The sequence below is a fragment of the Kitasatospora sp. NPDC101157 genome, assembly GCF_044768255.1.
In the GTDB taxonomy this organism is placed as follows: Bacteria; Actinomycetota; Actinomycetes; order Streptomycetales; family Streptomycetaceae; genus Kitasatospora.
On record NZ_JBIWPL010000026.1, the window covers coordinates 13,792 to 69,845 of the forward strand.

The 56,054-nt window shown below is 74.7% G+C and carries 48 protein-coding genes and 1 pseudogene (1 of these 49 running past the window's edge); 27 read left to right on the forward strand and 22 right to left on the reverse strand.

Features of this window, described 5'->3' with window-relative positions; translation table 11 throughout:
- Positions 1-130 precede the first annotated feature (130 nt).
- Positions 131-1,816, reverse strand: coding sequence for an LCP family protein (locus ACIRVF_RS34675; RefSeq protein WP_402827038.1), 1,686 nt, complete (start codon positions 1,814-1,816; stop codon positions 131-133).
- A 217-nt stretch (positions 1,817-2,033) separates the two neighbouring features.
- Here ACIRVF_RS34675 and ACIRVF_RS34680 point away from each other — a divergent pair, with 217 nt between their 5' ends.
- Positions 2,034-2,405, forward strand: a complete 372-nt coding sequence (locus ACIRVF_RS34680) for a hypothetical protein (protein WP_402827041.1) — start codon at positions 2,034-2,036, stop codon at positions 2,403-2,405.
- 115 nt (positions 2,406-2,520) lie between these two features.
- A complete protein-coding gene (locus ACIRVF_RS34685) occupies positions 2,521-3,735 on the forward strand; it encodes a trans-sulfuration enzyme family protein (RefSeq protein ID WP_402827044.1) in 1,215 nt (404 codons plus the stop codon).
- 409 nt (positions 3,736-4,144) lie between these two features.
- On the opposite strand, the gene ACIRVF_RS34690 is transcribed toward ACIRVF_RS34685, so the two are convergent.
- Entirely contained in the window at positions 4,145-5,926 is a 1,782-nt protein-coding gene (locus tag ACIRVF_RS34690) for a SpoIIE family protein phosphatase (RefSeq protein ID WP_402827047.1), read from the reverse strand.
- Positions 5,927-6,109: 183 nt separating this feature from the next.
- On the opposite strand from ACIRVF_RS34690, the gene ACIRVF_RS34695 reads away from it, so the two are divergent.
- Together ACIRVF_RS34695 and ACIRVF_RS34700 are read left to right on the forward strand one after the other, a co-directional pair.
- Positions 6,110-6,520 (forward strand): SDR family NAD(P)-dependent oxidoreductase, encoded by a 411-nt coding sequence (locus ACIRVF_RS34695; RefSeq protein WP_402827050.1) that lies wholly within the window; start codon positions 6,110-6,112, stop codon positions 6,518-6,520.
- A gap of 349 nt (positions 6,521-6,869) precedes the next feature.
- A complete protein-coding gene (locus ACIRVF_RS34700) occupies positions 6,870-8,159 on the forward strand; it encodes an ROK family protein (protein WP_402827053.1) in 1,290 nt (429 codons plus the stop codon).
- Between the two features lie 7 nt (positions 8,160-8,166).
- Here the strand turns inward: ACIRVF_RS34700 and ACIRVF_RS34705 are convergent, their stop codons facing one another.
- Positions 8,167-9,354 carry a S1 family peptidase gene (locus tag ACIRVF_RS34705; protein ID WP_402827056.1) on the reverse strand — a complete coding sequence of 396 codons (1,188 nt, stop codon included), beginning with the start codon at positions 9,352-9,354 and terminating at the stop codon, positions 8,167-8,169.
- 332 nt (positions 9,355-9,686) lie between these two features.
- Here ACIRVF_RS34705 and ACIRVF_RS34710 point away from each other — a divergent pair, with 332 nt between their 5' ends.
- Positions 9,687-10,217, forward strand: a complete 531-nt coding sequence (locus tag ACIRVF_RS34710) for a hypothetical protein (protein ID WP_402827059.1) — start codon at positions 9,687-9,689, stop codon at positions 10,215-10,217.
- 284 nt (positions 10,218-10,501) lie between these two features.
- Here ACIRVF_RS34710 and ACIRVF_RS34715 read toward each other — a convergent pair whose 3' ends face one another.
- Together ACIRVF_RS34715 and ACIRVF_RS34720 are read right to left on the reverse strand one after the other, a co-directional pair.
- Positions 10,502-11,521, reverse strand: coding sequence for a YihY/virulence factor BrkB family protein (locus ACIRVF_RS34715; protein ID WP_402827062.1), 1,020 nt, complete (start codon positions 11,519-11,521; stop codon positions 10,502-10,504).
- Between the two features lie 729 nt (positions 11,522-12,250).
- A complete protein-coding gene (locus ACIRVF_RS34720) occupies positions 12,251-12,574 on the reverse strand; it encodes a hypothetical protein (RefSeq protein ID WP_402827065.1) in 324 nt (107 codons plus the stop codon).
- Between the two features lie 688 nt (positions 12,575-13,262).
- Here ACIRVF_RS34720 and ACIRVF_RS34725 point away from each other — a divergent pair.
- The gene (locus tag ACIRVF_RS34725) at positions 13,263-13,598 is read left to right on the forward strand and encodes a hypothetical protein (protein ID WP_402827068.1); all 336 of its coding nucleotides are present in this window, start codon (positions 13,263-13,265) and stop codon (positions 13,596-13,598) included.
- Between the two features lie 159 nt (positions 13,599-13,757).
- Complete coding sequence (locus ACIRVF_RS34730) at positions 13,758-13,937, forward strand: CGNR zinc finger domain-containing protein (protein WP_402827070.1); 180 nt, start codon at positions 13,758-13,760, stop codon at positions 13,935-13,937.
- A gap of 217 nt (positions 13,938-14,154) precedes the next feature.
- Here ACIRVF_RS34730 and ACIRVF_RS34735 read toward each other — a convergent pair whose 3' ends face one another.
- A complete protein-coding gene (locus ACIRVF_RS34735) occupies positions 14,155-14,628 on the reverse strand; it encodes a hemerythrin domain-containing protein (RefSeq protein WP_402827073.1) in 474 nt (157 codons plus the stop codon).
- A 346-nt stretch (positions 14,629-14,974) separates the two neighbouring features.
- Here ACIRVF_RS34735 and ACIRVF_RS34740 point away from each other — a divergent pair.
- A pseudogene (locus tag ACIRVF_RS34740) lies at positions 14,975-15,067 on the forward strand (CGNR zinc finger domain-containing protein); the annotation flags it as partial.
- Positions 15,068-15,213: 146 nt separating this feature from the next.
- On the opposite strand, the gene ACIRVF_RS34745 reads toward ACIRVF_RS34740, so the two are convergent.
- Positions 15,214-15,999, reverse strand: a complete 786-nt coding sequence (locus ACIRVF_RS34745) for a helix-turn-helix domain-containing protein (protein ID WP_402827079.1) — start codon at positions 15,997-15,999, stop codon at positions 15,214-15,216.
- Between the two features lie 63 nt (positions 16,000-16,062).
- On the opposite strand from ACIRVF_RS34745, the gene ACIRVF_RS34750 reads away from it, so the two are divergent.
- A complete protein-coding gene (locus ACIRVF_RS34750; protein ID WP_402827082.1) occupies positions 16,063-16,869 on the forward strand; it encodes an SDR family oxidoreductase in 807 nt (268 codons plus the stop codon).
- 230 nt (positions 16,870-17,099) lie between these two features.
- Here ACIRVF_RS34750 and ACIRVF_RS34755 read toward each other — a convergent pair whose 3' ends face one another.
- The 6 genes from ACIRVF_RS34755 to ACIRVF_RS34780 form a co-directional block, all read right to left on the reverse strand.
- On the reverse strand, positions 17,100-17,966 hold the full coding sequence (locus ACIRVF_RS34755) for an NmrA family NAD(P)-binding protein (protein ID WP_402827085.1): 867 nt from the start codon (positions 17,964-17,966) through the stop codon (positions 17,100-17,102).
- 31 nt (positions 17,967-17,997) lie between these two features.
- Entirely contained in the window at positions 17,998-18,441 is a 444-nt protein-coding gene (locus ACIRVF_RS34760) for a hypothetical protein (RefSeq protein WP_402827088.1), read from the reverse strand.
- Between the two features lie 119 nt (positions 18,442-18,560).
- Complete coding sequence (locus ACIRVF_RS34765) at positions 18,561-19,079, reverse strand: MarR family winged helix-turn-helix transcriptional regulator (RefSeq protein WP_402827091.1); 519 nt, start codon at positions 19,077-19,079, stop codon at positions 18,561-18,563.
- A gap of 630 nt (positions 19,080-19,709) precedes the next feature.
- Positions 19,710-22,292 (reverse strand): SpoIIE family protein phosphatase, encoded by a 2,583-nt coding sequence (locus ACIRVF_RS34770; protein ID WP_402827094.1) that lies wholly within the window; start codon positions 22,290-22,292, stop codon positions 19,710-19,712.
- Positions 22,293-22,469: 177 nt separating this feature from the next.
- Positions 22,470-22,844, reverse strand: coding sequence for a hypothetical protein (locus ACIRVF_RS34775; protein ID WP_402827097.1), 375 nt, complete (start codon positions 22,842-22,844; stop codon positions 22,470-22,472).
- Positions 22,845-22,988: 144 nt separating this feature from the next.
- The gene (locus ACIRVF_RS34780; RefSeq protein ID WP_402827100.1) at positions 22,989-23,861 is read right to left on the reverse strand and encodes a helix-turn-helix transcriptional regulator; all 873 of its coding nucleotides are present in this window, start codon (positions 23,859-23,861) and stop codon (positions 22,989-22,991) included.
- Positions 23,862-24,049: 188 nt separating this feature from the next.
- Here ACIRVF_RS34780 and ACIRVF_RS34785 point away from each other — a divergent pair, with 188 nt between their 5' ends.
- Positions 24,050-24,811 (forward strand): SDR family oxidoreductase, encoded by a 762-nt coding sequence (locus ACIRVF_RS34785; protein ID WP_402827103.1) that lies wholly within the window; start codon positions 24,050-24,052, stop codon positions 24,809-24,811.
- Between the two features lie 55 nt (positions 24,812-24,866).
- Here the strand turns inward: ACIRVF_RS34785 and ACIRVF_RS34790 are convergent, their stop codons facing one another.
- From ACIRVF_RS34790 to ACIRVF_RS34810, 5 genes are all read right to left on the reverse strand, one after another.
- Positions 24,867-25,517, reverse strand: a complete 651-nt coding sequence (locus ACIRVF_RS34790) for a transcriptional regulator (RefSeq protein WP_402827106.1) — start codon at positions 25,515-25,517, stop codon at positions 24,867-24,869.
- A 262-nt stretch (positions 25,518-25,779) separates the two neighbouring features.
- Positions 25,780-26,178, reverse strand: coding sequence for a hypothetical protein (locus ACIRVF_RS34795; protein WP_402827109.1), 399 nt, complete (start codon positions 26,176-26,178; stop codon positions 25,780-25,782).
- 110 nt (positions 26,179-26,288) lie between these two features.
- Entirely contained in the window at positions 26,289-26,867 is a 579-nt protein-coding gene (locus ACIRVF_RS34800; RefSeq protein ID WP_402827112.1) for a DUF6817 domain-containing protein, read from the reverse strand.
- Positions 26,868-26,922: 55 nt separating this feature from the next.
- Positions 26,923-27,822 (reverse strand): ketopantoate reductase family protein, encoded by a 900-nt coding sequence (locus ACIRVF_RS34805; RefSeq protein ID WP_402827115.1) that lies wholly within the window; start codon positions 27,820-27,822, stop codon positions 26,923-26,925.
- 113 nt (positions 27,823-27,935) lie between these two features.
- Positions 27,936-29,231 (reverse strand): hypothetical protein, encoded by a 1,296-nt coding sequence (locus ACIRVF_RS34810; RefSeq protein ID WP_402827118.1) that lies wholly within the window; start codon positions 29,229-29,231, stop codon positions 27,936-27,938.
- A gap of 208 nt (positions 29,232-29,439) precedes the next feature.
- Here ACIRVF_RS34810 and ACIRVF_RS34815 point away from each other — a divergent pair, with 208 nt between their 5' ends.
- The 3 genes from ACIRVF_RS34815 to ACIRVF_RS34825 all read left to right on the forward strand — a co-directional run bounded on the left by ACIRVF_RS34815 (position 29,440) and on the right by ACIRVF_RS34825 (position 33,060).
- Positions 29,440-30,204: an ABC transporter ATP-binding protein gene (locus ACIRVF_RS34815; RefSeq protein ID WP_402827305.1), complete on the forward strand. Its 765-nt coding sequence runs from the start codon at positions 29,440-29,442 to the stop codon at positions 30,202-30,204.
- Positions 30,201-31,601, forward strand: a complete 1,401-nt coding sequence (locus ACIRVF_RS34820; protein ID WP_402827121.1) for an FtsX-like permease family protein — start codon at positions 30,201-30,203, stop codon at positions 31,599-31,601. Before ACIRVF_RS34815 ends, ACIRVF_RS34820 begins: the two co-directional genes overlap by 4 nt.
- 145 nt (positions 31,602-31,746) lie before the next feature.
- The gene (locus tag ACIRVF_RS34825; protein WP_402827308.1) at positions 31,747-33,060 is read left to right on the forward strand and encodes a sensor histidine kinase; all 1,314 of its coding nucleotides are present in this window, start codon (positions 31,747-31,749) and stop codon (positions 33,058-33,060) included.
- A 218-nt stretch (positions 33,061-33,278) separates the two neighbouring features.
- Here the strand turns inward: ACIRVF_RS34825 and ACIRVF_RS34830 are convergent, their stop codons facing one another.
- Positions 33,279-33,944, reverse strand: coding sequence for a response regulator (locus tag ACIRVF_RS34830; RefSeq protein WP_402827124.1), 666 nt, complete (start codon positions 33,942-33,944; stop codon positions 33,279-33,281).
- A 205-nt stretch (positions 33,945-34,149) separates the two neighbouring features.
- Between ACIRVF_RS34830 and ACIRVF_RS34835 the strand changes: the two genes are divergently transcribed.
- A complete protein-coding gene (locus ACIRVF_RS34835; RefSeq protein ID WP_402827311.1) occupies positions 34,150-34,590 on the forward strand; it encodes a MarR family winged helix-turn-helix transcriptional regulator in 441 nt (146 codons plus the stop codon).
- Positions 34,587-36,026 carry an MFS transporter gene (locus tag ACIRVF_RS34840; protein WP_402827127.1) on the forward strand — a complete coding sequence of 480 codons (1,440 nt, stop codon included), beginning with the start codon at positions 34,587-34,589 and terminating at the stop codon, positions 36,024-36,026. Before ACIRVF_RS34835 ends, ACIRVF_RS34840 begins: the two co-directional genes overlap by 4 nt.
- 347 nt (positions 36,027-36,373) lie before the next feature.
- Here ACIRVF_RS34840 and ACIRVF_RS34845 read toward each other — a convergent pair whose 3' ends face one another.
- Positions 36,374-36,910: a GNAT family N-acetyltransferase gene (locus ACIRVF_RS34845; RefSeq protein ID WP_402827130.1), complete on the reverse strand. Its 537-nt coding sequence runs from the start codon at positions 36,908-36,910 to the stop codon at positions 36,374-36,376.
- Positions 36,911-37,258: 348 nt separating this feature from the next.
- Here ACIRVF_RS34845 and ACIRVF_RS34850 point away from each other — a divergent pair, with 348 nt between their 5' ends.
- The 5 genes from ACIRVF_RS34850 to ACIRVF_RS34870 are packed head-to-tail and all read left to right on the forward strand — an operon-like array spanning position 37,259 to position 44,121.
- Positions 37,259-38,437, forward strand: a complete 1,179-nt coding sequence (locus tag ACIRVF_RS34850) for an AAA family ATPase (protein WP_402827133.1) — start codon at positions 37,259-37,261, stop codon at positions 38,435-38,437.
- Positions 38,434-38,877, forward strand: a complete 444-nt coding sequence (locus ACIRVF_RS34855; RefSeq protein ID WP_402827135.1) for a hypothetical protein — start codon at positions 38,434-38,436, stop codon at positions 38,875-38,877. The genes ACIRVF_RS34850 and ACIRVF_RS34855 overlap by 4 nt, the downstream gene beginning before the upstream one ends.
- A complete protein-coding gene (locus tag ACIRVF_RS34860) occupies positions 38,874-39,191 on the forward strand; it encodes a hypothetical protein (protein WP_402827138.1) in 318 nt (105 codons plus the stop codon). The genes ACIRVF_RS34855 and ACIRVF_RS34860 overlap by 4 nt, the downstream gene beginning before the upstream one ends.
- Positions 39,188-40,858, forward strand: a complete 1,671-nt coding sequence (locus ACIRVF_RS34865; RefSeq protein WP_402827140.1) for a hypothetical protein — start codon at positions 39,188-39,190, stop codon at positions 40,856-40,858. The genes ACIRVF_RS34860 and ACIRVF_RS34865 overlap by 4 nt, the downstream gene beginning before the upstream one ends.
- Positions 40,858-44,121, forward strand: a complete 3,264-nt coding sequence (locus ACIRVF_RS34870; RefSeq protein WP_402827142.1) for a bpX6 domain-containing protein — start codon at positions 40,858-40,860, stop codon at positions 44,119-44,121. The genes ACIRVF_RS34865 and ACIRVF_RS34870 overlap by 1 nt, the downstream gene beginning before the upstream one ends.
- 19 nt (positions 44,122-44,140) lie before the next feature.
- Here the strand turns inward: ACIRVF_RS34870 and ACIRVF_RS34875 are convergent, their stop codons facing one another.
- The gene (locus ACIRVF_RS34875; protein WP_402827145.1) at positions 44,141-44,983 is read right to left on the reverse strand and encodes a TioE family transcriptional regulator; all 843 of its coding nucleotides are present in this window, start codon (positions 44,981-44,983) and stop codon (positions 44,141-44,143) included.
- 95 nt (positions 44,984-45,078) lie between these two features.
- On the opposite strand from ACIRVF_RS34875, the gene ACIRVF_RS34880 reads away from it, so the two are divergent.
- Entirely contained in the window at positions 45,079-46,323 is a 1,245-nt protein-coding gene (locus ACIRVF_RS34880) for an erythromycin esterase family protein (protein ID WP_402827148.1), read from the forward strand.
- Positions 46,324-46,394: 71 nt separating this feature from the next.
- Here ACIRVF_RS34880 and ACIRVF_RS34885 read toward each other — a convergent pair whose 3' ends face one another.
- Positions 46,395-47,336, reverse strand: coding sequence for a LysR family transcriptional regulator (locus ACIRVF_RS34885; protein WP_402827151.1), 942 nt, complete (start codon positions 47,334-47,336; stop codon positions 46,395-46,397).
- A gap of 72 nt (positions 47,337-47,408) precedes the next feature.
- Between ACIRVF_RS34885 and ACIRVF_RS34890 the strand changes: the two genes are divergently transcribed.
- From ACIRVF_RS34890 to ACIRVF_RS34915, 6 genes are all read left to right on the forward strand, one after another.
- On the forward strand, positions 47,409-48,056 hold the full coding sequence (locus tag ACIRVF_RS34890; protein WP_402827154.1) for a maleylpyruvate isomerase family mycothiol-dependent enzyme: 648 nt from the start codon (positions 47,409-47,411) through the stop codon (positions 48,054-48,056).
- Between the two features lie 152 nt (positions 48,057-48,208).
- Complete coding sequence (locus ACIRVF_RS34895; protein ID WP_402827157.1) at positions 48,209-49,333, forward strand: PP2C family protein-serine/threonine phosphatase; 1,125 nt, start codon at positions 48,209-48,211, stop codon at positions 49,331-49,333.
- Between the two features lie 475 nt (positions 49,334-49,808).
- Entirely contained in the window at positions 49,809-51,233 is a 1,425-nt protein-coding gene (locus tag ACIRVF_RS34900) for an MFS transporter (protein WP_402827160.1), read from the forward strand.
- 41 nt (positions 51,234-51,274) lie between these two features.
- A complete protein-coding gene (locus ACIRVF_RS34905) occupies positions 51,275-52,534 on the forward strand; it encodes a non-ribosomal peptide synthetase (RefSeq protein ID WP_402827163.1) in 1,260 nt (419 codons plus the stop codon).
- A gap of 268 nt (positions 52,535-52,802) precedes the next feature.
- Complete coding sequence (locus tag ACIRVF_RS34910; RefSeq protein ID WP_402827166.1) at positions 52,803-55,889, forward strand: amino acid adenylation domain-containing protein; 3,087 nt, start codon at positions 52,803-52,805, stop codon at positions 55,887-55,889.
- Positions 55,886-56,054: the start of an acyl-CoA dehydrogenase family protein gene (locus ACIRVF_RS34915; RefSeq protein WP_402827169.1), read on the forward strand. 1,007 nt of this gene lie beyond the right edge of the window; 169 of the gene's 1,176 nt are visible here — the first part of the coding sequence; the start codon lies at positions 55,886-55,888; its stop codon lies beyond the right edge, outside the window. Before ACIRVF_RS34910 ends, ACIRVF_RS34915 begins: the two co-directional genes overlap by 4 nt.

The window sequence follows — 56,054 nt, forward strand, 5'->3', positions numbered from 1 at the left end:
CCGGGGGGGGCGGCTTTCCGGCCGTCGGGGGGTGCGTCGGCGGGGGGCGCCTGTCCGCGGCAGGGGGGGGGGGGCCCGCGCACCCCGGGCCGGGGCCCCCCCCGCCCGTTCGTCGTCGCCGCGGCGCGGATCAGCCGTACGACACGTTGGCGCACGGGTCGTCGTCCGCCGAGCGGGCGGTGCCGCTGACGCTGGTCGGCAGCGGGGCCGGGGCACCGGGGGCGCCGGGCGCGGAGGTGGCGGCGGAGGCCGGGTTGGCGGCGGCGAAGTCGTGGCCGAGCACCACGCTCAGGCCGTGGCCGCCGGGCTGGACGGTCGCTCCCGGGAACAGCTTGGCGACCGACTCGGCGGCGGTGCGCTCGCCCGTGCCGTACTCGACCACGGTGGTGCTGCGCGGCTTCCCGGCCGCGTTGCCGACGGTGGTGACGGTGTAGCCGGCGCCCTTGACCGCCTCGGCCCCCTTGCTGCCGAGGCCGCTCTCGCCGGTGCTGTTGAGCACGGCGACCTTGATCCCGGCGTTCCGGGCGTCCGCGGTGGGGGTGGGCGCCGCCTCGGTGGTGGGCGGGGCGCTGGGGGCGGCGGAGTCGGTGGCGGCCGGGCTCTGGGCGCTGGCGTCCTGGCCGTCGATGGTGCGGTCGGCCTTGAGTGCGGCCCAGAGCTGGTCCACGTCGGGGTGCACCAGGGCGACCCGCGGGCCCTCGTAACGCCAGGGCGCCGTGAGGAACTTGACGTCGTGCAGATTGACGTCCTTGATCGACATGGCGAAGGACATCAGCTTGGCGGCCGAGCCGAGGTCGGGATCGACGGTCAGCGACTTGGTCGCCGCGTCGGCGAGCGGCAGCAGGGTGGTCGGGTCCATGCCGCGGTCCTTGACCTGCTTGATGAGGGAGGAGAGGAAGGCCTGCTGGCGCTTGGTGCGGCCGATGTCGGAGCCGTCCCCGATGCCGTGCCGGACCCGCACGTAGTCCAGTGCGGCCTGACCCTCGACCTTCTGCTTGCCCTTGGCGAAGATCAGCTTGCCCTTGTGGCCGAGATTGGGGTTGAGGTCCCCCTCGTAGACGTTGTTCGGCAGGCAGACCTCCACGCCGCCGACCGCCGAGGTCATCGACGCGAAGCCGCTGAAGTCCACCACGATGGTGTGGTCGACGCGCAGGTTGGTGAGCTTCTCGACGGCGTTCTGGGTGCAGGCGGGGTTGCCCTGGTCCGTGTTGCCCACCGAGAAGGCGCTGTTGAACATCACATTGGTCTGCTCCTTGGTCCACTTGCCGTTGGGGAGCTTGCACGGCGGGATGTTGACCAGGGAGTCGCGGGGGATCGAGATGCCGACGGCGTGCTTGTGGTCGGCGTAGATGTGCAGCAGGATCGCGGTGTCCGAGCGGGCACCGTCGTCCCCGCCGCCGCCCAGGTCGCTGTTGCCGTGGCCGCGGCTGTCCGAGCCGATCAGCAGGACGTTCACCGGGGTGCGGCCCTGGGCGTCGGGTGCGGCGGCCTCCGGGCGGTCCTTGCTGAGGGCGTCGCCGTCGAAGGTGTTGATGTTGCTGTTCAGGCGGTAGTAGACGGCGCCGCCGGCGAGCACCAGGAGCGCGGTGCAGCCGGCGGTGACCCAGAGCACCTTCTGCTTGGTGCTGCGCTTGCGCTTGGGCTTGGCCCGGCTGGTGGGGCGGGCGTCGGATATGTTCTTGTCCGTTCCGCCCTTGTCCGTCCCGCCCTTGTCCGTTTCGCCCTTTCCGGAGTCGGCCGGGCGGCCGGCGGCCCTGCGTCCACCGGCCCGGTGCGGCGAATTCTCGGTCTCGGTGGAACCCCTGCGACCCGACACGGCGTCATCCTCCACAGTTGCCACGGAACCCCCGTTGGAGCGGTGGCTTGCGTGGTCCTGGGTCGGAGTGGATCCGGGCCGGCCCGTCGCTAAACTTTTACACCGCTGTAGAACTTTCAGTGGAGCATACTAGGCGCAGATGAGAAAAATACTGGTCAGACCATGAGAGAAGGTCGGCCGAGTTCCATCTCCGTCGCTCCGTACCCGCACGAGGAGCATGATGACTCACCGGATCGCACGTTCGATAGCCGGCGCCCTGGTGGCACTGCTGGCCGCCGTCGGCCTCGGCGCCGCGGCGTCGAGCGCGACGGCGGTGGCCGCGACCCGAACCGCCGCGGGGGGCACGGCCGTCACGCCGGGCGCGGCGCCCGCAAGTGTGGCGCACATCACGCAGGTTGCGCGCGCGACGCAGGGTGCGGAGGTGACGCAGATCACGCACGTCGCGGCGAAGCAGGAGAAGAAGAAGTCCGGCTTCTTCGCCAAGCTCGGCAAGTTCCTGCTGGTCGTGGTCATCCTCGTCATCGTGGTCGTCATCCTGCTGATCTGGGGGATCGTCCACTTCGTGCGACGGCTGTTCCGTCGCCGCTGAGTCGCCGGTCGAGTCAACGCTGAGCCCGCCCCGGGGCACCGAAACGGCTCCCGGGCGGGCCACTTGGCTGCGATTGGCCCTGTCCGGCCCGGTCCCGGCGCAGCAGGATGGCGGAATGAGCGATCACCGCACCGACCGCACCGACTCCGCCGAGGGGCTACGCCCCGAGAGCCGGATCGTCCACCCGCCGTTGGCCGAGGCCACCGGCAGCCGTCCGCTGGGCGTCCCGCTGCACCAGAGCCACCTGTTCGCCTTCGAGACCAGTGAGGCGCTCACCAGCGCCTTCGGCGGGCCCGACGGGGCGTTCTTCTACAACCGCTTCGGCAACCCCACCGTCCGCTCGCTGGAGAGCGCCGTCGCCGACCTCGAAGGCGGCACCGGCGCCATCGCCACGGCCTCCGGCATGGGCGCCATCAACAGCGTGCTGCTCGCCCTGCTGCGCACCGGGGACCACGTGATCGCCCAACGGAGCCTGTACGGCGGGACTTTCGCGACACTGGCCGACCTCGCCCAGCGGTGGGGCGTCGAGGTGACCCACGTCTCGGGCGACGACCCGGACGAGGTCGCTGCGGCACTGCGGCCCAACACCCGGCTGCTGCACCTGGAGACGATCTCCAACCCGACCACCCGGGTCACCGACCTGCCCGGGCTGATCGCGGTCGCCCGGGGCGCCGGGGTGCTGAGCGTGGTCGACAACACCTTCGCCACCCCGCTGCTGTGCCGGCCGATCGAGCACGGCGCGGACGTGGTGATCCACTCCGCCACCAAGTACCTGGGCGGGCACTCCGACGTCCTCGCCGGGATCGCCGTCTTCGCCGAGGCCGAACTGCACCGGAAGGTCTGGCACTACGCGACCGAACTCGGAGCCAGCGCCGATCCCTTCGCCGCCTGGCTGACCCTGCGCGGTCTGCAGACGCTGGCCCTCCGGGTCCGCCGCCACTGCGACAGCGCCCTCGACCTGGCCACCCGGCTCTCCGCCCACCCGGCGGTCTCCGCCGTCCACTACCCGGGCCTGCCCTCCCACCCCGACCACGACCTCGCCCGCCGCCTGCTGCCGGACGGCCACGGCGGCGTCCTCGCCTTCGACCTGGCCGGCGGCCGCGAGGCGGCCCGGGCCTTCACCGAGTCCGTGCGCCTGGCCTCCCTGGCGCCCTCGCTCGGCGGCGTCCACACCCTGGTGCTCCACCCGGCCAGCACCTCGCACCGCCAGCTGTCGGACGGGGAACTGGCGGCGGCGGGCATCGGTCCGGGCACGGTCCGGGTCTCGGTGGGCATCGAACACCCGGCGGACCTGTGGAGGGACGTGGAACAGGCCCTCGCGAAGGCCTGACCGCCGGGCGGACCCACGGGGTGGCCGCCGGGCGGTGGACGGCTGGGGCGGATCCGTTCCCAGGGGCGTGATGCGCTCCCTGGGGACGGACATCCGGGGTTCCGTGGAGTGCCGCATCCGGGGCGCCGGCCTCGACCCCGGGGAGCGGGCCTGGTGGGCGGCCGTCGAGCCGTCCTGCTCGGCATGACCAGGAACGCCCGGGCCTTCGCCTGCCTCCTCGGGGGTCCGGGACCCCCACGCCCACCGGCGGCCTGCGGCCGCCGCCCGCGGGCCGCCCGGTGACCTGTCCGGGACCGCCCGGGTCCGGGCCCTTGCCGAGGTGCACGGCGGCGCGAACATCCGGCTGGTGGCGTGGTTCGAGGAGTGCTCGCGGTGGTTTTCCCTTACGGCCGTCGGCGGGATCCGGCCGTCACCGTGGTCTGGGGCGCGCCGCGAGAAGGGCGATGTCGTCCTCGGCGGCGGGGGCCGGGGGTGGGGCGAGGGAGTGGAGGACGGCGTCGAGGAGGTCGTCGAGTTCGCCGGTGGCGGGGAGGCGGAGAGCGGCGAGGCGCTCCAGGGAGGTGTCGATGTCCTCGTGCCGTCGTTCGACCAGGCCGTCGGTGTAGAGAAGCAGGGTCTGCCCGGTGTCGAGCGGGTGGCTGGTCTGCTCGTAGCCGCCGAGGCCGGTGCCCAGCGGGGGACCGGTGGGGACGCTCAGCAGTTCGGTCGGGCGGTCCGGTGTGATCAGGGCGGGCGGCAGGTGGCCGGCGCTGGAGAGGGTCCAGCGGGCGCGGCCGGGATCGGCGAGGGCCAGCAGGCAGGTCGCGGGTCGGGCGGAGTCGTCGGCGGAGATGACCGTGTCGAGCTGGCGCAGGATGCGGTGCGGGGGCAGGTCCGTGCCGGCGATGTCGCGCAGCGCCGAGCGGTAGTGGCTCATGTCGACGGCGGCCTCGACGCCGTGCCCCATGACGTCGCCCATCGCCAGCAGGGTGCGGCCGAACGGCAGGCGGACGGTCTCGTACCAGTCGCCGCCGACCACCGAGCTGCTGCCGGAGGGCAGGTAGCGGGAGGCGAGGGCGAGGTTCTGGTGCGGACTGCCGGGCTCGCTCAGCAGTGCGCGCTGGAGTTCCAGGGCGATGCCCTGGGACCGGGCGTAGCGGCGCGCGTTGTCGATGGCGATGGCGGCGCGGGCGGCGAGATCGCCGAGCAGGTCGGCCTCCTCGGCGGTGAAGGCCGGGGTGGCGGCGGTGCGGCCGAGGGTGAGCAGCCCGACCGGGCGGCCGCGGGCGGCGAGCGGCAGGACGAGCAGCGAGGCAGCGTCGGCGGGGCAGGCGTCCGCCGGGCCGGGTTCGGTGCGGACGGTGACGCCGCTCGCCAGGCAGCGGGCGGCGGCCGAGCCCTCGCGGTGGCGGACGGACTCGCCCGGGCGCGGCAGTTCGGCGAGGGCGGCGTCGAGCGCGGGCACGGCCCGTACGGCGGCGCGGTGCAGTCGCTGGGCGCCGGAGCGGCTGGGGCGGGAGGGTTCGGCTTCGGGCGGCAGTACGTCGACGGTGGCGAGGTCGGCGAGGCCCGGCACGGTGAAGGACGCGAGTTCGGCGCAGGTGGTGGCGGTGTCGAGGGTGGTGCCGATCCGCTCGGCGGCGGCGTCCAGCAGGGCGAGCCGGGCGCGGGCCTGTTCGAGTTCGTGCGGGTGCGCGGGAGCGGGAGTCCGTTCGGGCTCGTGCGGGTGCGCGGGGGCCTGGGCGGGGCTGTCCAGGACGACGACGATCACGCCGGTGGTCCGCCCGGCCCGCCGCAAGGGCCGGCAGCGCACCCGCAGGCCGGGCGGTACGGGGGAGCCGGCGCCCTCGGGGCCGCCGGTGACGTGTTCGTGGTCGTGTCCGTCGGCGAGGACGCGGCGCAGCGGCTCGACGGCGCCGGCGAAGGCGGTGGTCCCGGCGGTGCGGTCGAGCAGGTCGGCGCCGCGCAGTCCGGTGGCGGCGGTGAAGGCGGCGTTGAGGTAGCGCCAGCGCAGGTGCTCGTCGAGCAGGGCGACACCGACCGGGGCGGCGGCGAGCACCTCGCGGAGCAGGTCCGGATCGGCGTCGGACCGGCCGCTGTCGCCGGCCGAACCGAGGCTCGCGGCGAGGGCAGCCGCGGTCGCCGCCAGGGAACGGGCGTCCGGGGGCGGGGGCGGGGCGCCCTCGGGTCGGTTGCCGGGCCGGGAGTGCATGCATCCATGATCACGCGCCGGGGCTCGGCGCGCCCACGACCGGGCGAAAGGACCGTACGGCCACCCACCGCACCGTTCTGATCACCGGCACCTCCTCCGGGATCGGCCTCGCCGCGGCCGTGGCCGCCGCCGGGGCCGGCTGTCGGGGTCGGGGCCGGGGCCGGCTGTCGGGTGATCGCCACCATGCGCGACACCGGCCGGGCCGGGAACCTGCTCCGGGCCGCGGAGAAGGCGGGCGTCGCCGAGCGGATCGAGGTCGAGCGGCTGGACGTCACCGACCGGGCCTCCGTCGCGAACTGCCCGGAGATCGTCCTCGACCGCTACGGGCGACTGGACGCCGTCGTCAACAACGCGGGTGCCGGCTTCCTCGGCACGGTCGAGCAGGAGGGCATGGCGCCGGTGCGCGCCGCCGTGGAGGTCGACTCCTTCGGCGTGGTCGAGGTGACCCGGCCCGCGATGCCGTACCTGCGGGCCGGTGGCGGCCGGGTGGTCACGGTGACCAGCGTCGGCGGTGTGGTCGGGCAGCCCTTCAACGAGGCCTACTGCGCCGCCAGGTTCGCCGTCGAGGCGCTGACCGCCGATCGGCCGCCGTAGCGGATCCAGACCTCCCGGACGGGCCGGGCGTTCACCGGCGTCAAGCCGGCCGACACGACGGTTCGGCGGTGCTCGGGATGACGCTCGGCTGGGTCGGGTCCGCCGAGGCCTGATGCCCGGTCGCGGCGGTGCCGTCCGGCGCGACGGTGGTCCGGGGGAGGGCTCGCGTTGATCGGCGCCGGGTGATCACCGGTCATACTTGGGCGCGGCGCCCGGCACCGGGTGTCGCGGGCGGTGCCAGGGCGCACCGCCCGTCGGCCCGGAAGGTCCGGTCCAGGACCACCCGCCCCGGACCGCCCGTCGTGGACCGCCCGGGGCGGACCGTCAGCAGCCCAGACCGGAGGAACCGATGAGCCCCCACCAGCCGACCAGTCGCCCGGCGGCCGGGGCCCCCGGGGTGCCGTGGAACCGGCAGCGGCTGCGCAGCAACAACGAGTGGCTGCTGCTGGAGCTGCTGCGCACCGGCGGCGGCACCTCGCGCGCCCAACTGGCGCGGGACACCGGCCTGTCCAAGCCCACCGTCTCCGCGGCGCTGGCCGAGCTGGAACAGGCCGGGCTGGTGCGCGAGGCCGGGCGGGTGGCCCCCGAGCGCGGCCGCACCGCGGTGCTGTACGAGGTCGACCCGACCGCCGGCCATGTGCTGGGCGTGGACATCGGCCGGGCCCGGCTGCGGGTCGCGGTGGCGGACCTCGCCGGGACCGTGGTCGCCCGGCGGGACGTGGCCAATCGGGGCCGGACGGCGGACGCCGTCGCGGAGGCCGTGGTCGCCGCCGCGCGGGAGGCGACCGCCGAGGCGGGCCTGGACGCCGCCGACATCGTGCACGCGGTGATCGGCACGCCCGGAGTGTGGGACGAGGAGCGGCGCGGTGTCCGGTACGCCACCAGCCTGCCCGGCTGGGGCCGGCCGGGGCTGTTCGACCGGATCGGGGAAGGGCTGGGCACGGCCGTCACGGTGGCCAATGACGCCAACCTCGCCGCGCTCGGCGAGTACACCCTCGGCGCGGGGCGCGGCAGCCGGATGTTCGCCTACCTGCTGGTCGGGACCGGGCTCGGGCTGGGCGTGGTCAAGGACGGCGAGTTGCTGCTCGGCGCGCACGGCGGGCTGGGTGAGATCGGCCTGGTGCCGCTGCCCGCCTTCGTGGGCGGGCCGGGTGACGGGCCCGGCGGGCCGGGCGGGCAGGCTGTGCCTTCTGGCGGTCCGGGGGAGTCGGGCGAGCCGGGCGGGACGACGCTGGAGCAGGAGGCCGCGGCGGACGCGGTGGTGCGGGCCGCCCGGGAGTTCGGGCTTGAGGAGCCGGGCGGGAAGCGGTTGACCGCCAAGCGGGTCTTCGAGCGGGCCCGGTCCGGTGACGCCGCCGCGCTGCGGGCGGTGCGCTGGGAGGCGGAGCGGCTGGCCTACGCCGTCGCCGTGCTGTCCGCGGTGCTCGACCCGGACCTGCTGGTGCTCGGTGGTGGCATCGGCAGCAGCGCGGACCTGCTCCTGGAACCGCTGGAGCAGGCCCTGCGCCGCTTCGCGCCGATGCGTCCGACGCTCGCACCGAGCCTGCTGGGGGAGGAGGCGGTGCTCCTCGGCGCGGTCTCCACGGCGCTGGAGACCGCCCGCCCCGAGGTGTTCGAGCGCCGGACGGCGCAGCTGTGACGCGGTGTCAGCCGGTGGCCAGGGTCAGGCCGTAGGTGCTGAGGATCGGGTTGACCGGCTGGAAGTAGGTCTCACCGCCCGAGGTGCAGTCGCCGGAGCCGCCCGAGGTCACGCCCTGGGCCTGGCTGCCGGAGATGAACGAGCCGCCGGAGTCGCCCGGTTCGGCGCACACATCGGTGCGGGTGACCCCGTAGACGCTGCCCTCCTGGTAGTTGACGGTCGCGTTCTGCTCCTCGACGGTGCCGCAGTGCCAGCCGGTGGTGGAGCCGGAGCGGCACACCGAGCCGCCGACCGTCTGCTCGGTCGAGCCGCTCACCGTCACCGCGCCGCCGGCGTAGTCGTTCACCTGCGGCTGGGCGGTCCACTCCGGGCCGGCCGCCACCCAGGACCAGTCGTTGCCCGGGAAGGTCGAGCCCTGGAAGGTGCCGATCGAACTGCCGTCGGAGGCCGTCGCGTTGGAGCCGGGCTGGCCGCAGTGGCCGGCGCTGACGAAGCCGGGCTGGCCGCCCTGGGTGACCGGGAAGCCGATCGAGCAGCGGGCGGCGTTGTCGATGTAGTACGCGTCCCCGCCGTGCAGGTCGGCGAGCGGCCGGGGCGTGGCGGTGGCCCGCTCGACCCGGACCAGCGCGCGGTCGGCCCCGGACCGGTCCAGGAAGGCCTCGGTACGGGCGTCGTCGGCGGACTGCACCACGACGGTGTTGGACCGGACGTCGACGTACCAGAGCGGGGTGGCCCCGGGGGCGGCGGCCCCGGACGCCCGGTCGAGCGCCTCCTTGGCCCGGTCCAGGGCCTTCAGTGAGTGCTGGACGACGGTCGCCCGGCCGCCGTGGGCGGTGATGGTGCGGGCGGCGGAGGCGTCCGTGGTGGCGACCACCAGCTCGGCCTGCGGTCCGTCGATCCAGGCACCGGCCCAGTGGTCACCGAGCGCCCGGGCGAGGGCACCGCGGACCGCGGCGGCGCGGCCCTCCCGGGCGATCCGGTCGGCGGCGGCCTGCGGGGCGAGCCCGAGGTCGCGCTGCATGGCGTGCAGCAGGGCGGGCGGTACGGCGGCGGTGCGGGTGGAGGCCGCCGGGGTGGGGGCGGCCAGGGCGGCGGCTATGGACGGGTCGTCAGCGGGTGCGCTGACGGCGGGGGCTGCGGTGAGCGCGACGGTCGCGAAGGCGGCGGCGACGGCGAGCGCACGGATCCGGAGCATGGGGTCTCCTCGTTCGGCGTGGGGGTTGCCGGAACCGTAGCGATCCGGTTGTGCTGTCCGGAACATGCCATAACGCCCTGAGCCGCGGCGCTATACCCCGTGGGTGGGTAGGTGGGGTGCTCCGGGGATCCGGCCGGGGTGGTTGTCATGCCCGGGGGGTCGCCGTGTTCGATCGTCGCCATGGCCGGGTGGTCGTCGTGTTCGACGGCCGTCACGCCGGGGTGGCCGGATTGTCTCGATCTGCAAACGAGTGGGGAAAGCGTGACCGCGGCGTGTGCGGGTTCTGCTTGACTCGCACGCCTCGCCCATACGGAACGGAGCGTTCTCCCCACATGACTTCACGGATACCCGGACGCCGCCGGGCGGCCGGCCTGGCCGGATTCGCCGGACTCGTCCTCACCGTCGGCCTGGCGCTGACCGGTTGCGGCCCGTCGGCGGCGGACGGCAAGGCGTCGCCGGCGCCGACCGCCTCGGCGGGCTCGACCGTCGCACCCGCGCCGAGCACGCCCCCGGTGACGGCCCCGGCCCCGGCTCCGCCGGTGGTCACGCCGGCGGTCACGCCGTCCTCGCCGTCCGCCCCGCCGCCGTCCGTCCCCTCGGCCCCCGCTGCCGCCCGTCCGCAGACACCGGCCGCCAAGCCGCAGCCCAAGGTGACCACGGCGCAGCCGCCGACCGACCCGGAGCCGTGGCAGACCCAGGCGGCGGCCGGTGGCTCGGGGTGCGAGATCCGCTCCAACGCGGGCAACTGTTACGCGGCGGGGCAGTTCTGCCGCAGCGACGACCTCGGCCGGAGTACCCACGACGCCAACGGACGGGTCATCTACTGCCGGATGGTCAGCGGGAAGCCGCACTGGCAGGCGTGAGTCACCCGCTCAGGGTGGACCAGAACAGGTGCTCGTAGGCCTGGAGCAGCAGGCCGTACTCCCGGGCGGTGGCCCGGGTGCGGCCGTCGAGTGGGTCCGGCCCGAGGGCGTCGGCGGCCTGCTGCTCCAGCTCGGTCGCGGGCTGGGCGAAGAAGTCGAAGAACGCGCAGGCCTCGTCGGAGAAGTCGTGGTGGCGGCGCAGGGCCTGCGCGACGGTGGCGCGGTACCGGGTCCTCCGGGTGTGCTGGAGGAGGCCGCGGTTCGAGGTGATGAATGCCGCGAGGTCAGCCTCGGCCGCCGCCGTGTTCCTCGTCCGGCCACGTGCGGGTGTCGCGCGGCGGGACGTACGGCTCCTCCTCCGGCGGCATGCCGCCCTCGATGGCGCGTTCCCGGGCCAGTTCCGCGTCGAACTCCAGGCCGAGCAGGATCGCCAGGTTGGACAGCCACAGCCACACCAGGAACACGATCACCCCGGCCAGCGTGCCGTACGTCTTGTTGTAGGAGCCGAAGTTCGCCACGTACGCGGCGAACCCACCGGACAGCACCAGCCAGAGCAGCACCGCCAGCACACTGCCCGGTGACACCCAGCGAAAGCCCCGCCCCCGCACGTTGGGCGCAGCCCAGTACAACAGCGCGATCATGAACGACACCAGCACCACCAGGACCGGCCACTTGGCGATCGACCAGACCGTGACGGCGGTGTGCCCGAGCCCCAGCACCTGACCGGCACGCTCGGCGAGCGGGCCGGTGAACACCACGATCACCGAGCTCGCCAGCAACAGCAGCATCATCAGCGACGTCAGCCCGAGCCGCAGCGGCAGGGTCTTCCACACCGGCCGCCCCTCGCGGATGTCGTACACCGCGTTGCCCGCCCGGATGAACGCCCCGATGTAGCCCGACGCGGACCAGAGCGAGCCGGCCAGACCCACCACCGCCAGCACCCCGCCGGTACTGCGGCTCGCCTGCAACTGCGTGACTGCCGTGTGCAGGACCTCCCGCGCCGAGCCGGGAGCGAGCTTCTGCAGGTTGTCCAGCACCTCGTTGGTCGCCGACGTGCCGACCAGGCCGAGCACCGACACCAGCACCAGCAGCGCCGGGAAAATCGCCAGTACGCCGTAGTACGTCAGCGCCGCTGCCCGGTCCGACAGCTCGTCGTCCAGGAACTCGCGACCCGTGCCTTTGAGCACCCCCAGCCAGCCGCGCGCCGGCACCCGCGTCGGCGCATCCGGGCCCTGCTCGGCGGCCTTGGCCGGGCGGCGTCCGGCCTCGTCTCCGTCACCACGGTCTCTTCGGAACGATCCCATACCGGGCGTGTTCCCCACCGCGCAGTTCTACGCATCGGACCCTCGAAAGACCTGTCCGGTCGGCGCTGCCGTGCGCCCGCCGTGCGCCCGGCCGGGTTGCGGGGACCCGGATGAGGGGAGGCGTGACTCTCCCGGAGGCCACCGTGATCGTCCTTGGGATGGTCCTCCTCATCGTCGGCTTCGTGACTGGCATCTCCAGCCCGTGGACCGTCGGCATCGTCCTGGCTGTCCTCGGCCTGATGCCGGCGCCCCTGGGCGTCATGGGCCGCGAAGCGGCCGCACCCGTCGCCGAGCCGGCTCTGCTGCCGCACCGCAGACGGGCGGCCGTCCACCAGGCGAAGCGAAGCCGTCGACGAGTACCGGCTCGACGCCTGGATCACCGCTCACAGGGCAGACGCCAACCGTCCGGTACCCGACCGTGCGAGGAGGAGTCTGCGATGCCACGGAGTCATGTTCGCCATCCCGTCCGTGCGCCCGAGCACCATCACCCAGTCTTCCGGATGGCTTGGCGCCTGCTCCGCTTCCTGCCCTGGGTGGGGCCGGTTCTCAGGATGCGGCGCGCGCTCAGGCGCGGGCACTCCCACTGAACACGCCTTGACACCCAGCGAGCAGCGTTGAGCGGCTGAGCACTGACTCTCCGGGGGCGAGGGCCGATCTCGTGGGGCGAAGGCCGACGACCGCTCCCGCGCCGCCGGCCCGAAGTGCTTTCCGGGGGGCTGAGGTCCTGAATCAGGGCCGGCTGTCGGTGTGGCCGCACACCCAGGCCAGCGCGTCGTGGACACCCTGGTTGTAGTCACGGGGCACGGTGCGTTCCACCTGGTTCTCCAGGGCCACGTTCGCCGCGTCCACCTCCGCCGTCAACACGTCGTTGCCGGGCAGACCCTCGGTCCGCACACCGGTGACCGGCCCGCCGTCACCGCGGCCCAACGCCCACAGGTAACCGGCCAGGGCGCCCCTGGACCAGTGCGTCGGACGATTCTCCGTTCCCCCGCCCGCCTCCAGTTCGGCGAAGGCCCGCTCTACCTCGGCGGCCTTCCGCACTCCCACGGTCATCCCGGAATCTGCGGGTCGGCTATCAGTCATGGAGGGCGTATTACCGCTCGATGGCCTGGACATGCCCCTGCATCGGCAAGACCCCGCGGCCGGCTGCACCGGCCGGTCCGTCAGCCGGTACCCGGGTGAGGCGCTCGCTCCACCCATCCGATCGCGCACCGGCACCCCGACTCCGTCCGAGCTGGGCGTTTCAGCGCGAGGTCCGGGCGTGGCGCGGCCCGCGGACCTGGTCGGGCCGGACTATGGCGGCTCGCAATCGGCGACCATGACGGGTGGACGAGGGAGCGGTCGCCATCAGGACCATCGAGAGCGCGATCGGGACCACCAGCAGGACCATGGATACGGGCATCGTTCACGGCTCCAGGGATCATCGGCATGTGCTCTGGTCCGCAACGCCTGCCCCGCATCACCGGGCTCATGCAGTTTCTCGGCGGTGCCGATCGCCGTCCGCGTGCTCTCCGCCCTGCACGCTGACCCGCGCGGTCAAGCCCAGCCAGGGAGGCGGCCAGCTGACCTGGCGGGCCGCGAAGGCGGTCACCCGAGGCGGCACCCGGGTCGGCATGCCGCTCCTCGCAGGAGGCCGTCGCTTTCTGCCAGGCCGCGTTGAAAGACCAGCGTTCCCCTGGATGGGGGCGTTTACGCGGTGCCCTGGCGGCGTCGACGGACCGGGGCCCGTAGCGTCGGCAGCATGGCGAGCGAGGACATGACTGCAGTGGCGGTGGGGGTGCGCTCGGTGGAGGAGGTGTTCGCTGCGCTGGACGCGGTGAGCGCGCCGCGCACCGGTTTCGAGCGAGGGCTGCTGGGAGCCTACCGGTGGGCGGTGGGTGCCCAGGTGGGCGCGCCGATCACGGCGAACGCCGCCGTCGGGGCCTACGGACCCTGCCGGGCGCAGCTGCTCGCCGAGTGCCAGGCCGCGCAGGTGCACCTTCGACAAGGCGCGGGCCCGGTGGGGGAGAGGGAGCGTGCGCTGGGTGTCTACATGGCGCTCGCGTGGCTGTGCGGCCATCACGACGACCGGCCCTGAGCCGGCCCGCGCGCCGGGTCGCCCCGGCCGCCCGGCTCGGCGACCATCTGGCGCCCGGCCACGCAGGGGCTGGCCTCGCACCGGCCGCCGTTCCGTTCAGCGCCCGGCGCTGAGGTGCCGGCGGACGCTGCTCTCCGACGGCGATCCCCGCACGCCGCCGTGTCGGCGTGCGGGGACCGGTTCGGCATCTGCCGGACCCCGCTGCGCGGGGCCGGCGGGTTTGGCTGCAACCGCTTCTACATCGACACCGGCCGCCGCACCCCACAACGCTTCTGCACCCCCCGCTGCGCCGTCCGCGTCCGCGTCGCAGCCCACCGGGCTCACCGAGCGGCCGGCTGACCGTCCACACGCAGGGCGAGGGTTGGCGCGTTCTGGGGTGCCCCCGGGCCGCTTGCGGTGCTCGCCGGGGCGAAGGAGGGCGAGCGGGAGGCGGTGGCTGAGGACGGCGGCGCCTGCGGCGGGATCCGCCGACCCCGAGAGCCGCGAGCCGGACCCGCGGCCGCGGGGAGTGCCCTTCAACACCGGCGCCAGGGCCTCAGGTTCGGCCCGGGTGGCGTCAGGCGGTGGCGCTGGGAACCTTGAGCGGGTCGCGGGTGGCGGTCTTCTTCGCCTCCTCCAGCTGCTCGCCGAGCTCGACCAGGCGGTTGCGCCCCATGGCCTTGCGGACCTGGGGGAACCACTCCTTCTCCTCCTCCTCGACGTGATGGCGCACGTTCTCCATCAGCACCGTCATCTTCGCGTCGAACCGCTCGTCCTCCGGGTCCATCCCGGCCAGCTCGGACAGCATCCACACCACGACGTGGTGCTCCTCGACGCTCTCCAGCACGTGATCCCCGGTGTCGGGGGCAGCCTCGCGTGCGGCCGGGTAGAAGACCTGCTCCTCGATGAGCGCGTGCACGGTCAGCTCCTCGATCACCCGGTCGGCGATCCGGCGCTTCTCGGCGTGCGCCTCATCACCGGCCTTCTCGAACTCCTTGAACAGCTTCTCCACCGTCTTGTGGTCGTCCTTCAGCAGCACGATCGCGTCCACGCCCGATACCTCCTGTTTCGCACACGTTCGGGTCGCACCCGCTGATACCCCGCCCGGCGCATACCAGTCGCCGCGACCGAGCAATTACCCACAAGCCCCGGCGGACGGGCACCCCCCGGGGCCCGCGCGCCAGACTTCGCGGTCGACCCGCCCGCTCACTCAGGCCGGAACCGGCCGGCCGCCGGGCTGCTCGCGTCGGGCAAGGGGTGGCCCGGGGCGGTGGTGACGGCCAGCTCGTCCGGGCCCGGTCCGCAGCGCTCCTGGTGACGAGGCCTCCGACCGGGCCGTTCGCCTCACCCTCGGTCTGGCCGCTGCTCCGGGTAGCCGCTTCGCCTCCCGCCTGGGACTGTGCGCGGCCCCTGCCTGCGACCGGGTCCACGCCGGCACCTCCCGCAACGGCACCCGCCGTTTCTGCTCCCGCGCCTGCCAGAACCGCGTCAAATCCGCCGCCCCCGAGCCCGCACCCGGAACACCTGACCGACCAGCACCCAGGGCCGGCGAGGGCGCCGGGGCAAAGCCGGTCGCGGCCCGGTCGTCCGCCATCGACCCGTCAAGGTCCCTGGCCGGTGGCAGGCGTCCGGTGCGTCACGGGAGGCGTGCCAGGGCCGCCTCGGAGGGGCTGCCGGCCGTCGCCTGGTACACGATGACCACCTGGTGCTCGGCGCCGCCGACGGTGAGGGCCTGCCTCCGCAGAGCGAGACTGCCGACGACCGGGTGCGTGAAGCGCTTGAGTTCGTCCCGGGCGGGCCGCGTCTCGTGCCGCGTCCAGAGACGACGGAACTCCTCGTCCGTCTCCAGTTCGGCGACCAGGCGGACGGTTCCGGGGTCGCGCGGGTCGGCTTCGGCGCGCAGGGCCGCTGCGGTCTGCGCCGCCACCTCCGCCCAGTCGGGGAAGAGCCGCCGGGACGCCGGGTCGAGGAACACCGCTCGGACCAGGTTGCTGCCGGGCTCGTACATCGGGGCGAGCGCGCGGGCCTGCTTGTTCGCCGCCAGTACGTCGAAGTGCCGGTTCCGCACGTACGCGGGCAGGCCGGTCCACGCGTCGAGGAGCCGGTGCACGTCCGGGGAGACCTCGGTCGGTGACGGCGGCTCAGGGGCCGGACCGGCGAGGGCGTACAGGTGGGCGGAGGCGTCGGCGTCCAGCTGCAGCGCCCGCGCGAGGGAGCGCAGCACCTGGGGCGAGGGATGCCGGTCGACGCCCTGTTCGAGCCGGACCAGGTACGGCTCGCTGATTCCGGCGAGCCGGGCCAGTTCCTCCCGGCGCAGTCCCGCCACCCGGCGGCGTCCGCCGGCGGGCACCGCCACGTCCGCCGGAGCGACCCGTCCGCGCCGGGCCTTGAGGAAGTCTCCCAGAGGATTGTCGGCCGCCATGCCGTGAGGGTAACCCTGCGGGGGTGCTGGCTGCCAAGGTGCGAACGGCGCAGGCTCGACGTCATGAAGACCTGGTTCATCACCGGCGCGTCCCGCGGCTTCGGCCGCGTCTGGGCCGAAGCCGCTCTCGACCGCGGCGACCGCGTCGCCGCCACCGCACGTGATCCCGAAACGCTGCGGCCCCTCCTGGACACCCACGGGGATGCCGTCCTCCCCCTGAGACTCGACGTGACCGACCGCACCGCCGTCACTGCTGCGGTGCGGCGGGCCGCCGAGACCTTCGGCCGCCTGGACGTGGTCGTCAACAACGCGGGCTACGGCCTGTTCGGCATGGTCGAGGAGACCACCGAGGAACAGGCCCGCGCCCAGCTCGACACCAACCTGTTCGGCCCGCTGTGGGTGACGCAGGCGGCCCTGCCGTACCTGCGGGCCCAGGGCAGCGGTCACATCCTGCAGGTCTCCAGCCTCGGTGGCCTTGCCGCGTTCCCCACGCTCGGGCTGTACAACGCCTCGAAGTGGGCCCTGGAGGGGATGAGCGAGGCCCTGGCCCAGGAGGTCGCCCCCTTCGGGATCCACGTGACCCTGGTCGAACCCGGCCCCTACGACACCGACTGGTCCGGGGCCTCGGCCGTGCACACCGAGCCGCTCCCCGCCTACGAACCCGTCCGCGCCGCGCGCCGGGCCGGTGCCTCCGCCCGGACGCCCCAGGACGCTCGGGACACGGCCGCCGTCGTCCTCGAACTCGTCGACACCGACGCACCTCCCCTGCGGCTCTTCCTCGGCACCTACCCCTATCCGGTGGTCGAGGCGGCCTATCGGAAGCGGCTCGACACGTGGAACGACTGGCGGCACCTCGCGTCCCGTGCGTGACCGGTCCGGGCACGCCAACCGCGGTCGTGCCGTGCCGTCGTGGGCGCGGAGGAAGCCGGCATCGCGGGCGGGCGGCCGGCGGTCGTGATCAGTGGTCTCGGCAGCCCGGACCGGCCTGGCCACCGTCGCACCACAGCCCGCCCGGTCGGTCTCCTCGACGCCGCCGGTCACGGCATGGCGCCTAGCCACGGGTCACGCCCGCGCCGGTCCTGGGCCGCACGCGTCCGGGCTCAGCGGAAGGCGGCGAGGTGTTCGCGCAGGAACGCCTCCAGGGTGCGCGGCGCACGCCCGGTCAGCCGGGTGGCGGTGTCGTCCGGGCTCTCCGGGCGGAGCACCGCGAGCTGCTGGATCTCCACCACATGGGCGGCCAGCCAGGTGGGCATCCCGGCCCGCTCCACCAGGTGTGCGTGGAACGGGGCCGGCGGCAGGTCGAGGTAGTTGACCGGCCGGCCGGTCAACTCACTGAGCAAAGAGGTGAGTTCGGGGTGGCTGTATGCCCTTCCACCGGTCAGCGGGTACGTGCCGCCGGCAAGTTCGGGACGGGTGAGGACGGCCGCCGCCGCGTCGCCGATGTCGCGGCAGTCGATGTAGTTGCAGCGCGCGTCGCCCATCGCTCCGTGTACCAGGCCGGCGTGGACGACGCCGGGCGCGAGCAGGAGCAGCTTCTGCATGAACGCGTAGGGCCGCAGGACCGTCGCGGTGACGCCGGATGCCCGCAGGTACTGCTCGATGCGGTGGTGGCCGCGAGAGACGGCGACGGGGGAGTCCGGTTCGGCGGCCGGGGCGGACACCTTGACGATGTGGTCGATGCCTGCCGCCAGTGCCTGGTCGACGACGCGCAGCTCGTGCTCGACCTGGTGGGGGCCGTTGGCCATGGTGAGGAAGAGCTGCCTCGCGCCGCGGAACGCCGCGCGCAGGGATGCGGGGTCGCCCGCGTCGGCGGGCACCGCCTCCACGAGGTGGCGGGTGCGCCCGTCCAGGCTTCCGAGCAGGCGGTCCGGGTCCCGGCTGAGCGCCCGTGCCGGAACGCCGAGGCCGGTCAGACTGCGCAGGGTGGCACTGCCGGTGGCACCGGATGCTCCCATGATGACGATCATGTCGTGTTCCTCCGGGATGGGTGGGGGTTCGTCAGGGGTGACGGCGGGTGCCGCGCCAGCGCCAGGTGATCATGGTTGCGGCGATGGTGGCGGAGATCGGCAGGTCGAGGCGGAGCCGGGCGGGCCAGGGGCTGCCGGCCAGCGCCGGGAGGTCCGACAGCCAGCGTGCGCCCGCCCAGCCGAGCAGGGACGCGAGCACGGCGGCACCGAGTCCCGCCCCGGCCGCCAGCGGCAGGCGTGGCGCGCGGGCCGCCCAGGAGCTGTCCGGACGGCGCCGCAACCTGGCGCCGAGGGCGCCGGCGACCACGGCCGACGTGCCCGCGATGGTGGTGAGGGCCGCGATCACCAGCTGCAGCTGGCCGCTGGCCACTCCGCCGGCCGCGGCCATGACGGCCGGCATGGCGTAGGCGACCAGCACCTCGCGCCACAGGACGAACGGCGGTGGTGGGCCGGCTGATCGGTGTTTCGTGGGCATGGCCCCTCCAAAGTGATTAGGTGGCTAACTATTAGTGCTTAGGTGCCTAACTTTAAGGCCGTGAAAAGGGCGGCGGGCGGCACGCTGGGGAAGCGTGCCGACCCGCCGTGGGGCGTGCGTCAGTCGGCGGTCAGGGCGGCCATGCCGTCGACCAGCCTGGCGAGCAGGTCGAGGAACACCGCCCGCTCCTCGGGCGAGAGTCCGCCGACCATCGCCTGCATCCGCCGGTAGTGCTCGGGGGCCAGTTCGCGCAGACGCTGGGCGCCGCGCGCGGTCAGGATGACCACGTTGCCCCGCCCGTCCTCGACCGCCGGCCGGCGGGCGACCAGGCCCTCGCGCTCCAGGCCGTCGACCAGCCCGGTCACGGTCGCCCGCGAGACGCCGAGGCTGGCGGCCAGCTGGGAGGGCGACTTCTCGCCGCCGTGGTCCTCCAGGTCGGCCAGTAGCCGGTAGCGCCCGGTGGACAGGCCGAATCGCGCGAAGTGCGCTTCCCCCGCCTGGCCGAGTCGGGCGCCCGCGGCCATGAGTCGCGCCGCCACCAGGACCGCCTGCGGATCGGCCGTGAGGCCGTACCGGGCGATCTGCCGGCGGGCCTGGTCGAGACTGGGGGTGCCGTGCGCCGCGTCCTGCTGTGCCATGCAAGTAATATGGCGCCTAACCAGTTTTCTGTCAAACGTCTTCCGTGAGACCGTCCACCCGCCGGTTCCGCCGAACAGCCGGGGCCCGGCCGGCGTCATGGGCGGCCTGCAGCCGGTTGAGGAACTCACAGACGAAGTGCCACTGCTGGCCCCCACGGCGAACTACTGCACCGCCATCCGGACCCCGCCCTGGACGGGCGCGCCACCGGCGCGGCTCGCGGCCGCCCGCTGCCCGCACTTCCAACGCCACCGGTCTTCATCGAGGTGGGCCAGGTGGAGACCTTCCGGGACGAGGCGCTGACGTGCGCGATGCGGCTCTCCCAGCCATCCTCACCCCCTGAACGGGTCCGGCCCCCTCGGGCGGCCCCTGCGCACGGGGTCGCCGAGGGCGTGCAGGACGGTGACGCGGTCGATGTCGGCGGTGGCGCGCTGGGGCGCAGCGGGCCAGGCGGTGGAAGGCGTGGTCAGCCGGTCTTCGGTCAAAGCGGCGGACCGGGCCGGGGCGGGGCGGGCGGTCGACGTCCGGGTGGCGGTGTCGCGGTCGGCCCAGCCGTCGTGGAAAACCGGCAGGCGACCTGGGTCGCGGGAATGACCAGGACCGGGCGGGGGCGGTCGGGCCGGTCGCGGTCGTCAGCCCTCGGCGGGCAGGGCCTGCTCGGCCCAGATGGTCTTGCCGTCCTCGGTGTAGCGGGTGCCCCAGCGCTCGGTGAGCTGGGCGATGATGAACAGACCGCGCCCGCCCTCGTCGTCCCGGGCGGCCTGGCGCAGGTGCGGTGAGGTGTGCCCGGTGTCGGAGACCTCGCAGATCAGGCTGCGGTCCCGGATCAGCCGGACCCGGATCGGCCCGGCGGCGTACCGGATCGCGTTGGTGGCCAGCTCACTGACGATCAGTTCGGTGGTGAACACGAGCTCCGCCAGGCCCCATTCGTCCAGCCGTTCGGCGACCAGGAGCCGCGCCCGGGCGACCTCCGCCGGGTCGGGCGCCAGCTCCCAGTCGGCGACCTGCCCGGCGCCGAGCCGGCGGATGCGGACCAGCAGCAGGACGGCGTCGTCGCCCACCGGCCCGGGCAGCAGGGTCGCCAGCGCCTCGTCGCACAGGCTCTCCAGCGGCCGGCGGGACCCGGCCAGCGTCTCGGCGAGCCCGCGTCGGCCGTCGACGGACTGCATCAGGCCGTCCGTGTACAGGGCGATCAGGCTGCCGGCCGGCAGGTTCAGCTCGGCGCTCTGGAACGGCGGGCCGCCCAGCCCCAGCGGCCGCCCGGCCGGCAGCTCCGCGTAGCGGACGCCGCCCGCCGGGTCGGCCACGAGAGGTGGCGCGTGGCCTGCCCGGGCCATGCTGCACCGGCCGTCGACCGGGTCGTACACCGCGTACAGGCAGGTCACGCCGACGCCGCGCGGATTGCCTGAGTCGTCCTCCTCGCGCACCATGCCGTCCAGGTGGGTGAGCAGCTCGTCCGGATCCAGGTCCAGCCGGGCCAGCACCCGGATGCCGGCTCGCAGCCGGCCCATCGCGGCGGCGGCCCGCAGGCCGTGGCCGAGCACCTCGCCGACCACCAGGCCGACCCGGCTGCCGGACAGCGGGATGACGTCGTACCAGTCGCCGCCCACCCCGGAGCGGGTGTCGGCCGGCAGGTAGCGGCCGGCCGACTCGACCGCGCTCAGCGCCGGCAGCCGATGCGGCAGCAGACTGCGTTGCAGCCGCAGCGCCGCGGTGTGCCCCCAGGTGACCACCGGCATCAGCGCCAGGCCGATCAGCAGCGAGCCCAGCCCCAGTACGGTCACCCCGCTGACCCGGCCGAGCAACGGCAGCCGGACGGAGGTCGCGCCGTAGTCGGGGGCGGCGTAGACGCGGAAGGCGGCGTAGCAGAACAGGAACAGCATGATCAGCCCCCCGATGCCGGGCAGGACCCCTTTGAACAGCAGGTCCCGGAGGCTGCGGGTGAGCACCCGGCGGTGGTACCAGACGCAGGCGAAGCCGGTCAGACCGTAGTAGAAGGCGATCGCCAGGCCCACCGAGTCGATGGAGTCGGCCAGCACGTCGTGGCTGACCGAGGTGAGCAGCACCAGGAAGACGATCGACACCAGCCCCATGCCGACGGTCGACCAGGTCGGGGTCAGGAACCGGCGGTGCAGCCGGGCGAAACCGGCCGGCACGGTCTTGTGCGCGGCCATCGAGAAGACGGTGCGGGCGGCCGGCAGGATGGTGGTCTGGGTGGAGGCGACCGCCGAGGTCAGCACCATCAGGATCAGCAGTTCGGTGAACACGGGGCCGAGCCCGGTGGTGCCGAACACCGCCCCGCCGAGGCCGGAGAGCACGTCTCTGGAATTGTCCGGGTTGGCCAGCCCGATGCCCGTGGTGCCGACCCCGGCGAAGGCCTGTGCCGAGGTGGAGACCAGACCGTAGAGGACCAGCAGCACGACGGTGGACAGCACGGCGGCCCGCCCGGGGGTGTGCCGGCTGTCCGCGGTCTCCTCGTTGACGGTGAGCGCGGTGTCCCACCCCCAGTAGATGAACACGGCGGCGAGCACCCCCGTGGTCAGTGCCCGCGGGGAGGGGACGTTCAGCGGATCGAACCAGGAGGCGGAGACGTGCACCAGGGTCGGCGGGCCGTCGGTGTACACCTTGACCAGGGCGGTGACGGCGAGAAGCAGCAGGGTCGCGACCTCCAGGCAGACCAGCCAGCGCTGCAGGGCCGCCGACACCTCGATGCCCACGTAGCAGACCGCCGTCATCAGGGCGATCCAGACCACCCCGGCCACGGTGGTCCACACCCGGCTGGCCGCCAGCGACTCCAGTCCGACCAGCCGGAAGCCGTAGATGCCGGCGATCTCGGCCAGGTTCGCCATGGTGATCACGTCGGCGACGATCAGACCCCAGCCGCCCATCCAGCCGGCGTGCGGGCCGAACGCGCGGGTGGACCAGGCGAAGGTCGTCCCGCAGTCGGCGTTGGAGGCGTTCAGTTCCCGGTAGGCGTACGCGATGAGCAGCATCGGCACGAACGCCAGCATGGTGATGACCGGAGCCTGCAGCCCCACCCGGGCCACGATCAGGCTGAGCGTCGCCGCGAGGCTGTACGCCGGCGCGGTCGAGGAGATCCCGATCGCCACCGACGAGAACAGCCCCAGAGCGCCCGACCTGAGCCCTTTCTCACCGGCACCGGGCCCGGGCGCGAGCGGCGCGGCGGACTCGGCGGGGCGGGGGGAGCTCTTCACACCAGTTACCACCTCCGCGTCTCGCGGCGGCAATCCTTGCGATCACCATTCTCCCCGCCCGCCGGGAGGGTCGCCAGAGGGGCCGGCCTCGCAGCGGACCGGGGTGCCTCACCCTCGCCTGGTCGTGCGAGGCGTACTGACGGTGGGGGCTCCCGGCCGCAGGACATGGGTGTGCGGCTACGCCTTCTCCGGCGCGTTGTCGGCGAGCCCGTGGCCCTGGGCGCGGAGCCAGCGCCGGATCGCCTCGGTGTGACGGACGGCGGTTGCGTGCAGAGCCGGACCGGTCCCCGCGGCGGCGGCCTCGCGACCGATTCGGGCGGCGTCCTGCTCGGCGGCCTCGACGACGGCGCTCGCGACCCAGTCGTCCACGACGCCTCCGCTCTTCCACCGGGCGAGCCGGTTGCGCGCGGCCCGGTACACGGCCAGGGCATCGGCCGCCTTCGTCTGTTGAGCGGCCCGCTCCCAGTACCGCGCGCGGTTGGTGAGGTAGGCGTCGATGGCACTGCGTGCCATGGCGCCGTCCCGTTCGGGATCGTGCTGAGCGCTCGTCATACGGGAAGAATAGGAGAGCGCCGACGCGTCGGCAGATGGGCGGTCAGTTCGTCGTGGCGGCACGCGGTGATCTCCGAGGTGCGTCCCGGCCGGACCGCGCTCACCCGGACCAGGCAGCCCGTGTCGTCGGTGAGCGCGATCACGTCAGGGTGTCTTCGGGCGCCGGGAGTGCGCTGTTCTGTCCTGTGCTGTGCGGGCGGGCTCGGTGTGTGCGAGCGAGGCGAGGAGCCGCAGTTTCTCGTCGCTGTCGCTGTCCTTGTCGGGGTAGTAGACGACGAGGATGACGTCGTCGACGGGGAGTTTGTCGCGGTGCAGGCGTAGCTCGCCGACGACGGGGTGGTGGACCGTTGTCGTGCCCCCGTCGAGGGTGCGGACGTCGTGGCGGGCCCACAGGGTGCGGAACCGCTGGCTGGACAGTGCGAGTTCTCCGACGAGCTCGACGAACCGGACGTTGTCGGTGTCGTCGCCGATGGTGGTGCGCAGGGCGGCGACGAAATCGGCGGTGGCCTTGGTCCAGTCCTGGTGGAAGGCGCGCTCCTCGGGATCGAGGAGGAGGGAACGAAGCCGGTTCTGGCCGGGCCGCAGGCGCGGGGAGAGCGCGACCGCCATGGGATTGGAGGCCAGGACGTCGAACGCGCGCCCTTCGACGAACGCGGGGATCTGCAGGTGGGCGAGCAGCTCGTGCACCCGTGCCGGTACGTGCTCGGGCCGCTTGCGACGCGGCGCCCTGGGGCGTGCCGCCGCGAGGCCGAGCAGATACGTCCGTTCGACGTCATCGAGCTGGAGGACGCGCGCGAGTGATTCGAGGACCTGCGGTGAGGGGTTCTTGTCCCGGCCGCGCTCCAGGCGCAGGTAGTAGTCGGGACTGATTCCGGCGAGCAGGGCGACTTCCTCACGGCGCAGGCCGGGAACGCGGCGGTTGCCGCCCGGCGGCAGTCCCGCCTGTGCCGGGGAGACCAGCCCACGGCGGGCACGGAGGTAGCTGCCGAGCTGGTTGCCGGAACCCTCATCCTTCATACCGACACCGTAGTGCTGCACGCGGGTCCCAGGGGGGCCCTGTCAGGACCAGGGAAGACCGGGGCCCTGCCGCGCCGGGCTTCTGCCGTCAAGACTGCGAGAGCACCGTCCTGAAAGAGACGGGAGCACCACCTGGCGCCGCCGCGGGCCCGACCCCCGGCGGCGCCCTGGATCGAAGGGAAGATCTTGTGGATCTCTCCAACCGCACCGTTCTCGTCGTCGGCGGAACCTCGGGCATCGGGCGAGAGCTGGCCCGGCGGTTCGCTGCGGCGGGCAGCACCGTGGCCATCGGCGGCCGCAACCCGCAGGCACTCACGGAACTGGCCGAAGAAGGCTTCGGCACGATCAGCATCGACGTGACCAGCAGTGCCTCCGTCGCTTCCGCCCGCGACGCCGCGCTCGCCCGCTACCCCGAGCTGGACACCGTGGTGACGATGTCCGGCGTCATGCTGCTGGAGGACCTGCGCGACCCCGCGCACTTCGAGGCGGCGGCGACGACCGTCGACACCAACCTGCTCGGCACCATCCGGGTCGTCGACGCCTTCACCCCGCACCTGATCAGGCGGGGCGCCGGCACCTTCGTCACCGTCACCTCCGGCATCGCCTTCCTGCCCTTCCCGCCCATGCCCAGCTACGCCGCGTCCAAGGCCGGGGTGCACGCCTACTCCGAGGCACTGCGCGCGCAGCTCGACGGCACCGGCGTCGGTGTCGTCGAGCTGGTCCCCCCGGCCGTCGCCACGGCGGGCCAGGAGAAGGTGAACCCCCACGCGCTGCCGCTCGACGACTTCGCCACCGAGGTCATGGACCTGCTCTCCCAGGACCCCACCCCGCGCGAAATCCTCGTCAAGGGCGTCCTCGGGCACCGCTGGGCCGAGCGCGAGGGTACCTACGACGATCTCGTCGCACAGCGCTCGCAGGCTCTGGCGATGCTGCCCAGCCGCCAGGGCTGACGGGTCGGCAGGAGCGACTTCGTCGGGGTGCTCACGCCGGTTGCGCAGGCGTGAGTCACCCGCTCAGGGTGGACCAGAACAGGTGCTCGTAGGCCTGGAGCAGCAGGCCGTACTCCCGGGCGGTGGCCAGGGTGCGGCCGTCGAGTGGGTCCGGCCCGAGGGCGTCGGCGGCCTGCTGCTCCAGCTCGGTCGCGGGCTGGGCGAAGAAGTCGAAGAACGCGCAGGCCTCGTCGGAGAAGTCGTGGTGGCGGCGCAGGGCCTGCGCGACGGTGGCGCAGTAGCCGCCCCAGGCCGCGAAGTTGGCGACCAGGGCGGCGGCCGCGGCGGGCGGCACACTGTTCAGGGCGAGCCAGGCGAGGTAGGCCGGGTAGGCCTGGCAGCCGGGCAGCGGCGGCCGGTCGGCCACTGTCCGCTCGTCCACTCCGCAGGCGGCGGCCAGTGCCGGCAGGGTGCGCAGCGCGGCGCTCTCGCCCTCGGCGAGGGTGGCGAACCAGGCACCGAGCGGCCGGTCCGCGCAGCGGGTGGCGAGCAGCAGCAGGCTGCGCCGGTCGGAGGCGATGATCCGGTGCTGCTGGGCGGCGAGTTCGGCCACCGCCGTGAGCTGGGCGCTGCCCTCGGCGAGTGCCGTGACCAGGGCGGGGACGGAGTCGCCGGGGGCCAGCTCGGCGCGCAGTTGCTGGATCTGGTCGAGGATCGGGTGGTTCACCGGTACCTCCGGGGTGCGGTTCGGTCCGTGCCCATTCCTACCGTCTGGGGGCGGTCGGACGGGCGGCGACAGGCCGGGCGGTGGCGCCCTGCCGCGATGGGCCGGGCAGTGGCGACGGGCCGGACGGCAGCAGGCGATGGCGACGGGCCGGACGGCAGCAGGCGATGGCGACGGGCCGGGCGGTGGTGGCGGGTCGCGGCAGGCCGGGCAGTGGCGACGGGCCGGGAGCGCGGGGGTCGGTCGGCGCTCCCGGCCGCTGGGGTCAGGCTCCGGCGCACGCCTTGGTGAGTTCGCCGGCGGCCTCGCCGATCGGTCCGAAGTCGGGCTCCTTGCCGTGGGAGACGGCGTCCTGGGCCCTGTCGACGGCCTTGGACAGCTTGTCGGTGGCTGCGTCGAGCTTGCCGTCCCCGTCCTTGCGGATCTTCTTGGTGTCGTCGACGATCTTCTTCAGGGCGTCGACGGTGTGTTGGCGTCGACTCTCGTCGGTGATCTGGCCGACGTTGAGCGCAGAGTCGGTGAGGTCCTGGACATCGCCGGTGAGGCTGATCGCCCGCTTTCCGCAGTCGAGGGCCTGGTCGGCGTCCTTGCACGCGGTGAACAAGGGGGCCGCCAGGACCAGTGCGGTCGCGGCGGCGGCAAGTCGGTACGGCTTCTTCGTCATGTCTGTATCCCTCCCGCCTTCGAGAACGCTCGGCTCTCGTGCGGTGGTTCCGGCATGACGAGTGAACGGTCGGGCGAAAATCGCGTTCGGGAGGGTGTATTGACGTCTCGTCAGGTCGAACGAGCCGATTGTCCGAATCTTCCGTGCCAGGCCTGCCAGGCGGCAGTCGGGAGCAAGTCCCTGGTGTGGGTCAGCAGTTCGTAGAGGGCCGGGCCGTAGCGGTCGGCCAGCTCGGCGTTGTGTGCGAACACGTCGAGCTCGTTGGCGGCCGTGATCGCGAGGAAGGCCCGCAGGTCTTCCTCCGGTGGGGTGTGGTCCTGCCCGGTGAACCGGTCGTGGAACAGCGGCACTTCGTTCCGGCCCAGCCGCGGGTAGACGGCGGCCCGGCCGCAGCTGGCGTACAGGTAGACGAGTGCCTCGGCGCGCTCGCCCACGAGCTCGACCAGGGTGTCCCGTTCGTCCAGGGTCAGCAGGGCGCCGTCGAACCCGTCGGTCCCGTAGGCGGCGTGGCAGAGACCGGCGGCCTGGACGGCGGAGTCGGTGCCCCAGTCCGCCAGCAGGGCGGCCACCCTGGTCAGGTGCTCCAGCAGGGTACCGCCCGGGTGCGGGATCCGGTCGGCGTCGTGGGCGCGGAGGAACTCCTCGACGTGGCTCCACGCGGGGGTGCTGCGGTGGTCGGCTGGCGTCACCCGAGGAGTTCTACTCCTGTCGCCGGCCGACCCGCAACCGCGATCCGCCGTTCCGCTAGGAGAGTTCGCTCACCAGGCGGGTGATGGTCGGAGTGGGGACGGAGTGCGCGGCGGCGGCCCGCAGCACCGCGCCGCCGATGGCGTCGAGCTCGGTCGGCCGACCCGCCTCGACGTCCCGCTGCATCGAGGACTTCATCGTCCCGGGGATCCGGTCGAAGGCGGCGAGCAGCGTCCGGGCGTCGGCCGGGGCGCCGACCGCCTCGGTGACGGCGGCGATCTCGTCCAGGACGGCGAGGAGTTCGCCCCGGTGCTCGGTGCGCACGAGACCGATGCCGTCGGCGTGCCGGGTGGTCAGCAGGGCGAAGGGGGCGAGGAAGGACAACTTGCTCCAGAGCATCGCGGTCTCGTCCTCGCGCAGCGTGACGTCGAGGCCGGTGTGCCGCAGCTGTTCGGCGAACTCCTCGACGGGCGCGGCGAGTTCGACTGCCGCGAACGGGCTGGTGTGCTCGATCCGGCCCGGGGCGGTCCGGGTGGCCTCGACCCGGATCGTCCCGGCCACCACCCGCCCGGCCGGGTAGCGTTCGCGCAGCACCGCCATGTGGTCCAGACCGTTGAGCAGGGGCACCACGATCGCGGAGCCGAGGGCCTCCGGGGGCATCCGGTCGAGCGCGGGCAGCAGAGCCGTCTCCTTGACGGTGACGAAGGCGGCGTCGACCGGCTCGCGCAGTTCGGTGACGGCCTCCACCCGGGCGGTGAACTCGCCGAACTGGTCGCTGCGCACGTGCAGCCCGTCGCGGGCGAGGGCGGCCGCGGTCTGCTCGCCGGCCAGGCAGACGACCCGGTGGCCGTCGCGCGCGAGCAGGCCGCCGATCAGTCCGCCGACGCCGCCCGGGCCGAGGACGGCGACGGTGAGGGGGGTGGTGGTCACGATGGCTCCTTGAAGGGGGTCGGGCATGCGGGTGCAGGCGGGGCATGGTGCCGGTGGCTTCCCCGGGTCGGGTGGCCTCCCCGGGTCGGGTGGCTTCCTCGGGTCGGGTGGCTTCCCCGGGTCGGGGTGGCCTCCCAGGCTCAGGTGGCTTCCCAGGAGAAGCGGCCCTCCAGGCCGTCCGGACTGAGGAAGCCGAAGCCGACGCCGTAACCGAAGTTCAGGAAGTACGGGTCGTCGTCGTCCGGGGCGTCCGAGAGTGCGAAGAGGTAGCGCCAGGGCGGCGGCACGCCGGCCCGTCCGCTCGGGAAGGACGGGAGGCCGCCGAGGTGGTCGTACACGTGCTCGCCGTCCGGGAAGGGCACTTCGGGGCCCTCCTCGCGCAGGTACCGCTGGAAGGCGGCGCGCTGGTCCATCGACCGGTCGGCCTCGGCGGACAGCGGCAGCAGATCGAGGCGGAACTCGACCGGGGTGGTCCCGTCGCGGCGCCAGAGGGTGCGGCCCCGGGTGCCGGGCGGGCCGATGACGGCGAACGGCGGTGTGCGGCCGCCGGGTTGGATCAGCAGGACGCCGTCGCCGGCCTCCGGATCCCGGCCGCCCATGACGCCGTCCTCCTCCGCCAGGAAGAGGTACGCCAGTCGGCCCTCCGCGCCCGGAACGGGGAACTGCCCGATGAACACCAGCGGTTCACCGGTGTCGGGGGAGAGCGGCCAGGTGGGCTCGGTCAGCCAGCAGGGCTCGCCGCCGAGCTTGGGGACCGGTCCGGTGATCGGCCGATCGGCCGGGCGGGCGGAGAGTTCCAGCCGGGGGAGGAACGCCGCGTCGTGCGGACCGGTGGCGCCGCCGGTCGGGTGCGCGGTGACGGCGGCCTCGGCCGCCGTGCGGTGGAGCGAGACGTAGTCGAAGTAGTAGGGGGTCTCGTGACGCGGCTTCCGGCCGGGCGTCGGCCGCGCGGGGCGGGCCCCGCCCCGGTGGAGGTAGAGGTGGGTGTGACGCAGCGTGCCGTGGTCCGGACCGGCCACCGGCAGGCCCTCGGCGCGCAGCGCCTCGGCCAACTCGTGCGCGGGCCAGCCGAAGACGTCGATCCCGAGGTACCCGACCGGGCAGGTGGGGCGGTCGTCGTCCGGGTTCCGGCACACCCCGACGCCCTCAAGGACCTCGCTGTCGCCGCCGTTGTTGCTGTCGTAGTCGTAGTCGTAGTCGTTGTCACCGTCACTGCCGTTGTCGCGGCCGGAGGAGAGCGTGACGGTCACCCCGGGAAGCTGGAAGGCCAGCGCCCAACGCGAGCCGCAGACGAAGACCGGGCGCACCCCGCCCGGCAGCAGCTCACCGTGCGGTGCCAGCAGCGCCCGCACGGCCGCCTCCGAGAGGCCGAACCGCAGCTCGGGCAACGGAGCGGGCAGACGGACGCCGCGTCCGGGGAGCAGGTCGATGGTCACCGGATCATGATCCCTCCTCCGGAGCCCGTTCGGCAGCCCCATTTCCGCGCCGCCCGCAGCGGGCGGCCCCGCTGCGCGCCGGGTGGACGGAATCGGCCCGAGGGGATGTAGCACCACCTGCGGGGTTCGGTTTTCCGAACCCCGAATTGGGGTGCCAGCACAATCGACCCGATGGTCCCGGATGTCCAGGATTGGGGGCATGAACGGGATGACGACAGCCGCCGTCGGGGCGGCGCGGGGCGGAGTGACGGGTGCGGCGCTCACCGGTGAGGGGCTGCACCGGGAGTACGGGCGGGGTGCGGCCGCCGTGCGGGCGCTGCGTGGGGTGTCCGTGGCCTTCGCGCCGGGCACCTTCACGGCGGTGATGGGGCCCTCCGGTTCGGGCAAGACCACCCTGTTGCACTGCCTGGCGGGGGTGGACCGCCCCAGCCGGGGCACCGTCCGCTGGGGCGACACGGAGGTGTCCGGGCTGCCCGAGCGGAGGCTGGCCGAGCTGCGGCGCACCAGGGTGGGGTTCGTCTTCCAGGCCTTCAACCTGATGCCCGCCATGACGGTCGCGCAGAACGTCGAACTGCCCGGGCGGCTGGCCGGGCGCCCGCCGGATCGGGCCCGGGTGCGGGAGGCGCTCGCCCGGGTCGGCCTCGCCGGGCGGGAACGGCACCGGCCCGGCGAGCTGTCCGGTGGCCAGCAGCAGCGGGTGGCGATCGCCCGCGCACTGGTGGCCCGGCCCGAGGTGCTGTTCGCCGACGAGCCCACCGGCGCGCTGGACCGGGCGACCGGGCACGACATCCTCGACTTGTTGCGCGCGGGGGTGGACGCGGACGGGCAGACGTGCGTGATGGTCACCCACGATCCGGTGGCCGCCGGGTACGCGGACCGCGTGCTGCTGCTGGCCGACGGCTTCCTGGTCGACGAACTGGCCCGGCCGACGGCTGCACAGGTGGGTGAGCGGCTGAGCAGGTTGGGCGGGTGAGTGCGGTGATCGGTACCGTTCCGGCCCTGGCGGTCGGGCAGATCCGGCGCCGACCAGCGGCCTTCGCCGGGCTGGCGGTGGCGCTGTTCCTGGCAACGGGGGCGGTAACGCTGTTCGGCTCGCTGGTCGCGGCACAGGTCGCGGCTCCACGAGCCGTCGCACGGGTGCCGGTGGACGGCCCCGGCCTGGCGGTGATCGCGGGAGCGTTCGGCGAGATCGCCGTACTGGTCGCGCTGTTCGTGGTGGTCAACGCGCTCGGTTTCACGCTCCGCCAGCAGCACCGCGAGCTGGCCCTGCTGCGGACGGTGGCGGCCACGCCCCGGCAGATCCGGCGGCTGGTGCGCGCCCAGGTCACGGCGACCGTGCTGGTGGCGGCAGTGCCCGGCTGCACGGGTGGCTTGCTGGCCGCCCGGGCCTTTCTCGCCGCCCTGCAGCGGCGCGGAATGGCCGCACCCGGCCTGCGGATACCCGGGACGCCGGTGCCGGTGCTCGTCGCGCTCGCGGTGGCACTGCTGGTCGGCCTCGCGGCCACCGCGCTCACGGCCCGGCGGATCACCCGGCCTGCCCCGGCCGCCGCGCTCACCGATGGAGCGGCCGGGCAGCGCCGGACCGGCGTGGTGCGGTTGCTGGCAGGCGCGGTGGTGCTGGCGGGCGGCGTCCTGCTGCTGCGGCTGGCCGCCGGCCGACCGGCCGGGGAACTGGACAAGGCGGGGCAGGCGGCCATGCTCGGTTCGCTGGTGCTGCTGGTCGCGGTCGCGCTGCTGGGGCCGGTCGCGGCCCGGCTGCTGGCGACGGTGCTCGGTGCCCCGGCCCGGCTGCTGCTCCCGCGGACCGGCTGGCTGGCTGACGCCAACCTGCGCGGCCACGCGGCGCGGCTCTCCTCCGCGGTGGTCCCGGTCGCGCTGCTGGTCGGGCTCGCGGCGACCATGCTGATCATGACCAGCACCGCCGAGCAGGCGGCCCGGGCGACGGGAGCCGCCACCAGCGTCACCAAGGCCAGCGACGTGTGGCTGCGGCAGGCGGAGCTCGGCCTGCTGGTCTGCTTCGCGGCGGTCTCCACGGTCAACACGCTGGTCGCGCTGACCGCCGACCGGCGCCGCGAGTTCGCACTTCTCAGGCTGGTCGGGGCGACGCGGCGGCAGCTGCTGCGGATGCTCTCCGTCGAGGCCGCGCTGACCACGGTGGTGGGCGTGCTGTTGGGGGCGGCCGTCGCGGGCGCGGCGACCGGGGCGTTCAGCGTGGCGGTCACCGGCTCGGTACTGCCGGTGGTGCCGGGCGCGGCCTGCGGCTGGGTGGTGGCCGGCGCGGCGGTGCTGACGGTGCCGGGGATCGTCGGCACGGGGCTCTGGGCGATCGGTGGGCGTGCGGTGGAGGAGGTGGGCGGCGAACGGGTGTGAGGAGGTGAACGGAGGCCCGGAGCGAGGCAAACGGTGGCGAACGGAAGTGAGGGAGTGGTGGGGTGACGGATGGTCCGGGCGTGCGGCGCTTCGGGCGGCGCCTGGAGGATGCTGGGGGCCGGTTGATCGAATGGTGAGGCGTGTGGTGACTCGGTGGCGGCGGGGGCTGTCGGTGCGGGGCGGTGAGGTGGCGTTCGCCGTCCTCGGGTTGCCGCTCGGCGTGTTGGGCGCGGTCTATGCCGTGGCAGTGCTCTACGCCGGGGCCCTGCTCTCGCTCACCGTCCTGGGGCTGCCGTTCGTCGTAGCCGCCCTGGTCGGGGCGCGAGGCATCGGCGGGCTGCACCGACGGCTGGCCGGCCGGTTGCTGGGCGAACCCGTCGCTGCGCCCCCGCCGTTGGCGCGGCCCTCGGGGGCACTGGCCCGGGGGCGGGTGGTGCTGACCGATCCGGTGGCCTGGCGGGCGCTCCTCTACCTCCTGCTACGGCTGCCGCTCGGAGTGCTCGGCTTCCTGGCGGCGGTCGGGCTACCGCTGAGCGCGGTGTGGCTGGCCGGCTTCCCTCTGTGGGTGCGGCTGCTGGAGCCGGGCCCACGAACGGTCGACTGGCTGGACGTGGCCGGGCCACCGGTCGGCCTCGCGGTCCTCGCCGCCGCCCCGGCCGCACTGCGGATTCTGAGCCGGGCCAACCGTGCGCTGGCACGGGGGCTGCTCGGGCCGGCACGCTCGCAGCAGCGGGTACGGGAGCTGGAGAACGCCCGTGCCACGCTGCTCGCCGAGAGCACCGACCGGCTGCGGCGGCTCGAACGAGACCTGCACGACGGCACCCAGGCACAGCTGGTAGCGCTCGCCATCACCCTCTCGCTGGCCGACGACGCCCTCGGCGAGCCGGAAGCGCCCGCGCCCGCGCCCGCCCCCGAAGGCGGCGCGGTGCCCGGCCGGGCCGGCGCCTCCAGGCCCGCGGCCGGGGACGCGTCCGGCCCCGACCTCGGGCGGCTGCGCGCTCTGGTCGACCGGGCGCGCGGGCAGACCGACGACACCATCGCCGAGCTGCGCCGGCTGACCAGGGGCATCCATCCGGTGGCGCTGGATGCCGGGTTGGCGGAGGCCCTGCCCGGCCTGACGGCCACCTCACCGGTGCCGGTGACGGTCCGGCTGGACCTACGGGAGCGGCCGGAGGAGGTGATCGAGCGGGCGGTCTACTTCTGCGCGGCCGAACTGCTCACCAACCTTGCCAAGCACAGCGGCGCGCGAACGGGGGAGTTGAGCGCGAGCGCGGCCGACGGGCGGGTCCGGTTGACGGTTCGCGACGACGGGCGCGGCGGCGCCGCGATCGGACGGGGCACGGGCACCGGGCTGGCGGGGCTGGCCGAGCGGCTGGCGGCGGTGGACGGGGTGCTGCGGGTGGACAGCCCGCCCGGCGGGCCGACGGTCGTCACCGCGGAGCTGCCGAGCAGCCTGTGACGCATCCCGCCGGACGGCGGCGCGGTGCCCCGGATAGGGCGGGCGGCCCCGGACAGGGCAGCGCCTCGGGTGCGGCGGTGGGTCGGGGCCGCTGGGGCTTCGAGCCTCAGGTTCCGGACCTCACGCTTCGGGCGTCAGGATCTGAGCTTCGGGCTCCGGACGTCGGGGTCCGAGCTTCGGGCTCCGAACCTCAGGCTCCGAACCTCAGGATCCGAGCTTCAGGCTCCGGTCTCCGCGAGGTAGGCCAGGACGGCCTTGACCCGCCGGTTGTCGGCCTCCGTCGCGGGCAGGTCGAACTTGGTGAACACGGCCGCCACGTGCTTCTCCACCGCGCGCTCGGACACCACCAGCAATCCGGCGATCGAGCGGTTGGAGTGGCCCTGGGCCATCAGTTCCAGCACTTCCCGCTCGCGGGCGGTGAGCGACTCGACCAGGCTGCGCCGTCCGCCGCGCATCAGCCCGTTGACGATCTCCGGGTCGAGCGCCGTGCCGCCCGTGGCCACCCGGTGCAGCGCGTCCACGAGTTCGGAGGTGCGGGCGACCCGTTCCTTGAGCAGGTAGCCGATGCCGGCCGCGCCGTCGGCCAGCAGCCGGGCGGCCCAGGCGGTCTCCACGTGCTGGGAGAAGACCAGGATCCCGACCTCGGGCATGGTGGCCCGGATCTCGACCGCGGCCCGGATGCCCTCGTCGGTGTGGGTGGGCGGCATCCGGATGTCCACCACGGCCACGTCGGGCCGGTGTTCCGTGACCGCGGTGACCAGTTCGGGGGCGGTTCCGGCGGTGGCGACCACCGCGCAGCCGCGGGCGGTCAGGAGCTCGACCATCCCCTCCCGGAGGATCACCGAGTCCTCGGCGAGGACGATGCGGAGCTGCGTGTCGATCATGACGCCATTATCGGGGCCGGGGGCCGGGGGCCGGGGGCCGGGGGCCTGGGGGCGGCGGAGTCCGCCGAGAATATGTACAGCAAAGCTGGACAGCTTGGACTGATGAAATTAGCGTGGAACGGTGACCGAGAAACGAACCGCCCCAGCGGTCCCTGAAGCCCCCGCCGGTCCCGCCGGTCCGGCCCGTCCCGCCCGGCGCCCCGGTATCGCCGGACGCGCGGACTCCGCCTCGACGGCCGCCCGGGAGCTCCGTGCCGTCTTCAGCCGGCTGCGCCGGACCCTCCGGGAGAAGGGGCAGGGCGCCGGCGGCCTCACCCCTTCCCAGACCGCCGTACTCAGCCGCCTGATCACGGACGGACCGGCCTCCGCGAGTGCGCTGGCCGCCGCGGAGCGGGTCCGCCCGCAGTCGATGGCGGCCACGCTGGCCGTGCTGGAGGGGCACGGGCTGGTCGTTCGCCGTCCCGACCCCGAGGACGGTCGCCGCCAGTTGGTCGGCCTGAGCGACACCGGGCTGGCGTGGATCGCGGACAGCCGTAGGGCGCGCGAGGAGTGGCTGGCCCGAGCGTTCCAGGAGGACTTCACCGAGGCCGAACGGGCCACCGTACTGGCGGCCTTGCGCCTGGTGGATCGGCTGAACCGGCGATGACCGGCCGGTCGACAGTGCTGGCGCGACTGCGGTCGCGCCGTCAGGAGTACCGGAAGCCGACTGACGGCGGTGGGTTCAACCGCCGGCTGCTCGCCCCGATGGTGCTGGGCTCGGTGCTCAACCCGATCAACTCCTCGATGATCGCGGTGGCCCTGGTGCCCGTCGGCACCGCCTTCGGCGCGCCGCCCGCCGAGACCGCCTGGCTGGTGACCGCGCTCTACCTGGCCACCGCCGTCGGCCAGCCGGTGATCGGACGGCTGGTGGACGGTTACGGACCGCGCCGGCTCTACCTGGTGGGCACGGCCCTGGTCGGCCTCGCCGGACTGGTCGGTGCGCTCGCGCCCTCCTTCGGCCTGCTGATCGCCGCCCGGGTGCTGCTCGGGATCGGCACCTCCGCCGCCTACCCCGCCGCGATGCACCTCACCCGCAGTGAGGCCGAGCGCACCGGCCGGAGCAGCCCCACCGGGGTGCTGACGGTGCTCGCCGTCGCCAACCAGACCATCGCCGTGGTCGGGCCGACGCTCGGCGGGCTGCTGATCGGGCTGGGCGGCTGGCGGACGATCTTCGCCGTCAACGTCCCGCTGGCGCTGGCCTGCCTGGCGCTCGGGGCCCTTCGGCTGCCGCTCGCGCCTCCGCGCCGGGACAGCGGGGAGCGGCTCGACCACGCCGGGATCGCGCTGTTCGCCGTCCTCCTGCTGGCGTCGATGCTGTTCGTGATGAAGCCGGGTTCCGCCCGCTGGTACCTGCCGGTGCTCGCCCTGCTGGCCGGCCTCGGCTTCGCGGTGCGGGAGCTCAGGGCCCGCAGCCCGTTCATCGACCTGCGGGCGCTCGCCCGCAACCGTCCGCTGGTCGCCACCTATCTGCGGCAAGGGCTCGGCTACACCGCCGCCTACGCCTTCCTCTACGGCTACACCCAGTGGCTGGAGGAGGGGCGCGGGTTGAGCGCCGCCTCCGCGGGGCTGGTGCTGCTCCCGCTCTCGCTCAGTGCGCTCACGGTCTCCAGTCTGACCGGTCGCAGTCCGGCGGTGCACGGCAAACTGGTGGTCGGGGCGGCGCTCCAGATGGCCGCCTGCGCCGCCCTGTTGCTGACAGGGCCCGCGAGCCCGCTGATCCTGCTGGTCGCGGTCGGAGTGCTGGCGGGCATCCCGCAGGGGCTGATCGGGCTCGGCAACCAGACCGCGCTGTACCACCAGGCCGACCCGGCCGCCATCGCCTCCTCGGCCGGGCTGCTGCGGACCTTCATGTATCTCGGAGCGATGGCGGCCTCGGCCGCGAACGCCGCCTTCTTCCCGCACGGCGCCACCACGGGCGGGCTGCACCACCTCGCGCAGTTCATGCTCTGCGGCGCGACCCTGCTCCTCCTCCTCACCCTCCCGGACCGCTCACTCGCCCGGATGGGAACCACCGGCGGCCCCAACTCCTCTGCCACGAAGTAGCGCGCGTGCTCCCGGGTTTTGTCCGGCGGCAGCGTGCTCGACAGCGAAGGCGGTCCGGTCGACCTGCGGGACTTCGGACGGCTCGCGGGTCCCGGCTGCCGGATCACAGGCGGCGGCGAATCCCCTTCGTCGGCAGGCGAGTTGGGCGATGCGCTCGCCCTGTGGCGTCGCCCGGCCTTCGCGGCCGTTCCGCTCGGCACCCACCCGTCGGCCCAGCCCGCGAGGCCCTCGGGCGGATCATGGGCGAAGGGGAGAACGGAGGAGGTGGACGGCGACCTGAGCGTTTTCGATCCCCCCGGCGGTGTCGGTGTACTGGCGCTGGACACCGACGGGGTGCGTGCTCTTCCTTACGTCCCCGGTCGGCATCCCACTCGGCCCGCGCTGTCCGGTGGGAGCGCCAGGTCGCGCTGATACCAGGTGCCTGGCTCACCGCAGAGATGGGCCGGGTCTGCCGGGCCGACAGCGACGAACCCGGCTTTGGTCAGCACCTTCTGGGAGGCTGCATTCCGACGGGAAGTGGCCGCCCGCAGCGTGCGCAGCCCGTAATGGGCGACCGCCAGCCGGCACAGCTCCCGGACGGTCGCGGTCGCCACGCCATGGCCGGCAACATGCTGCGCGACCCGGTAGCCGAGTTCCGCAGTGTGGTCCTCGATGTCGACCAGATTGAACCTGCCGAGTACCGAGCCGTCCTCGGCGACGAGCACGTGGAAGGCGCAGATGCCGGCGTCCTGCTCGGCCAGCAGGGCCTCGTACCGGTCGGTGAACCGGTCGAAGAAGTCGTCGCCGCGGTCGGGGACCGAGGCAGCGAAGTAGGCGCGGTTCGCCAGCTCGAAGGCCAGGACCGCCGGGGCATGGCCGGCATGCAGCCGCTTCAGCTCGGGCATTGCCCGACCTTACCCGGGTAGCGCGCCGTCGCCACCTGAGTTTCCTCACCGGGCTGTCGCGGCTGTCCGGCCCGCTCGGACCGCGAGCCTGGTGGCCGGCGCGGTGCGGGTCTCCTCCTGGGCGCGGGTGTCCCACTGCAGGTAACGGGTCACGTCCGGGCGACGCAGCACCAGCCGGTCGGTGACACAGGACCCATGGGCGGGACTCCGAGTTGGATTTCCCGATGAACGGCCCGGCGGACAGGTCGCACAGCACGCCGGCGGGGGTGAGGATGCCATCACGGCTCCCGGGACGGAGGGGAAACGCGTTGGTGGGCGGCGCCGGGGCCGCCGTAGACTCCCGTACTCGTGACCGAGACGATCATCGCCGCCCAGATACCCGGCCCCGCTGCCGGGCAGCCCGCAGAGCTCACTGCTGACGCGGACCTCCTCGCCGCCGCCGTGGCGGCTGCCGGACGGGGCATGGTCGGCCGTGAGACGGTGGCCGAGGTGGTGGCGTTGTGTGCCGTCGCGGGTGAGCACCTGCTGGTGGTCGGGGTGCCCGGTACGGCCAAGTCGGAGGCCGTACGGCGGGTGGCGGCGCAGCTCGGTGGGCGGTACTTCGAGTACCTGCTCGGCCGTTTCACCGAGCCCAACGAACTGTTCGGGCCGGTCGACCTGCGTCGGCTCCGTGAGGGCCGGGTCGAGTTCGAGACCGCCGGGATGCTGCCCGAGGCCGAGATCGCCTTCCTGGACGAGATCTTCCTCGGGTCGACCGCCGTCCTGAACACCCTGCTCGGGCTGCTCAACGAAAGGGTCTTCCGGCGCGGTCGCACCGAACTCGCCAGCCCGCTGCGGATCTGCGTCGGCGCTGCCAATCACCTGCCCGAGGACCCGGCGCTGGCCGCCTTCGCCGACCGGTTCCTCGCCCGGGTCTTCGTCGAACCGGTCGCCGACGCCCGCCTGGAGGAACTCCTGGAGTCCGGTCGCCGCCCGGCCGCTCCCGCAGCCACCGGAGACCTGCTCGGTGCCCTCGACCGGCTGACCGCCGCCGCCCGCCGCTGTGACCTCGACGCGGTGACCCCGCTGCTGGCCACCGCGCTGCGCCGACTGCGCGCCGCCGGTGTCCCGGTCAGCGACCGGCGGGCCGTCCGTTCCCAGAACCTCGTCGCGGCAGCCGCCGCCCTGGACGGCCGCACTGCCGCCTCCGTCCGCGACCTGTGGGTGCTCCCGCTGATCGCCCCCACCGCCGACAGCCAGACCCTCGCCCGCGAGACCCTCGCCGACCTGATCGACCAGGCCGCCAACCGGAGCCTCGCGCACACCGCCGAGGAACTCTCCCGCAGCACCGCGGCCCGCGCCGAGCGTCTGCTGCGGACCGGTGCCGCGGTGCTCGCCGAGCACGGCGGCCTGCCGGACGGTCAGGACTCCCGGCTGCGCCTGGAGGCCGTACTGCGCGAGATCGACGCGGGTTTCGACCCGGCCGACCTGCCGGCGCCGCTGGCCGGGGTCCGGGCGGGCCTGGTCGCGGTGGTCGCGCCCTCGTGACCGGGGTCGGGCTCAGCTGGCAGCGCCGTGAACCACCGCTGGAGGCGGTCGCGGTCCTGGCTCTCGGCAGCGCCGTTCCGGCCCTGGCGGCCGCTACGCGCTTCCGGCTGGAGAGCGGGTGCCGCCTCGCGGTGGTCGCCGACGGGTCGACCCCCAAGGGGCTGGCCTTGCTGGTCCTCGGAGAGGCGCGGGACCTGCCGTGGGCCGACGGAGCCCGCTACCTGGGCACCGAGGGCGGGGTGCTGGTGCCGACCACGGCCCGCCCCCAGCCCGGTGCGTCGCTGTGGCGGGCGGCGCTGGGCGCGGCGGACGGGCAGTTGTGCGTGCTCGTCCCCGGTCATGCCCTCGTCGGGGACCGGCCGGTGCCGGGTTGCGATCCGGCGGACCTCGACCGGTTCCTGGTGCCCGACGGTGCGACGGTGGAGGGTGGCCGGACATGAACGGCAGAGAAGCAGGCGTCGCGGCGCTGGAGCCGATCCGGCGCAACCCGGAGACCAGCGTGGAGTTCGGCACCCGATTCGCGGTACCGCAGGTCGCCGTGAAGGCAGTGAAGGCAGTGAAGTCGGTGCAGGCGGTGCAGGCGGTGCAGGCGGTGCGGGCGGTGCGGGCCGTCGAGGACGTGCAGCGCGGCACCGGGACGGCGATGGCCGTGTCGGTGGACCCGGCGGACGGCCGGGTCGAGGAACAGCGCAAGCGGCTGGAACGGGGCCTGGACACGGAGACGACGGCGGCCCGCGGCGAGGCCCTGCGGTGACCGCCGCACTCGCGCCCTGGGCCGGGACGCTGTCCGTGCTCACCCCCGAACTCGCCACCGCGCTCGGCCCGTTGCTGCGCCGCCTGGACGCGCTGATCGGCGAGCGCGAGCCCGTCGCCGGAGCGGAGGGCGAGCCGGACGGATACGGCGGTCTCGCCCGCGGTCGACAGCCGGAGCGTCTGCTGCCGTCCGAGTGGCTGCTCGCCGAGGAGTTCCCGGAGGAGTTCCTGCGTCGCTGGAGCGACGGTGAACTGCTGGAGCTGGAGACCGAGTTGCGGGACAGCAGCAGCCGCGGGCAGGTGGTCGTCCTGGTGGATGCCGGTCCCGCGCAGGCGGGGGCGGCGCGGCTGGTCCAGCTGGCCGCGCTGCTGGTCCTGCACCGGCGCGCGGCGGCCCGGGGCAGTGAGCTGCTGGTCGGGGTGCTGGGGGACCCGCCCGGGCAGCTGATCGGCGGCGATCTCGCCGATCTTCTGCCGCGCTGGCTCAAGGCCCGTCGGCACACCGACCCCACCGCCGAGGACGTCCGGTACGCGGAACGGGCGCTTGACCCGGCCGCGCACTGCTGGCTGCTCACCTCACCCCGGCTGGCCGCCCAACTGCCCTCCCGGCAGCGGACGGTGGCGAGCGAGGAGGCCGGCTGGAACGCGGCGGGCGTCGTGCGGGTGTCGGTCCGGGTGGACGGTGCGCCGGCCGTCGAACTGCCGCTGCCCCCGGCGCCGATCGCCGTCCGCGCGCTGCGTGGCGGTGGGTTCGGCAACTCGGCGCAGCTGGACGCCCCGCTGCCCGCCGTCGGAGGAGCGCTGCCCGCCTTCACCACCGGAGCCGCGACCCTGCTCACCCGCGGCCGGGATGCCTCCGTGCTCATCGCCCTCGGAGTGTCGGGCGGGGGCTCGGTCGACGGTGCTGCCCGGCCGCGCCGTCATGAACTGCTCGGCCCGGCCGTCGCGGCAGGGCGCCAGGGCGGGAGGCTGCTGGTGCTGTACGCGAAGGACGAACGGCTGATGCTGCACGTGAGCGGCCGCCCGCTGGGCGGACCGAAGGCCTACCGGGTCGAGGGGGCGGACGTCGGGTTGCCCGCGCTCGGCTCCGCCGAGTTCGCCGAGCTGATGGCCCGGCCCGTACTGCCGCTGCTGCGCGAGGGCGACGACCTGGTGCTGCCGCTCGCCGGTCAGTGGCGGAGGATCCAGCCCGGCGGCCGGGCGAGCACCGACGGGCCGGTGGTCTCCACCGAGGGCGGTCGACCGTTCCGGCGGTCGAGCGAACCGAGGCTCTCGGCCACCGCGCTGCCGACCGAGGCGGTCGGAGCGAAGCATCTGGTGCACGGCGCCGACTCCGTCGGCTGGTCCGCCGACGGGCGGAACTGGGAGGTGAGTTCGGCCCGGGGTGGCCGGCGCAGGATCGATCTGGGGGAGGGCAAAGCGGAGGTGATCGGGCTGGTGGAGCACGGAGCCGAACCCGTACTGATCACCTGCACCCCGGCCGCCGGACTGGTGCGGGCCGTGCGGGCCGACGGCGTCCGGACGCTCACCGCACTCTCCGGCGGGGCGAACGCCCCCGCCGTCCACCCGCGGCTGCCGCTGCTCGCCGCCGAACCACGCCCGGGCCGGGTGCTGATCGCGGACGCGGTCAGCGGACGCTCGCACGCCGTGATCAGGAGCACCGACTGATGAACAGCCCTCTCGTCGAGGCGGCCGGATTCCTGCTCGACGTACCGCTGATCGGCGCCGCCGAGGCGGCCGGACGCGTCCTCGCGCACTGGCAGGACGGTGCGCGGCTGTCAGAACTTCCGGACGGGCGTTGGCTGTTGAGCCTTCCCGAGGCGGTGCGCGCCCGTGCCGACCGGGCCCCCGGCGAACCGCTGCGCGCCGTCGGCGGGGCGCTGGTGGCGGGATCGGGGCGAGTGGCCGGTGAGTCCGGTGAACTCGTCGTGACCGTAGCCGGTCTGACGCAACGTCATCTCATGGCCGACCTGCGAACGGTGGAGCCGTCGGAGTGGCTGGACCTGAGCGGGCTCACCCTCCACCGGCTGGGGCCGGTCGGAACCCCTGTCGTGGCCGAGCCGGTGGAGACGGACCTCCCGCGCCCGCCCGTCGTGGACCTGCGGGCCGCGGCCGGGATCCCCGAGCGCAGCCGACGGGCCGGACGGCTGCTGGACGAACACCGCCGCCAGGATGCCGGACGGGCACGCCCGGCGTGGTTGCTCCTGGTCATCGGGGCGTTGGTGTTCTTCGCCCTGTACCTCCCGCTGGCCTCCCTGGAGGGCTTCGGCCGTGTGCCGGTGATCCTGCCGGTGATCATCGGCGTGAGCGTCGGTCTGTCGTTCGCGCCGTACGCCGGGGCGCGGATCGTGCGCACATCGCGGGCAGCACGGCTCGCGTGGATGGCGCGAACGGCTCGGACGGCGCGAACGGCTCGGACGGCGCGAACGGCTCGGAGCCGGCCGGTGCGGGCCCGTCGGAACGCGACGGCCAAGGAGGCCCGGACGGTCCAGGCGCGAGAGACCCGACGGGTCCGACGGGCCGGCGCCGGGGCCGCTGCGGCGCAGCAGCCGGTCGGGCGGCGGGAGTGGTGGGCCCTCTTCCTCCCGTCGCTCCTCTGCCTGCTGGGCGGCATCGCCGGGCTGGTGGACGACTTCGACATCCGCGGGCTCGTGCTGGCGCTCATCGGTGCGTGCGGGATCGCCCTGGCCGTGCTGCCGAGGATCCCCGCCCTCGCCGAGCGCGTCCGCGCCGCCCAGGGAGCTGAGGCGAAGACCGCCGGAACGGCCCGCTCAGGAGCCGCCGGAGCCGCCGGAGCCGCCGGAACTGCCGGAACAGCCGGTGCCGCCCGGAAGCGCCCGCCCCGGCACCCGCGCGGCCAGTGGCTGGCCCGCCTGGCCCTGCGCAGCCCGGCCGGTCCACTGTTCCAGCAGCGCCACGTTCGCTACCTGCGGAAACTCGACCGCTCCTTCCGGAGGCGCAACTGGGACGACGCCCTGCGCGACGCCATCCGGCTCTCCGGCGGTGCCGAGGGCCGCCCCGGGCGGGGTCTGCTGACCCTGCGCATGCCCGGCCGCTTCACGGGCGCCCTGCGGCCCAGCCCGCAGGAGCGCGGCGGCACGCCGATGGCGCTGCCGCTGAGCGGGCCGACCGTCCACCAGCACCTGACCGACCTCTACCGGGACGCCGCCAAGGCCCTGGAACACGACGGACGGATCGACGAGGCCGCGTACGTGCTCGCCGACCTGCTGGAGGTGCCCGTCGAGGCCGTTGCCCTGCTGGACCGGCACGGCCGCACCGCCCGGGCCGCCGAACTCGCCGAAGGGCGCCGGCTGGCGGCCGAGCTCGTGGTCCGGCTCCACTGGCGGGCCGGGAACCGGGACCGCGCGGTGCGGATCGCCCACCGGCGGGGCGCCTTCGCCACCGCCGTCGAACGGCTGACCGAGACCGACCCGGCGGCGGCGCGCGAGCTGCGCACCGCCTGGGTGGAGCACCTCCGCCGGGCGGGCGACCGGCTGGGCGCGGTCGAGGCCGCCTGGCCGGACGAGACCCTGCGCCCGGGCGTGCTGCCCGACCTGCGCGAGGCCGCCGAACTCGGCGGCGCGGCCCGCGGACGGGCGCTGGTCCACCTGCTGGCCCTCGGCGAGGACGTCGTGGAAGCCGTGCGGGCGCTGCTCGTCGTCGAGGCGCCTGGGGCCGAGGCGCCGGGCACCGAGGGTGCGGCCGCCGTGGCGGCCCTCGCCGAGCTGCGGTGCGCCGATCCGGCCGTCGACCGCGAACTCGCCACCAAGGCCGTACGTGCCCTGGTCCGCAGCGGGGGGCTCGCCGGACGCGCCGACGGACGCTCCCGGAACTCCCTCCACGCCCGGCTGTCGAAGCGGGCGGACCCGCTGGCCGCCGCCGACCTGCCCAAGCCCCGGCGAGCCGAACCTGGCCGCCGCGCCCCGATCAGCGTCACCGCCGCCGACCGCCCCGGCACCCTTCCCGTCCTGGACGCGGTGTACCTGGACTCCGGTGCGGTGCTGGTCGCCTGCGGTCAGGCGGGTGTGCGGCTGCTCAGCCCGGACGGCCGGACCCGCACCCGCTGGGACGTGCCCGCCGACCAGCTGGTGGTCGCAGACCACGGCGGCACCGTCCTGCTGACCGCGCGCTACGGGGAGGTGCGCGAGCTGCACCGGCTGGACCTGGCCACCCGCAGGGTCGAGCGCTGGACGGCCCTGCGGGTGCGCGGGATCGTTCCCTCCTACGACGGCCGCCACCTGCTCACCGTCGACGGGGACGGCCTCGCCGTGCTCGACACCTGCGCCGCCCGTCCGACCGTCGTCCACCGCGAACTCGGCGGCGACCAGCGGATCCTGGGCCGGATCGCCCGCACGCCCACCGGCTGTGCGGCCGTCGTGCACACCCGGGGCGGCGGCCACCTCGCCGAGCTGACCGAACTGTGGCGCTGGGACCAGCCGGGCTGGGAACTGCGCGCCCGTACGCCGGTCGGCGTGACCGACGACGCGGACGACGCCGAGGACACGGCCGGGACGGGCAGCCCGGGCAGCACGGGCGACGCGGACCGGCGTACGGGCCAGGCGGGAGAGCGGGTGACGCTCGCGGACGGGCGGCTGCTGCTGGCCGGGCCCGGGGCCGCCCCCGGGACGAGCCTGCTGCGCTGGACGGTGCGCGGCAACGCGGAGCAGACCGTCACCGGCCCTCCGGTGAAGCTCAGCGCCGACGGTGCGCACTGGGCGTTCACCGAGCGGTCCGGGACCGGCCTGCGGACCACCGTCGGGGCGGAGGCCGGGGCGGCCTTCACCGCCGTCGTCCCCGGCGTGACCGACCCGCCGGTGCACCTGCGCGCGCACGCCGGGGTGGTCACCGCCTGGCACCGCAGCGGACGGGTGTTCGCCGTGCGGGCGGACGGGTCGGAGCTGCTGGCCAACCTCCGGGTCACGGCCGGCTGAGGGGCTGTCGGGTACCTGGCTACCGAGCGGGTGGGCCGGTGTCCTGGCCGTCCGTGATCGTCTTCGTCGGGGACCGGCGCCGGGTCGCGGGCACCGCGCTGCCGGACGGTTCGGCGGACAGCGACAGATAGGCGTCGAGTCGCGCGGCCGCGGTGAGCATCGCCCGGCCGCGGTCGGTGAGGCGGTGCTGCCAGCCGTCGAGGGCCTCGGCGAGGCCGGCCGTGCCGCCCGCCGTGCGGATCTGCTGGACCACGGTGGCGATGTGGGGCAGCGGGTAGCCGCCGCGGCGGAGCAGGTGGGCGAGTTCGGCGTCGCGGGTGTCGTCAGGGTGGTAGCGGCGGTGGCCGGTGGCGCGGTCGCGGGGCGGGGTCAGGATGCCGGCGCTCTCCCAGGTGCGCAGGGTGGCAGGGGTGAGGCCGAGGCGGTGGGCGAGTTCGCCGATGCTGAGCGGGACTCGGGGCGGTTCTCGGAGCCGGTCCTGGTGCGGGCCGCGGAACGGGCCAGGGCGCGCGCCAGGGTGGTCGACCGGTTCGGCCCGCTCGGCGGAGAGGTGGTCGACGGCCTGGCGGACGGCGGTGAGTGTCTCCCGGTCGCGCAGCAGCTGGGCGTGGCCCTGGTCGATGGCGGTCAGCGCCTCGTCCGGGCGGCCGGCGTGCAGGGCGGTCATGACGAGGCCCGCGATCGCGTGCCCGTACGCGGGCACGAGGGCGAGGAAGGCCCGCAGGGCGGCGGCGTGCAGCGGGGTGTAGATCCGGTAGCCGCTGGAAGTGCGCTCGGCGGGCGGGAGGAAGCCGTCGCGCTCGTAGTTGCGCACGGCCTGGGTGGAGATGCCGTGCTCGCGGGCGAGGTCGGTGGGGCGCACGACGATGTGTCCTCACGATTTAAGGTTGTGCCGGTAACGGCCGGGAATCAAAGGCAAAAGTCTCAACCGTTCCTTCAAGGATACGCTTGAGGTCCATGAGCCAGGACATTCGGGATTTCCTCACCCCCTCCTGCGAACTGCTGGCGCTCGGTGAGCCGACGCACCAGGAACCGGCCTTCGGCCGGGTCCGCAACCGGCTGTTCGCCCAACTGGTGGAGCGGGGCTTCCGCTCGATCGCGCTGGAGACCGACCGGGTGGCCGCGTTCGCCGTGGACGACTACGTCCGGCACGGCGTGGGCAGCCTCGACGCGGTCCTCGACGAGGGCTTCACCCACGGCTTCGGCGCTCAGCCGGGCAACCGCGAACTCGTCGTCTGGATGCGGGATTTCAACCGCGACCGGGAGCCGGACGACCGGCTGGCCTTCCACGGCTTCGACACCCCGACCGAGAACACCATGGCCCCCAGTCCTCGTGGCTACCTCGAACACGCCCGTGACTACCTCCGGCTCGATCCCGGCGCCGGCCTCGGCCCCGGCACTGCGTCCGGCGCCGGCCTCGGCCCCGGCACTGCGTCCGGCACCGACCTCGGCCCCGGAGTTGAACTCCGCTTCGACATCGCCGAGTTGGCCGGTGAGGACGAGCGCTGGAGCCGGGAGCAGGCGGTGCTGGACGCGGAGAGCTCTCCCGGTGAGACTCCGGAGGCCGTCCGACTGCGCCGGATCGCCGACGACCTGCTGACCCGACTCCACCTCCGGGCACCGGAGTTGATCGAAGCGACCTCGCGCGCCGAGTGGTTCCGGGCCCGTGCTCGGCTGCAGGCCGGGCTGGGGCTGCTGCGCTACCACGCGCAGGCGGCGGTCCAGGGCCTCGGACCGGGCGACCGGGTGTCCGGGCTGCTCGGCCTGCGGGACGCGCTGATGGCGCAGAACCTGCTGGACATCCTGGCGGTCGAGGCCGGCCGCGGGCCGACGCTGGTGTTCTCCCACAACCTGCACCTCCAGCAGGCCCGGAGCGCCTGGGCCGGCGGTGACCTGGACTGCCGCTGGAACGGCGCGGGCCGCATCGTCGGTCCGCTGCTGGGGGAGCGGTACGTGTTCGTCGCCGGCAGCCTCGGGCGCAGCGAGGTGCTGGGGCTGGCCGATCCGGCACCGGGGACGTACGAGGCGCTGCTGGGGCAGGGGTCGGACGCCGCCTGGGCGCTGGTGGAGCCGCCGATGCCCGGCGAGGGCCGGGCCCGTACGGACCCGGCGCCGCAGCACGGGTACTCCTTCGACCGGGCGAGCTTCGACGGGGCCTCCGCGGTGCTGCACGTCGCTGACGGCGCGGCGGCAGCCGGATAGCCGCCCGGGGCCGGCAGCGGCCCGGTAACGGCCCGTCGCGGCCCGTCGCGGCCCGCCCGGCAGCGGGCCCGTCACGGCCCCGGGTAGGCGGCGCGCAGATGGGCCAGCAGGGCGGCGGTCGGCGGTGCCGGCGGCCGCCCGGTCGGCCAGGCCAGCGCGACCCGCACCCGGGGGACGGGACCGGTCAGCCGCCGGACCGGCAGTCCGGCGCCCGGCCCCGGGTCCGGCAGCACCGCCACGCCCAGCCCGTGCGCGGCGAGTTCCGCCAACTGCGGTGGCGCGGCGGCCTCGACGGCCACGGTCGGGGCCGCCCCCACCTCCGCGAGGGCCCGTTCCAGCGCCGTCCGCATACCGGTGCCGCGCGGGGTGCTCACCAGCGCCTGCCCGGCGAGCGCGGCGACCGGCAGCGGGCCCTCCGCGGCGGCGAGCGGATGGCCGACCGGGCAGAGCGCGACCAACGGGACCTCCAGCACCGGGTGCAGGCCGAGTCCGGGCAGGGCCGTCCAGCCGTCGTCCCCCTCACCGCCGCTCGCGGCGGTCGGCAGACCGATCACGGCGAGGTCCAGCCGCCCCTCGCGCAGGCAGTCCAGCATCCGGGCGGTGGTGTCCTCGGCCAGCGAGAAGTCGATGCCGGGGTGGTCCTGGCGGAAGGCCGCGAGGGTGGTGGCCAGCCCGGGGAAGGTGCCCAGGGCCGGCGGCGGGGTGAGCGCGGCGCCCGCGACCATGCCGAGCCGCACCCGCCCGCGCCGCACACCGTCGAACTCCTGCGCCGTCCGCCGGGCGGCCGTCGCCGCGGCGAGGGCGGCCCGCGCGTGCGGCAGCACCGCCTCGCCGACCGTGGTCAGTCGCACCGACCGGCCGGATCGGTCGAGCAGCTGATGGCCCAACTCCCGCTCCAGCCGCCGGATCTGGGTGCTCACTCCGGGCTGGCTCAGGTGCAGCAGCTCGGCCGCCCGGGTGAAGCTGCCGTGCTGGGCGACGGTGACGAAGTACTGGAGCTGCCGGAGTTCCATAACTGTTGATCATAGGTGCCAGAACCACCCGGTCTTGGACGGGGGGCAGCACCCGGCCGCAGGCTGGTGAGCATGAACAGCGCGCAGCGGGAGCATGGCATCGGATGGATCCGCGAGCAGATCGCGGCGGAACGACGGGAGCTCGCCGGGGTGTTCGCCGGCCTCACCGCCGAGCAGTGGAACTCGCCCTCGCTGTGCGAGGGTTGGCGGGTCCGTGAGGTGGTCGCGCACATGGGCACGGGCTTCCGGCACTCCACGCTCCGGACGCTCGGGGAGCTCGTCCGCTCCGGCGGCAACGTCCACCGGATGGCCGACCGGTTGGCGCGCCGCGACGCCGCCGCCCTCACCGGGGCCCGACTCGCCGCCGCTCTGGCCGAGCACGCCGAGCACCCCTGGCGGCCACCCGTCGGCGGCCGGATCGCCGCCCTCGCCCACGACGCCGTCCACGGCCTCGACGTCACCGTCGCCCTCGGTCTGCCCGAGCGTCTCCCGCTGCCCCGGGCCGCCGCCCTGCTGGGCTCGGTCTCGGCCCGCAGCCTGCGCTTCTTCGGCGCGCGGCTGGAGGACGTCCGGCTGCGGGCCACGGACCTGGACTGGTCGTACGGGCAGGGGCCGCTGCCGGTGGAGGGGCGGGCCGAGCACCTGCTGCTGGTGACGTACGGACGGCGGCTGCCGGCGGGGCTGCTGTCCGGAGCCGGGGCGGAGCGCTTCACGCGCTGAGGCGGGCGCGTCCGGGCCCCGGTCCGTCGCGGCGGGGACGGGAAGCGGGGAGGCGGCTGTCCCGCCCCACCGTCCTGCGCTCCGCCGCCGCCCGTGCCTACGATCGGAGGAACCTCCCTGCTGGGTGCAGTGAGACGGGAACCAGGTAGCCGATGGCCGAGAAATCCGTGCAGTGGCCGCCGTACGTGCGGGTCGCGCCGTGGTTGCTGATCGTCGGCGGGCTGGTGTGGAACTCGCTGGATCCGTCCGACTACTGGGGCGATCCGCTGCTCGCGGCGGCCGCTGTGCTGTCCGGGGCGCTGCTGGCGCTGCGCGACACCGTCGCCGTTGCGATGGCGAACGTGACCGGGATCCTGGTGCTGTCCCTGCGGGACGGGTCGTTCGGGACGCAGGACGGGTACCTGGAACTGGTCAACACCGCCTTCGCCGCGCTGCTCGGGGTCGGTGTGAACCGGGTGGTGGCCCGGCACGGTCGCAGGCTGGCGCGGGTGCGGTCGGTCGCGGAGGCGGCGCAGCGGGCGGTGCTGCCGGAGCCGCCGGGGCGGGTGGCGGGTCTGGAGGTCGCGGCCTGCTACCGGGCGGCCCAGGACGAGGCGCTGATCGGCGGGGACGCGTACGCGCTGCAGGCCACTCCGTACGGCGTGCGGGTGCTGATCGCGGACGTGCGGGGCAAGGGGCTGCACGCGGTGGGGGCGGTGTCGGTGCTGCTCGGGGCGTTCCGGGAGGACGCGCACCGGGAGCCGGACCTCGCCGCACTCGCGGACGCGCTGGAGCGCACGCTGGTCCGCGAGAGCGTCGCGCTGGGCGAGGAGCTGCGGCTGGAGGGGTTCATCACGGCGCTGCTGGTGGAGTTCCCGCCGGGGGAGGCCGTCGCGCGGACCCTGGACTGCGGCCACCCCGGGCCGTACCTGCTGGGCGAGGGCGCGCCGACGGTGAGCCGGTGGGACGCGGCCGATCCGGGGCTGCCGCTGGGGATGGGCGTGCTGGGGGTGGCCCGTCCGGAGGTGGAGACCCGGGCCTTCCCGCTGGGGTGCACGCTGCTGCTGGTGACGGACGGCGTGACCGAGGCGCGGGACGCGGCGGGGGAGTTCTACGACCCGGTGCTCGGGCTGGCCCCGCTCGGGCCGTTCGCCGGGGCGAGGCAGGCAGTGGACGCGTTGGTGGCCGACGTGGCCCGGTGGACGGGCGGGCCGCGCGACGACGACATGGCCGTGCTCGCGGTGACCCGGCGCGGGGACGAGCCCGGGGCCGCAGCGGGGGCGGGACGGGCGGCCTGAAGTGCGCCGGACGGCGGCCTGAGGAGCGCCGGGCGGGCGGACCGAACAGCGCCCGACGGGCGGTCCGGTCAGGGGCCGGCGGGCGGCCGAAACCGATGGGTGGCGTGCTCCGGGGCGGCCGGTCACGGCTCTGGACGGTCACGCCGGTATCACGGTGAAGTTACGGAAGGTGCCTGCTCCATCGATTCCGGCCAAATTGAGCGCCGGCCTCCGATGGCCGGAAAGCGGGTGTCCGGATAGCGGACGGGGAAATGGACTGCCTGGTCGCAGGCCCGCCCGGACGCGTCGGCAGGCCGGGATGCCTTGCCCCACGGGCGGTGACGGTCGCCGGCCGGATGGTAGCCGGAGCGCAAGGGCCCGTCAGGGAGGCGCAAGGGCCGGTCCCGGCAGTGGCGGGATCCGGCCGACCCGCGCTTCGTCCGGAAACGGTCCTGGTGCTTGCCCGGTGTCGAATGTGTGACCGAGAGTCGCATCGATGAACGAGAAGCCTCACCCCCGCCGGGCCCGTCTGTTCGGCCACCGCGACTTCCGGCTCCTGCTCACCGGAGCCGCGGCGGCCCAGACGGGCAGTCAGGTCACCCTGGTCGCCCTGCCCCTGGTGGCGGTGGTGGTGCTCGACGCCACCCCCTTCGAGGTCGGTCTGCTCACCGCCGCCGAGACGGCCGCGTTCCTGCTGGTCGGCCTGCCGGCCGGGGCCTGGCTGGACCGGATGCGCAAGCTCCCGGTGCTGATCCGCGCCGACGTGGTGCGCTGCCTCGCGGTCGGGTCGATCCCGCCGGCGGCGGCGCTCGGGGTGCTGACCATGCCCCAGCTCTACCTGGTCGCGCTGGTCACCGGGGTGGCCACGGTCTTCTTCGACGTGGCCCACCAGTCCTTCCTGCCCGGCGTCCTGCCGCGCGACCAGCTGGTGGCCGGCAACGGTGCGCTGGAGACGGTGCGCTCCTCGGCGCAGATCGCCGGGCCGGGGCTGGGTGGTGGGCTGGTCCAGCTGCTCGGCGCGCCGGTCGCCATCGTGGCCGACGCCTGCGGCTACCTCGCCTCGGCCCTGCTGCTCGCCCGGATCCGGGTCGAGGAGCCGCGGCCGGAACCGGACCCCGGACGCTCGCTGCGCGCCGAGGTGGCCGAGGGCGTGCGCTTCGTGCTCGGCCACCCGCTGCTGCGGGCCATCGCCACCGCCACCGCCACGTCCAACCTGTTCGCCGCCGTGCTGATGGCCGTCCAGACGGTGTTCTGGGTCCGGGTGCTCGACCTGTCGCCCGGGGCGATCGGCGCCCTGCTGTCGGCCTCCGCCGTCGGCGGGCTGGCGGGCGCGCTCTGCGCGGGGCAGCTGTCCCGCTGGGTCGGGCAGGCCCGGCTGATCTGGCTGGCCACCGTGGTGACCGCGCCCTTCGCGCTGCTGTGGCCGCTGTCCGGCGGCGCCGCGGGCGCCCTGCTGTTCGGCCTCGCCTCGGGCGTGGTGCTGTTCGGCGCGGTGGCCTACAACGTCGCCCAGGTGAGCTTCCGCCAGAGCGTCTGCCCGCCCGAGCTGCTCGGCCGGATGAACGCCACCATGCGCTTCCTGGTGTGGGGCACCATGCCGATCGGCGCGCTCGGCGGCGGACTCGTCGCCGACTGGGCCGGCCCGCGGGCCGCCCTGTGGCTGTGCGCGGCGGGCTTCCTGCTGGTGCCGGTGCCGCTACTGCTCTCGCCGCTGCGCGGGATGCGCGATCTGCCCGCGGCACCGCAGGAGGCCCCGGCCGTGGACGCGGCGGAGGCCCAGGACGCCGCCCCGGCCGCGCAGGACGCCGCCCAGGCCGCCCGGAGCACCGCCCAGGCCGCCGAGAACACCCGGGACGCCGAGCGCGCCGCCGAGAACACCCGGGACGCCGAGCACCCCGTCGCGAGCCCCACCGCACCCTGACCCCCTGACCCGAGCCGAGACCGGAAACCGGAGACCGTTCCGTGCACGCCAGCATCACCGCCGCCTACCTCGCCCGGTACCGCGCCGCCGCCGCCGAATCCCCGGTGGAGCTGCTCCCGCTGACCGGCGCCCAGCGACGGTTCCTGATCACCCGCCGACTCGCGCCGCAGACCCGCTCCGACCTCGCCCCGCTGTTCTTCGCCTTCCCCGGGGGCACCCTCGACCTCGACCGGCTGGGCCGCGCCGCCGCCGCCGTCGCGGCCGGCCACCCGGCGCTGTGCGGCGCCTTCGCGACCGTCCGCGGCACACCCGTACTGCGCACCGGCGGCCCCTCGGTCGAGGTCGCCCGGATCGACGTGGCGCCCGGCGGCAGCGCCGAGGACGCGCTGCGCGAAGCGCTGCTGGACTGGCCCCTGGACGGGCCCGCGCTGCGCCTGCTGGTGGCCCGGGAACCCGGCGGGCGCGAGGAGTTGCTCTCCCTGGCGCTGGACCACGCGGCCTGCGACGAGCAGTCGATCGGGGCGCTCGTCGGCGAGCTCACCGAGGCCTACCGGCGGGACGAGCCGCCGGCGGCCGGCCCCGGCCCGCAGGCCGTCGCCGCCTTCCGGGAGGCCGTCGAACTCCAGCTGGCCGCCGAGGAGGCCGCCGCCGGGCCCGCCGCGCGCGCCCACTGGGGGCGCCGGCTCGCCGGCCTGACCGGGGCGGGCGGCGGCGCCGCGACGGCCGCCGGCCTGCTCACCGAGCGGCTGCCCGCCGTCGAGGGCGGCGCTCGCAGCGCCCTGTTCCCCGCCCTGCTGGACGCCGTCGGCGCCGCCGCGAGGCGGCTGCACCGTACGGAGGGCCCGCTCGCCCTCGGCTACCCGTGGGGCGGCCGCCCGCCCGGCTCGTCCGCCGTGCTCGGCTGCTTCCTCAACACCCTGGTGCACGCCGTCCCGCCGCGTCCGGCCGCCGACCTGGAGGCGCTCTGCGACGACTGGTGGGACGACCTCGACCACGCCGGCACCCCCTTCGACGAGGTGGTCCGGGCCGCCCGGGCCGCCGGGTCCCCCTGGTCGGGCGCGCTGGACGCGATGCTCACCTTCGAGGACCTCCAGCGCCGCCCGCCCCTGGTGCTCGGCGGCGTACCCGGCCGGGAGGTCCACCTCTCCGGCCGCCCGCTCGCCGCGCCGCTGGCCGTCTCCGCCTCCCACGGCGAGGACCTGACGGTGCACCTGGCCTGGGACAGCGAGCGCTTCCCGGCCGCCGAGGCCGAGGCCGCCCTCGGCGACCTGCTCGGAGTGCTGCGCCGCCACCTCGCCTAGGACCCGCCCCGGACCCCCGGACCCCCGGACCCCGGCCCGTCACGGACCCCGGACCCCGGACCGCTCACCACCCCGGCCCGCCCCGGACTCCGGCCCCTCCCGGAGCCCCGCCGGCACCCCGGCCCCTCAGACCGCAATTCCCCGAGGAACCCCGGGTCGCACCCCCACCCCGGTGCGGCCCGGCTCCCACCGGCCGCAGCCGGGACCACCCCACTCCCGCGCCCGGCCACCGCAGTGCCGACACGCCCACCACACAAGGGAATCTTCCATGTTCGCACTCTCTCCCTCGCAGGAGATCGTCTGGCTGCACGAGCAGATGCAGCCGGGCAGCCGCGCCTACAACTTCACCGGCGTCCTCGACCTGTGGGGCACCCTCGACCGGGACGCCCTGCACACCGGGCTCGCCGCCGTCCTGGCCCAGCACCCGGGTCTGCGCCTGGAGTTGGTGCCCCGGCCGGAGGGCCTCCCCGGCCAGCGGGTCGCCGAGGACTGCCAACCCGTGCTGCGGCACAGCGACTTCACCGCCGAGGCGGACCCGGAGGCCGTCTTCCGCCGGCTGCTCGCCGCCGAGGCCGAGGAGCCGCTGGACACCGAGCGGGCCCCGCTGCTGCGCTGGCACCTGGTCCGCCTCGCCGAGGACCACCACCGGCTGATCCACGTCGAGCACCACCTCGTCCACGACGGCCACTCCTTCGCGATCTTCCTGCGCGACCTGTTCACCGTCTACCGCGCCCGCGTCCTCGACCAGCCCTACGAGCTGGCCACCGCCCCCTCCTACGAGCAGCACGCCCGCACCGAGGCCGACCCCAAGGCCCGCGAGCGCGCCCTCGCCTTCTGGACCAAGGAGCTGGCCGACGCGCCGCGCGAGGTCACCCTGCCCGGGCTGGCCCGGCCCGGCGTCGAGCGCCGCCACCGCGGCGGACAGCTGCGCCAGTCGATCGGCGCCGACCTCGCCGAGCGGCTGCGCGAGCGCAGCAAGGCCGACGGCCACACCCCGTTCAGCACCCTGCTCGCCCTGTTCGCCGAGCTGCTGCGCCGGCACAGCGGCCACCGCGAGGTGACCGTCGGCACCGCCGTCGGCAACCGCCCGGAGGGCTACGAGGGCACCGTCGGCATGTTCGTCAACACCGTGCCGCTGCGCCTGCGGCTCGACCCGGCCGCCTCCGGCACCGACGCCGTGGACGAGGTCACCGACGTCCTGATGCGCGCCCTGCCGTACCAGGACCTGCCGGTGCAGGAGCTGACCCGCCGCCTCGGGCTGCACACCGGCGGCGCCGACAACCCGCTGTTCAACGTGATGTTCAGCGCCCACGACGCCGCGCTGCCCGACGTCCAGGCGCCCGGCCTCGACGTCTCGCTGTACGAGGGCTTCAACACCGGCACCACCCGCTTCGACCTCGACCTGGTACTGCTGCCCGACGACCGCCGGGTGGTCGGCGAGAAGCACGGCGCCGCCGGGATGACCCTGATCTGGGACTACGACGCCGACCTGTTCGGCGAGGCCAGGGCCGTGCTGCTCTCCGAGCGCCTGCTGGAGCTGCTGCGCTGCTACCTGGACAGCCCGGAGGCGGTGATCGCCGAGCTGGCCCCCGCGCCGCAGGCCGAGCCGGCCGCCCCGGTCGCCCGGGCCGACCTCGACCCGGCCGCCGCCCACGACCCCACCGCGCTCGCCCTGCTGGCCGGCACCGAGCGGATCAGCTACGGCGAACTCGACCGCCGCGTCGGCGAGTTGGTCGACCGGATGCGCGCCGCCGGGGTCACCCCCGGTCAGCCGGTGGCCGCCGTGCTGCCGCGCGGCACCGACAGCGTGGTCACCCTGCTGGCCTGCCTGCGCCTCGGCGCCGTCTACGCGCCGCTGTCCACCGAGGATCCGGCCGCCCGGCTCGGCCTGCTGCTGGAGCGGCTCGCCCCCGCGCTCGTCCTCGCCACCCGGCAGAGCGCGCTCGCCCTGCCCGCCGAGGGCGTCACCCCGGCGCTGCTGGACGGTCCCGCCTTCCCCAAGGCCGAGCCCGCCGCCGTCCTGGACGGCGCCGCGTACATCATCCACACCTCCGGCTCCACCGGCGTGCCCAAGCCCGTCCTGGTCGGCCGCGAGGCCCTCGCCGGGTACGTCGCCGCGATCGCCGCCCGCTACGAACTCAGCCCCGCCGACCGGGTCCTGCTGTTCGCCCGGCCGTCCTTCGACGTGGCCCTGGAGGAGGTGCTGCCCGCCCTCGCGGCCGGCGCCGCGCTGGTCGTGCCGCAGCGAGAGGTGCCCACCGGCCCGGAGCTGGTCGCCGTGCTCGCCGCCCGCGGCGTCACCGTCGCCAACCTGCCCACCAGCTACCTGCTCGCCGTCCGCGAGGACCTGCGCGAGGCGCTGCGCGACGGCCGCTGGTCGCCCCGGCTGCTCGTCCTCGGCGGCGAACGCCTGCCCGCCCGGGCGCTGGCCGGGCTGACCGAGGCCACCACCGTGCTCAACGCGTACGGCGTCACCGAGGCCACCGTCACCTCCACCGTCCACCAGGTCACCGCGGCCGACGTCACCGAGGACGGCGAGATCCCGCTCGGCACCGAACTCGACGGCGTGCGCCTGCACGTCCTGGACGAGACGCTGCGCCCGCTCCCGTACGGCTGCGTCGGTGAACTCGCCGTCAGCGGCGACCTGTTGGCCGAGGGCTACGTCGGCCTGCCGGAGCCCACCGCGGCCCGCTTCACCACCGTCCCCGCGCTCGGCGGCCTGCGGGTCTACCGCACCGGCGACCGCGGCTACCGCGACACCGAGGGGCGGCTGCGCTTCCTCGGCCGCGCCGACAACCAGGTCAAGCTGCGCGGCCACCGGATCGAGCTGGAGGAGATCGAGGCCGCCGCCTCCGCCGAACTCGGTGGCCGCTCCTGCGCGGTGGTGCTGCACACCGACCCGCAGACCGGCCCCCGCCTGCTCGGCTTCCTGGAGGGCGCCGAACGCCCCGACCAGGCCGCCCTGCACACCGCACTCGCCCGCCGGCTGCCCGGCGGACTCGTCCCCGCCAGCTGGACGGCCGTCGCCGAGATGCCCACCCTGCCCGGCGGCAAGCCCGACCGCGCCGCCCTCGCCCGGCTCGCCGAGGTGGCCCCGGAGGAGCCGGCGAGCGCGCCCAGCACCTTCTCCGACCCCGGCCAGGAGCTGATCGCCGCCGCCTGGCGCGAGGTGCTCGGCCACGACCGCTTCACCGCGGACTCCCACTTCTTCGAGGTCGGCGGCCACTCGCTGCTGGCCGCCCAGCTCGCCGCCCACCTGGAACCGCACCTGGGCAGCCGTCCGCCGCTGCGCACCCTGTTCCGCCACGCCGTGCTGGCCGACCAGGCCCGCGTCCTCACCGGAGGCACCAAGTGAGTTCTCCCTCCGCCGTGTTCGAGGACGGCCACCGCGAACTCGTCGACGCCTTCGAGAGCTTCATCCGCCGCGAGCTCGTACCGCTCGCCGCCGAGCTGCCCGAGACCGCCGACCAGGTCCCGGGCGACCTGCGGGCCTACGTCCGCAAGCGCTCCGCCGCGCTCG

Excerpts from the sequence above, each read along its gene's own strand:
- ACIRVF_RS34680 (WP_402827041.1), top strand. The coding sequence starts at position 2,034 with ATGATGACTCACCGGATCGCACGTTCGATAGCCGGCGCCCTGGTGGCA.
- ACIRVF_RS34685 (WP_402827044.1), top strand. The coding sequence starts at position 2,521 with ATGAGCGATCACCGCACCGACCGCACCGACTCCGCCGAGGGGCTACGC.
- ACIRVF_RS34690 (WP_402827047.1), bottom strand. The coding sequence starts at position 5,926 with ATGCACTCCCGGCCCGGCAACCGACCCGAGGGCGCCCCGCCCCCGCCC.
- ACIRVF_RS34695 (WP_402827050.1), top strand. The coding sequence starts at position 6,110 with ATGCGCGACACCGGCCGGGCCGGGAACCTGCTCCGGGCCGCGGAGAAG.
- ACIRVF_RS34700 (WP_402827053.1), top strand. The coding sequence starts at position 6,870 with ATGAGCCCCCACCAGCCGACCAGTCGCCCGGCGGCCGGGGCCCCCGGG.
- ACIRVF_RS34705 (WP_402827056.1), bottom strand. The coding sequence starts at position 9,354 with ATGCTCCGGATCCGTGCGCTCGCCGTCGCCGCCGCCTTCGCGACCGTC.
- ACIRVF_RS34710 (WP_402827059.1), top strand. The coding sequence starts at position 9,687 with ATGACTTCACGGATACCCGGACGCCGCCGGGCGGCCGGCCTGGCCGGA.
- ACIRVF_RS34715 (WP_402827062.1), bottom strand. The coding sequence starts at position 11,521 with ATGGGATCGTTCCGAAGAGACCGTGGTGACGGAGACGAGGCCGGACGC.
- ACIRVF_RS34720 (WP_402827065.1), bottom strand. The coding sequence starts at position 12,574 with ATGACCGTGGGAGTGCGGAAGGCCGCCGAGGTAGAGCGGGCCTTCGCC.
- ACIRVF_RS34725 (WP_402827068.1), top strand. The coding sequence starts at position 13,263 with ATGGCGAGCGAGGACATGACTGCAGTGGCGGTGGGGGTGCGCTCGGTG.
- ACIRVF_RS34745 (WP_402827079.1), bottom strand. The coding sequence starts at position 15,999 with ATGGCGGCCGACAATCCTCTGGGAGACTTCCTCAAGGCCCGGCGCGGA.
- ACIRVF_RS34750 (WP_402827082.1), top strand. The coding sequence starts at position 16,063 with ATGAAGACCTGGTTCATCACCGGCGCGTCCCGCGGCTTCGGCCGCGTC.
- ACIRVF_RS34755 (WP_402827085.1), bottom strand. The coding sequence starts at position 17,966 with ATGATCGTCATCATGGGAGCATCCGGTGCCACCGGCAGTGCCACCCTG.
- ACIRVF_RS34760 (WP_402827088.1), bottom strand. The coding sequence starts at position 18,441 with ATGCCCACGAAACACCGATCAGCCGGCCCACCACCGCCGTTCGTCCTG.
- ACIRVF_RS34765 (WP_402827091.1), bottom strand. The coding sequence starts at position 19,079 with ATGGCACAGCAGGACGCGGCGCACGGCACCCCCAGTCTCGACCAGGCC.
- ACIRVF_RS34775 (WP_402827097.1), bottom strand. The coding sequence starts at position 22,844 with ATGACGAGCGCTCAGCACGATCCCGAACGGGACGGCGCCATGGCACGC.
- ACIRVF_RS34780 (WP_402827100.1), bottom strand. The coding sequence starts at position 23,861 with ATGAAGGATGAGGGTTCCGGCAACCAGCTCGGCAGCTACCTCCGTGCC.
- ACIRVF_RS34795 (WP_402827109.1), bottom strand. The coding sequence starts at position 26,178 with ATGACGAAGAAGCCGTACCGACTTGCCGCCGCCGCGACCGCACTGGTC.
- ACIRVF_RS34805 (WP_402827115.1), bottom strand. The coding sequence starts at position 27,822 with ATGCCCGACCCCCTTCAAGGAGCCATCGTGACCACCACCCCCCTCACC.
- ACIRVF_RS34815 (WP_402827305.1), top strand. The coding sequence starts at position 29,440 with ATGACGACAGCCGCCGTCGGGGCGGCGCGGGGCGGAGTGACGGGTGCG.
- ACIRVF_RS34830 (WP_402827124.1), bottom strand. The coding sequence starts at position 33,944 with ATGATCGACACGCAGCTCCGCATCGTCCTCGCCGAGGACTCGGTGATC.
- ACIRVF_RS34840 (WP_402827127.1), top strand. The coding sequence starts at position 34,587 with ATGACCGGCCGGTCGACAGTGCTGGCGCGACTGCGGTCGCGCCGTCAG.
- ACIRVF_RS34845 (WP_402827130.1), bottom strand. The coding sequence starts at position 36,910 with ATGCCCGAGCTGAAGCGGCTGCATGCCGGCCATGCCCCGGCGGTCCTG.
- ACIRVF_RS34860 (WP_402827138.1), top strand. The coding sequence starts at position 38,874 with ATGAACGGCAGAGAAGCAGGCGTCGCGGCGCTGGAGCCGATCCGGCGC.
- ACIRVF_RS34870 (WP_402827142.1), top strand. The coding sequence starts at position 40,858 with ATGAACAGCCCTCTCGTCGAGGCGGCCGGATTCCTGCTCGACGTACCG.
- ACIRVF_RS34880 (WP_402827148.1), top strand. The coding sequence starts at position 45,079 with ATGAGCCAGGACATTCGGGATTTCCTCACCCCCTCCTGCGAACTGCTG.
- ACIRVF_RS34885 (WP_402827151.1), bottom strand. The coding sequence starts at position 47,336 with ATGGAACTCCGGCAGCTCCAGTACTTCGTCACCGTCGCCCAGCACGGC.
- ACIRVF_RS34890 (WP_402827154.1), top strand. The coding sequence starts at position 47,409 with ATGAACAGCGCGCAGCGGGAGCATGGCATCGGATGGATCCGCGAGCAG.
- ACIRVF_RS34895 (WP_402827157.1), top strand. The coding sequence starts at position 48,209 with ATGGCCGAGAAATCCGTGCAGTGGCCGCCGTACGTGCGGGTCGCGCCG.
- ACIRVF_RS34900 (WP_402827160.1), top strand. The coding sequence starts at position 49,809 with ATGAACGAGAAGCCTCACCCCCGCCGGGCCCGTCTGTTCGGCCACCGC.
- ACIRVF_RS34910 (WP_402827166.1), top strand. The coding sequence starts at position 52,803 with ATGTTCGCACTCTCTCCCTCGCAGGAGATCGTCTGGCTGCACGAGCAG.